This window comes from Neoroseomonas terrae (assembly GCF_018129025.1).
GTDB classification, from domain to species: Bacteria; Pseudomonadota; Alphaproteobacteria; order Acetobacterales; family Acetobacteraceae; genus Neoroseomonas; species Neoroseomonas terrae.
This window is the reverse complement of record NZ_JAAEDI010000031.1, coordinates 1-55,002: the sequence shown is the minus strand read 5'-3', so window position 1 is coordinate 55,002 and position 55,002 is coordinate 1. Positions and strand designations below refer to the sequence as shown.

The window sequence follows — 55,002 nt, the reverse complement described above, 5'->3', positions numbered from 1 at the left end:
ATCTATCGCGACAAGCAGGGCCGCTGGCTGACGACGATGGTCGCTGATGCCACCGGGGTCTGACGGGGCGGGACCGGTGCGGTCCACTGACCGCATTCCTTTTCACGCAGCATAAAGGCCGCTTATCGAGCGGCCCTTCGTCCCCAATGCCAAAATAATGCGGCCCCTCAGCGGCGCCGACGCACCCAGGCGGAGATCGCCTGCGTCGCAACGAGACCCAGTGCGCCCTGCAACGGGCTTCGCGTCACCGCCGTCATCATCGTCTGGCGCAGCAGCCGCGCTTCCTCCGCAACCGGGTCGGGCCGGCGTCGGGAACACAGCAGGAGGATCACGGCGACGACGAGATCGCCCGCCGCCACCATCCCAGCCGCGGTAGGAAATCCGTACCGCCCCGTGAGCGCCGCGACGGCCGCGACATGCGCGGTTGCGACCGCCGCAACGCCGAACACGGCAGCCGCGGCGATCCACCCGGCCTGGAGCGCGGTACTGCGTAGCTCGCGCCGGAGCCGGATGCCCTCCGCCTCCGCCGCGACGCCCAGCATGCGGAACAGGCGCATCGCGACTACCGCCGCATCAGCAGGCCGATCGCCAAGCCGGCCACCGCGGCGGTCGCGATGGCGGCGAAGGGCTGCGCGCGGACGGTGCTGGCCAGGCTGTCGCTCTGGCGCCTCGCCATCGCGGCCGCGCTGGTCGCCAGTTCCTCGGCCTGGCCGGCGACGCCGGCGATGGCCGGGGTGACGCGATCCGCCATCAGCGCCTCCACCTTCGCGCGGAGCGCGGCGATCTCGTGCTGCACGGTGTCCTTCACGGCATCCTTGGCGTCTTCGGCAGCGCTTCTGGCACTCGACATGCTCGCTCTCCTCGATCGATATCTCGCCGACACAACGGGCCGCGGCGGCGAGGGTTGCACGCAACTGTGCGCGGCGCCCGGCGTTTGCCTCGCCGCAGCACGTGGAGAAGTGGATGCGCCGCGCATCGGAACCGCCCGCCGGACCCAGCGCCGCCGGACCCGACCCCTTGTGGCTGATCGCAGCGCTGATGGTGCTGACGGCGCTCCATCTCGGCCGGGATGTCTTCATCCCGATGGCGCTGGCGCTGCTGCTTTCCGTGGTGCTGATCCCGCCCGCGCGGATGCTGCAGCGCATGGGGCTGCCGCGGGCGCTCACCGTCGCGCTGCTGCTGCTGCTGAGCCTGTCGGCGATCGGCGCGACGATGCTGCTGGTGATCTCCCAGGCGCTGAGCCTCGCCGCCGACCTTCCGAACTGGGAGAGCAACCTGCGGGCGAAGCTGCGCGCGGTGTCGGAGGGGTCGGGCGTCCTCGACCGCGCCGCCGGCACGCTGCGCCGCCTATCGGAAGAGCTCAGCGGCGGGCAGGCGGCCTTCACCACCACGGCTCCGGCGGCCCCGGTCGACAGCAGCGGCAGCACGCTGGCGACCCTGCTGGATATGGCGAGCTTCGTCGCCGCGCCCGCGGCCTCGCTCGCCGTCGCGCTGCTGCTCATGGCCTATCTGCTGATGCAGCGGGAGGATGTGCGCGACCGCTTCCTGCGTCTCGCCGGGCTGAAGGACATCCATCGCACCACTCGCGCGATGGCCGATGCGACCGAGCGCGTTGGCCGCTTCCTGCTGATGCAGATGATGCTGAACGGCATATTCGGCCTCGGCATGGGCATCGGCCTGATGCTGATCGGCGTGCCGAACGCGCCGCTGTGGGGCGTGCTCGCCTTCGTGCTGCGCTTCATCCCGTTCCTGGGTGCCTGGATCGCCGTCTCGCTGCCGCTGATCGTGGCCTTCGCGACAGGGGAGGGGTGGACCGGGCCGCTCCTGGTCATTGCCCTGTTCGCCGTGGTGGATGGTGGCGTCACGCACGTGCTGGAACCGCTGATCTACGGCCGCACCGTCGGCATCTCACCCTTGGCGCTGCTCATCTCCTCGGCGGTGTGGACCGTGCTTTGGGGCCCGATCGGCCTGCTGCTGGCGCCCCCGATCACCGCCTGCCTCGCGATCCTCGGCCGCCACGTGCCGGCCTTTGGCTTCCTGGAGATTCTGCTAGGCGACGGGGAGGCGCTGCCGGCGCCGCTGCGCTTCTACCAGCGTTACCTGGCCGACGATTCCGAAGGCGCCCAGCAGATCGCCGAGGAGCATGCGGAGGCCGAAGGCGTGGCCGCAACGCTGCGGGATCTGGTCGTGCCGGCAATCCATGCCCTGGTCGCGGACCGTGCCGCAGGCACGCTGCCGGTTTCGGTCGCCCGGCGTATCGCGGCGGACATCACGGCCCTGGCCACCACCCTCACGGCAGATGAGGCCGTGTCGCCCGAGGCCCATGCCATCCGTGCCGTCCCGGTCGCCGGCCCGGCGGACCGCGCGCTTGCCGCCGCGGTGGCCGCCGCCGCCCGGCTACGCGGCTGGCGGGAGGCGGAGGCGGGCGAAAGCTGCGCCGTGGCGATCCTGTGCATGTCGCAGCCGGTATCGGCGCCGCGGCTGCGCCGGGCGCGCGCCGAGGCGTCCCGCGATGCGCGTGGCACGGCGGGCATCGCGATCGACGACCTTGCGGCAACGCAGCTTGCCCCCACCGTCGCCCCCGCGCCGGTGGCGCGCAGCCTGGAGGCGCTGGTGGCGCGTCTCGGCCAGGCGCCCGTCGGCCAACTGAAGGCGGCGAAGGCGACGGATGGCGAGCTGCCGCTCGATCTGGGTGCGCCCGCGCCGGCCTGATGGCCGCCGATGGTTACGATTCGGTAGGGCGGCCGGTGCTTAGCTCCGGGGATGACCAGGCAGCACGCGATCGCCTTCCGCCCCGACACAGCGCCGCCGCCGGAGCGCCGCGGCGGCGAACGGGTGCCGTTGCGCCGGGGCGCGTTGCTCGAACTACCTGGGCGGCGCCGCACGGCGGTCAATCTGCTGGACCTTTCCGGGGGCGGGGCCGCGGTTGCAGCCTTCGGCACGGCGCTCCAGCCGGGCATGGCGGTGGCGCTGGTGATCGACACCGTGCTGTTGCCCGCTGTCGTCGTCGCGGTGTCCGAGGGGCGGGCACATCTGGCCTTCCGGCCCCTGCCGCAGGCGGCCGAGGCGGCGCTCCACCGGTTGCTGATCGGCCTTCGGGAACCTGCCCTCGCGTCCTGACGTCGCCGGACTTTCCTCGCGCAACGATTGCGGGACCGGGGCGGAGCGGCGTAGGAAGCGGCCCATGGATGGCCTCCACACCCCGCCGCGCCGCGCCGAGATCCAGCGCGAAACCGCCGAGACCTCGATCCACGTCGCCATCGACCTCGACGGCGCCGGCCGTGCGGAGGTGGCAACGGGGATCGGCTTCCTCGACCACATGCTGACGGCGCTGGCCCGGCACGCGATGATCGACCTCGGCGTCGCCGCCAAGGGCGACCTGCATATCGACTTCCACCATACGGCCGAGGATGTCGGCATCGTCCTCGGCCAGTGTCTGAAGAAGGCGCTGGGCGACAAGCGCGGCATCCGCCGGTACGGCGCCGCGCTGCTGCCGATGGACGAGGCGCTGGCGGAATGCGCCATCGACATTTCGGGCCGGCCCTTCCTCGCCTGGTCCGTGCCCTTCGCCCGCGACAAGGTGGGGGAGATGGACACCGAGCTGTTCGAGGAGTTCTTCCGCGCCTTCGCCTTCAACGCGGGCATCACGCTGCACATGACGCTGAAGGCGGGCACCAACGCGCATCATGTGGCGGAGGCCTGCTTCAAGGCCGCAGCCCGCGCCCTGCGGGAGGCCGTGGAACCGGACCCGCGCGCGGGTGGTACAATTCCCTCCACCAAAGGGGTGCTGGAGGCCTGAGGATGCGGGTGTGGACCGTGCATGTCAGGCCGCCGGCAGAAGGAGTGCCGGCGCGGGCGACGCTGCTGCGGGACGGCTTCGCGCCGATCGCGCTGCTGGCGCCGCCGCTGTGGTTCCTCGCTCATGGGCTGGTTGCGGCTACGGCCGCCTATGTGGCTCTCGTCGCCGTGATTTGCATCACGCTGCAGCCCGCCGCGGCGCTTGCGCTGGTTCTCGGTGTGAACCTTTTCATCGGCTTCGAGGCCCGCACCCTGCAAGGGTGGTGGCTTAGTCTGCGCGGCTGGCGGACCGAGGCGGTGGTGATGGGGCGGGACGCGGATGCGGCCTTCCTGCAACTCGCCGCCTGGCGGCCCGACCTGGCGCGCGCGGCGGACTGACGGGGGAGCAGGGGCATGGCGCAGCGTATCGCAGTGGTGGATCCGGGGTCGGGCAATCTAGCGTCGGTCGTCCGCGCCTTCGAGAAATCGGCCGAGGAACATGACATCGAGGCGGTGGTGAAGGTGGTTACCGCCGCCGCCGACCTGCGCATGGCCGACCGGATCGTGCTGCCCGGCCAGGGGGCCTTCGCCGCCTGCCGGCGCGGCCTCGATGCCCTGCCGGGCATGGTGGATGCGCTGGAGGAGCGGGTGCGGGGCCATGGCGTGCCCTTCCTCGGTATCTGCGTCGGCATGCAACTGATGGGCGACCGCGGCCTGGAGCACGGCGAGACGCCGGGCCTCGGCTGGATTCCCGGCACCGTCACCCCGATGGACCCGCGCGGCATCGACGGCGCGCCACTGCCGCTGCCGCAGATGGGCTGGAATGCGCTTTCCTTCGAGGAAGGCCACCATCCGGTGCTGGATGGCGTGAATCCAGGCGACCAGGTGTATTTCGTCCATTCCTTCGCCTTCGAGGCGGATGACCCCAAGGACGTTGCCGCCACCGCCGACTATGGTGGTCCCGTGACCGCCATCATCGCACGCGGCAATCTTGCCGGCCTCCAGTTCCACGTCGAGAAAAGCGGGCCGATCGGGCTCGTCATGCTCGCCAACTTCATGCGGTGGGAACCTTGAACGCATCCGTCGCCGTCAAGCCGCCCGGAAGCCTGGCTGTCGAGCGGGTCGAGCGTCTGTCCGATGCCGACCTCGCCGACCTCGCCGAGGCGACCGACGCCGCGATCATCGAGGGCGGCGGCTTCGGCTGGATCGAGCCGCAGGGCCGCGGCGCGCTGGAACGCCATTTCCGCGGCGTGCTGCTGGTGCCGGAGCGGGAGCTGTTCGTGGCGCGGCTGGACGGCCATGTGGTCGGCTCCGCCCTGCTGGTCCGTCCGCCGCGCAACAACGAGGCGCAGGCCATCGCCGCGACGCTGACCCACGCCTACGTAGCGCCTTACGCGCGCGGCTTCGGCCTCGCCCGGCTGATGGTGGCGAAGGTCGAGGAGCGCGCCGCCGCCCTCGGCCATCGGGTCATCAACCTGGATGTGCGGGAGACGCAGGCGACCGCCATCGCGCTGTTCGAGAGCCTCGGCTACCAGCATTGGGGCACGCATCCGTTCTATGCGCGGGTGCGCGGGCAGACCGTCGCCGGGCGGTACTACATGAAGACGCTCGAACCTGGCCGCGGACGCAGCACCGGCGCGTTGATCGAAGGCGGCTGACCGGAGACGGCGCTGCATGCTGATCGCGGCTGGATTGGTGCTGGTCACGGCAGCGATCTGCCTCGGTTATGGCGTTGTCATGCTGCGCCTGGCGGAGCGGCTGCGGCCCGGCCTGTCGGCGGGTGTCACGGCCGGGGACGTCGGCATCCTCGGCTACATCGCGGTCAGCCTGCTGGCGACGCTGCTGAACGTCGCGGTGCCGCTGTCGCCGGTGGTGGCGGGAACGGCCTGCGTGTTCGGCCTGATCCTGCTGGCGATGGGGGCGCGGCGGTTCTTCGCGCAGGGTGCGGGCTTCGGCTGGGCTGCCCTGCCGACGGTGGCCACGCTTGGCGCGCTGTGTGTCCTGCTTGGCCTGCTCATTCCCCGCTCCACCGCCGCCCATTACGATAGCGGTCTGTATCATGTGCAGGCGATCCGGCTGGCCATGGAGTATCCGCTGATCCTGGGCAGCGCGAACATCCACATGCGCTTCGGCTACAATTCCAGCCTGTTCCAGACGGCGGCGCTGCTGTCGGGCGGCGGGCTGTTCGGCATGGCTGGAGCGATCACCAGCAATGCGCTGCTGATGGCCTTCGTGCTGCTGGCCTCACTGCAAAGGGCGATCGCGACGCCCGCCAACTGGCGCCGGTCGGCGGTCTTTGCGCTGGCGGTCTGCGCGGTCGCGGTCGTCACGCCGATCCTGTCGTTCCGCGGTACCGTCGGCACGCCGAATTCCGACATCCCGAGCGGAATCATGGTGTTCTACGCCTTCGCCTTGGCGCTGCACCTCTCGGACCTCCAGCGCGATGCGGCGGCGACGGACCGGCGGGGCGGCACGGCTGTCCTGCTGTTCTGCGTGGTCGCGCTGGCGGTGACGCTGAAGCTGTCGGCGGCGCCGGCGGTTCTGCTCGCCGTGCTGCCGCTGCTTGCCTGGCGCCGCGCGGCGATCGCCGGGCGGGACCTCGTGCTCGGCATCGGCGCTGCGGCCGCGATCGGCGTGCCATGGCTGCTGCGCGGCGTTGCGACCTCGGGCTGCATCGCCTATCCGCAGCCATCCTCCTGCCTGCCGGTGCCGTGGCGCATCCATGCCTCCGTCGCACAATCGGACCTCGATTGGATGCGGTCCTGGGCTCGCCGCCCGGAGGTGCCGCCCGAGATCGTGCTGGCCGACTGGTCCTGGTTCCCCGACTGGGTCGCAGCACTGACGCGGGAGCCGGGCCTGCCGACCATTGTCGCGCTCGCCGCCGCGGCGGCGCTGCTGGCGCTTGCACGGCTGCTGCCGCCCGGTATCGCGACGGCATCGGCGGGCGCGTCACGGGCACCCTGCGCCGATATCTGGGTGCTGGCCGGGGTCGCCGTGGCCGGCATGGCTTTCTGGTTCGTCTCCGCACCGCTGGTGAGGTATGGGCAGAGTTGGATCGCCCTGCTGCCGATGCTGGCAATCGCACAATGCTGGCCCGTGAGCTTCCGCGGCCGGGCGCTGCCGTGGCCGGATGGCCGCCGCGCCGCCGCCGCGCTCGCAGCCGTGCTGGCGCTCGTCGCCATCGTCCAGACGGCCAGGCAGCCCCGGGCGCGGCTAGCCGACACTGCCTTGCCGCACTACCCGGCGACCGCGGTCGCGCTGCGCGGCGAGCATGCCGGCATTCCGATCACGATACCGGTGCAGGGTAACCAGTGTTGGGACGCGCCGAGGCTCTGCACCCCGCATCTGAAGGCCGGCCTTGTCCATGAGCCGTTCCTCTGGACGTGGTGGGTGCGGGATCCGTCCTGACGTACCGGCTGCGCGAGGCTTCCGAGCGGCTCGATCTGGTTTCCCCCGCGATCGAAGCGCACTAGCCTCGCAGGTCCCGTCCCCGGTCCGGGTGCATCCATCCGGATGGGATCTGCTCCAGGCCCCTCATGTCCCAACCGCGCATCGCCGTCCTGATCCCCTGCTACAACGAGGAAGTGGCGATCCCGCAAGTCGTCGCGGCTTTTCGTGCCGTGCTGCCGGAAGCCGTCGTCTACGTCTTCGACAACAACTCCCGCGACCGCACGCGTGAGGTCGCGGCCGCGGCCGGCGCCGTGGTGCGGATCGAAACGCTGCAGGGCAAGGGCAACGTCATCCGCCGCATGTTCGCCGACATCGATGCCGACGCCTATGTGCTGGTCGATGGCGACGACACCTACGACGCCGCGGCGGCGCCGGAGATGGTGCGCCTGCTGCTCAGCGAACGGCTCGACATGGTGACCGGCACGCGCGTCACGGAGGCGATCGCGGCCTACAGGCCCGGCCACCGTCTCGGCAACCATGTGCTGACGGGCGCGGTGCGGCTCGTCTTCGGCAAGCGCATCACCGACATGCTGTCGGGCTTCCGCGTCTTCTCGCGCCGCTTCGTGAAATCCTTCCCCGCCCTGGCGACGGGGTTCGAGACGGAGACCGAATTCACCGTCCATGCGCTGGAACTGCGCCTGCCGGTTGGCGAGGTGGTGACCGCCTATCGCGAACGCCCGGCCGGGTCGGCGAGCAAGCTCAACACCTGGCGCGACGGCTTCCGCATCCTGTGCACGATCTTCGCCCTGGTGAAGCGGGAACGGCCGCTGCCGTTCTTCGGCGGTATCGCGGCGGTGCTGCTGGTACTGGGCCTTGGCCTGTCGGTGCCGGTCTTCGTCCAGTACGCCGAGACCGGGCTAGTGCCGCGCCTGCCGACAGCTCTGCTGTCCACCGGGCTGGTGCTGCTCTCCTTCATCTCCCTCGCCTGTGGGCTGATCCTCAACACCGTGACGCGCGGGAGGCAGGAGGCGAAGCGCATGGCCTATTTGGCCCAGCGCCCCTTCGAGCCGACGAACGACGCCCCTATTCCACCCGCGCCCCGGATGCCCGGATGATCGGCGCCAGCCGTCGTTCCTCGGCGGCGCGGAAATCGGCGATCTGCTCGGGCGTGGTCCACCAGGCAGTCGCCCCCTGCTCGAGATACTGACGCTTCAGGTCCTCCGATTCCAGCGCGCGGCGTGCCAGCGCGGAGATGCGCTGCACGACCGCCGGCGGAATCCCGGCCGGGCCGCAGATGCAGGTCCAGGACGACATGTCGTAGCCGGACAGCGTTTCGGCGATGGACGGCGTATCCGGCACCACCGGGCTGCGCTGTGCCGAGGTGACGCCGAGCGCGCGGACCCGCCCCTCCTTCGCCTGGGCCAGGGCGCCGGGGATGTTGTCGAAGATCATGTGGACACGCCCGGCGATGATGTCCGGATAGGCCGCAGCGCTGCCGCGATAGGGGACATGTGTCATGTCGACGCCGGCCATGGTGCAGAACAGCGCCCCGGCGATGTGCAGCGTCGTGCCGGCGCCGGCCGAGCCATAGGAGTACTTGCCCGGATTCGCCTTCAGCAGCGCGATCAGCTCCGGCACCGAACGCGCCGGGATGTCGTTGTTCACCACCAGCAGGTTGGGCAACTGCCACAGGCCGCTCACGAAGGAGAAGTCGCGCTGCGCGTCGAAGGGCATGCGCGCGTAGAGCGTCGGCGAGATGGCGTGGGAGGCGATGCCCCCGAGGCCGATCGTGTATCCGTCCGGCGGTGCCTGCGCGATGGCCTGGTTGCCGACCAGCCCGCCCGAACCGGTACGGTTCTCCACCACGAATTGCTGGCCCGACAGGTCGGACATCTTCTGGCAGACCTGGCGCGAAAGCGTGTCGGTCGGTCCGCCGGCGGCATAGGGGTTGATGTAGCGCACGGGCCGGCTGGGCCAGGCATCCTGCGCCATGGCGATGCGCGGCACCCCCAGCGCGGCGGCGGCAAGCATGGCGCGGCGCCCGATGGCGACTGGTGTCATGCGGCTTCCTCCCCCGGGCCGTCTTCGCGGCCGGTCAGGCCGAAGCCTAGGACGGCCCGGCCCGGCGATGCGAGATGAAACGGCACGCCGTTTGCCGCCCCCGCCCCCGCGTGCTAACGCGCCGCCACCCTTCCGGCGCGCCCGTCGTGCCCGACTTCGAGAGGCCCTGACATGTCCGACCAGCCGATCCCGCCCCAGGGCATCAACGGGGGTGCCAACCCCGCCACCGGCCCGGTGGTGCTGAACATCCAGTTCACCAAGGACCTGTCCTTCGAGGTGCCGGGCGCCCCGGAGATCTACCTGACCCTGCGCGACGCCCCGCGGATCGACATCGCGCTCGACGTCCAGGCCCGCCGCCTGCAGGACGGGCAGGAGACCTACGAAGTCTCCCTGCAGATCCGCTGCGACGCCAAGACGAACGAGGGCAAGACGGCCTTCATCGCCGAGCTGGTCTATTGCGGCATCTTCACCCTGAACGGCCTGCCCAACGAGATGCTGGAGCCGGTGCTGCTCGTGGAATGCCCGCGGCTGCTGTTCCCCTTCGCGCGCAACATCCTCGCCGACGTCACCCGCGACGGCGGCTTCCCGCCGGTGCTGCTCTCGCCGATCGACTTCGTGCAGCTCTGGCAGTCGCGCCGCGGCCAGCCCGAGGCCGCGCCGGTCGCGAACGCCTGAGGCCACACGCCTTGTGCTGACGCGGGGTCGCCCCGCGTCATCTCGGCCAGCACCATGACCAAGCGCCGCGTCGCCATCGTGCTGTTCAACCTGGGCGGTCCCGATCGCCCGGAAAGCGTTCGTCCGTTCCTGACGAACCTTTTCACCGATCCGGCGATCCTGCGGGTGCCGGGCTTCGTGCGGCCTTGGCTCGGTCGCCTCATCGCCTGGCGCCGCACGAAGCCGGCGCTCGAGAACTACGCCTTCATCGGCGGCCGTTCGCCGCTGCTGGAACTGACGCAGGAACAGGGCCGGGCACTCGATGCCGCCCTCGCCGGCGACCCGGCCATCGAGGCGCGCAGCTTCGTCGCCATGCGCTACTGGCACCCCCTGTCGGATGCCGTCGCGCGCGACGTCCAGGCCTGGAAGCCCGACGAGGTGCTGCTGCTGCCACTCTACCCGCAGTATTCGACCACCACGACCGGCAGTTCCGCCACCGCCTGGGACGAGGCCTGCGCGGCCATCGGCCTGTCGGTGCCGACGACGATGCTCTGCTGCTGGCATTCGCATGGCGGTTTCGCATCCGCCACGGCGGCGCTGGTCCGCGGCGCTTATGCGCAAGCGCGCGCGGCGCTGCCGGACGACGTGCCGCTGCGCCTGCTGTTCTCCGCCCACGGCCTGCCCGAGAGCATCGTGAAGGCCGGCGACCCGTATCAGTGGCAGGTGGAACGCACCGTCGCGGCCGTGCGTCGGGAACTCGGCGACATTGCCGAGATGGACCATGCGGTCTGCTACCAGTCCCGCGTCACGCCCCAGGTCTGGATCGGGCCGTCCACCGAGGCCGAGATCGAGCGCGCCGCGCATGACAAGGTCGCGCTGCTGGTCTGCCCGATCGCCTTCGTCTCCGAGCATTCGGAGACGCTGGTGGAGCTCGACATCGAGTATCGCGAGGTCGCGCACAAGCTAGGCGTGCCCGGGTATTTCCGCGTGCCGGCGCAGAATAGCGACGCCGGCTTCATCGCCGCCCTGGCCGATCTCGCCCGCGGGGCGCTCGCGTCGGGGCGCACGCTCTGTTCCTACGCCGGCGCGCGGCAATGCCCGAAGCAGCAGGGCGACTGCCCGCATGCCCGCGCCCGGATCGCGGAAGCCGCCGCATGAGGCCGCGCGCCGTCCTGTTCGACTGCGATGGCGTGCTGGCGGACAGCGAGATGGTGGTGAACGCGCTGGTCGCCGAACAACTCACCGCGCTGGGCTGGCCGATGACGGCGGCGGAAGCGCGCAATGCCTTCCTCGGCCTCGCGCTGCCGGACATGGTGCCGCACATCGAGGCGCGCGTCGGCCCCCTGGCACCGGGGTGGGCGGAGGAGATGTCGATCCTCATCGCCCGCGAGATGGCCCGGCGCACGCCGGCCGTGCCTGGCGCGGCCGAGGCGGTGCGTCGCGTCGTCGCGGCGGGCATCCCGGTCGCGGTGGCGTCGAATTCCGGCCGGGTCGAGCTGGCGGCTAAGATGCGCGCCCTTGGCCTCGCGCCGGTTTTCGCCGGGCGCATCTTCTCCTTCGAGGACGTCGACCGGCCGAAGCCCTACCCGGACATCTACCTGGCCGCGGCGGCGGCCTGCGACGCCGCCCCGCAGGATTGCGTTGTGGTCGAGGACAGCGTGCCTGGCGTGCGCGCCGGGGTGGCCGCGGGGTGCCGCGTACTGGGTTTCGCGCACGAGACGCCGCGCGGCGTGCTGGCGGCGCATGGTGCGGAGCCGTTCGGTTCGATGGATGAGCTCGGCGGGCTGCTGGGGCTGTAGCGATGGGCTCTGATTGAGCGACAGGCGGAACCGAGAGGGGCGCTGCCCCTCCCGGACCCTCCCCGCCAAAGGCCGAAGGGCCTTTGGAAACCTCCACTTGGCGTTGGACGCGATGGAAGTGCTGTCAGGGGCAGGACAGTCTTAGGGTTCGCGCCTGATGCATCTCGGCCGAGGAGCAGTGGGGCGCGCATTTCGGGCCCGGCACCCGGTCGAGGTTTCCAAAGGCCCTTCGGCCTTTGGTGGGGTGAGGTCCGGAGAGGGGCAAAGCCCCTCTCCGGAAACCCTGAGCGCTCAGAGTGCTGGCGTCACGCCCCCGGGCAGCCCACCACCACCCGCTGCAACGTCTGCACCCCTTCCGCAGTCTGCGTCCATCGCGCGTCGGACTGGGGCGGGTTCAGCAGCCGCGAGGCTTCGGCAAGATCACTGCAGCGCTGGTCCTCCGCACCGCAGGACACCGACACACCCATCATCCGTGCGCTGCCACCGTAGAACCGGGCCGAGCTGTTGCCCGGCGAATCGCGCAGCAGCGTGTCGGCCTCCGCACGCAGCAGGTCGTTGTCGGGGCAGATGTTCGCGCGGGGCTGACCGGAGCGGCGGTCGTAGATGGCGGCGAGCAGTTCCTCCCGCCAGGTATTGCGTTCGGCCGGGGTATTGGCGCCGCCGGCGGCGAGCGCGGCTTGCCCCGCCGTGACGGCGCAATCGAGATAGCCGGCGCGCTGGCCGGCGGCGGCGCTCGCCGCCTGGCGACGGCAGGCGCGGGCGCGCAGAGCCTGGGCCTCGGCACAGGGCTTGTCGGCCGCGCCGTTGCAGGCGGCCACGGGTTCCTGCGCCACGTCGCCCCAGGCGCCCTGCGCTGCGGCGGCGGCCATCCGGGTGAGCTGGGCGGTGCCGGCATTGGCGGCACTGCCGGCGGCGCCGGCGGCGACCTGCCCCACCGGCCCCGCAACCGCGCCCGCGACCGCGCTGGAGGCGGCTGAGCCCGCAGCGCTGCCGGCCAGCGAACCTGCGGCGCCCGTGGCCTGCTCGCACCCGGCCAGCAGGCCGAGCCCGAGCACCAGAAAGGCGGGGCGGAAGAGCAGGCGGCGGTCCGGCATGGCGTCGTTCTCCTGTGACGGGCGCAGGCTATGCCGAAACCTCACCCGGATCATACCCATGCCGGGGCGTGGCATCGGCGCGCCAGTGAACCGTTGCGCAGGCCCCGGCCGTTGCCCCTCGCTCCTCTCCGGGCCACGCTGCGCTGGCTTTCGGAGGGTTCAGATCATGGCGCGCCACCAGCTCTACGTCCGCCTCGGCGACACGCGCTATCGCGTCGAGCGTCCCTGGGGTGAGGTTCCCCAAGGCATGGGCGTGCCGAGCGACGTCGCCTGCGATGCGGAGGGCCGCGTCTATGTCCAGCTTCGCCGGGATCCGATGACGGACCCGGAGAATCCGGCCGTCGTCGTGCTCGCCCCCGATGGCCGGCGCATCGATGCCTGGGGCGGGGCGGAGGTCGCGGACGGCCACATGCTGTCTGTCCATCCCGATGGCCGCGTCTTCGTCGTGGACCGCGACGCGCATGAGATCATCGTCTTCTCGCGAGATGGAAAGCGACTGGGCGGCCTCGGTCGCCGCGACCACCCGGGCGAGCCCTTCAACGCACCCTGCGATGTCGCCTTCGGCCCGGACGGATCAATCTACGTCGCCGATGGCTACGCGGCCTCGGTCGTGCACCGCTTCAGCGCCGAGGGCACGCCGATGGCCCGCTGGGGGCATGAGGGCACCGGCCCCGGCGAGTTCTCCACCCCGCATTCGGTCTGGGTGCTGCCGGACGGGCGCGTAACCGTGGCGGATCGCGAGAACAACCGCGTTCAGGTCTTCACGCCGGACGGGTCCTGGCTGGACACCTGGCACGGCAACCACAAGCCGATGAGCGTGCACGGCGCGCCGGGCGGCGGGCTGTATGTGACGGACCAGGTGCCGCAACTCTCGCTGCTGGGGCCGGACGGGACAATTCTCGGGCGCTGCCGGCCGGTGCTGAACGGGGCACACGGCATGTGGTGCGGGCCGGATGCATGCATCTATCTGTCGGAGCAGAACCCGGCGCGGCTGACGCGGCTGGTGCCGGTGGAAGGGTAGGCGACGACCGCGCGCCGGTCGAAGGATCCGGCGTGCGGGATCGCCGCACGCGTGGCTTCCGGGCGGCAGCCGCTGACGTTCAGGCGGGGATCCGCGCGATGACCTTGATCTCGAAGTCGAACCCGGCGAGCCAGGTGACGCCGACCGCCGTCCAGTTCGGATAGGGCGCCTGCGGGAAGACCTCCGCCTTGACGGCCATGACGGTCGCGAACTGCTTCTCGGGATCGGTGTGGAAGGTCGTCACGTCGACGATGTCGTCCAGACCGCATCCACCAGCCGCCAGGGTCGCCTCGAGATTGGCGAATGCCCGACGGACCTGGGCCTCGAACTCCGGCTCGGGCGAGCCATCGCTGCGGCTGCCGACCTGGCCGGACACGAACAGGAGGCTGTCGGACCTGATCGCCGCGGAATAGGTCTGCGCGGTGTAGAGGTCATGCCGGCCGGCAGGAAAAACGGCGTCACGCTTGGCCATGGGGCAGTCTCCTCGGGGGTCGCGGAAACGCGATGCCGGCGGCATAACGTCGGTGCGCAGCTCAGCATACGTGCCGTATATGAAGATAACATACGTCTCGTATGTCAACCGATGCGCAGCGCGGAGCGCATGAAGGATCTGTGATGGTCGCACGGCGTCGCCTGGAAGCGATGGAGCAGAACCGCAGCAAGCTGATTGCCGCCGGACGCAAGGCATTCGCGGCGGAAGGGTTCGCCGCCGCGTCGATGGATGAACTGACCGCATCCGTCAGCCTGACGCGCGGCGCGCTCTATCACAATTTCGGCGACAAGGCGGGGCTGCTGGCGGCCGTGGTGGCGCAGGTCGATGGCGAGATGGCGGCGCGCGCTCGGGAAGCCAGCGCAGCGGCGGCAGATGGCTGGGAGCGGCTGCTGGCCGAGGGCGCGGCCTATATCGCCATGGCGCTGGACCCGGAGGTGCGCCGGATCGTGCTGCTCGACGGGCCCGCCTTCCTTGGCGACCCGTCTCGCTGGCCCAGCCAGAATGCGTGCCTGGACGCGACGAAGCGGACCGTTGCCGGGTTGATCGCGGACGGCGTCATGAAGCGCGTCGACATCGAGGCCGCGGCCCGTCTTCTGTGCGGGGCAGCCCTGAACGCGGCGTTGTGGGTGGCGGCCAGCGACGACCCGCAATCCGTGCTGCCGAAGGCCGTCCATGCTTTCCGCCTGATGGCCGAGGGATTCCTGCTCGGGGATCGCTGAAGCGGCTCCCGAGGATCGAGGCCCATCGTGATGGCTTACTCAGCCCAGGACGAGCGGCCCTGGATCGCCCAGCGGCCATCCTTCAGCGTGACGATGTAGAACGACTTGTACGACCCGATGCGCGAGCCGTCGTCGCGGAAGCGGCTGAACTGCACGCGGAAATGCACCTTGTTCGGGCCCGCATCGACGAGTTCCACATAGTCCCAGGCGCTCTTCGCCCATTCGCGGGCCTGGCCCTTGCGGTCGAAGACGATGGAGCTGAAATCCTCCGGGCGCTCGAAGATGGTGACCTTGCCGCTGTGGAAGCGCACATGCGGGAAGTGGTACCAGCGCGTGCGGATGGCCTCGGCATCCTCGGCGCTGAAGGCGGCCATGAAACCGTCCATGGCGGCGCGTGCCGCCGCGATGTCGCTCTCGCTCATGCTTCGGCTCCATGTACGGTGACCCAGCTGTCGAACAGCATCTGGCGGCGGCGCGCGAACAGCGCACCCCATTTCGCCCGCTGCTGCTGTTCCGGCCCGGCGGCCGCGCTGTTCCAGAAGCGGCTCCGCTCCCAATGCGTCAGCGACGGGTACCAGGTCATCAGCAGCACATGGGCGGGTTCGCGCTGCTCGCGGTCGAGCCACAGGCCGAGCGGTTCGCTGCCGGTGTCACCCTCGAAGCCGGTCCAGGCCTCCGTGGTGATGGCGACCATCTCCGCGACATCGGCCGAGGGCAGGATGAACCAGCGATGCGTGACGATGCCGCCGCGCGCGGGATCGACCGGCGTCTGCCCGCGCGTCAGGATGGTCAGCACGCGCGTGGTCACCGATGCCACGTCCGGGTCGCCGGCTTCGGGCGTCGCGGTCGGCTCGCCATCCCACAGCGAGACGCGGGTGACGCGGTTCATCGACGGGCCGATCTGCGCCTGCCACAGGCCGAACAGCCGCCCGCCCGGCACGGCGCCGAGCTTCGCGCGCAGCGCGGCGGCACGGCGCGGCTGCGCGGTGAATTCCTCGAAACGCAGCAGCGGCATGTGGCTCAGCTCTCCAGCGTCAGCCCGGTGCGGGCGATGATCTCGCGCCAACGGATGCGATCGGCGGCGAGGAAGGCGCGGAACGCCTCGGGGCCGAGGAAAGCCGGGTCGAAGGCGAGCTCGCGCAGCCGCTCCACCGTTTCCGGTTCCGCCATGATGCGGCCAAGCAGCGCACCGGTCCGATCGACCAGCGCCGAGGGCATCCGCGCGGGGCCGGACAGCGAATAGAAGGCCGAATGGTCGTATTCGGCGAAGCCGGCCTCGATCATCGTCGGCACGTCGGGCAGGGAAGGCTGGCGCGCGGGGCCGGTGACGGCGAGGACGCGCACGCTGCCTTCGCGCAGCAGCGGCAGCAGCCCGGCGGCGGACACCGCGTAGAACTGCAGCCGCCCCGCGACGAGTTCCTGCAACGCCGGCGCGGCGCCACGATAGGGAATGTGCTGCATCTGGAGCTGCCGGCCCTGGCTCATCATCTCGCCGATCACATGGGCGAGGGTGCCGGGCCCGGCCGAGCCGTAGTTCACGCTGCCCGGATTGGCGCGCGCCCAGTCGAAGAATTCCGCGACGGTGCGCGCCGGCACCGAGGCATGCACGGCGATCGCGTACCAGGAGATGACCAGCCGCGCGATCGGCGCGAAGTCGCGTTCCGGGTCGTAGGGGATGTTCCGGCGCAGCATCGGGTTGCGGACGAGCGATGAATCGCTGCCGAGGATCAGCGTGTGCCCATCGGGTTCCGCCGATGCGCCGGCCTGCATGGCGAGGTCGCCGCCCGCGCCGGGCTTCGGTTCCACCACCGCCGCCTGGCCGGTCAGCGCGGTGATGCGCTGCCCGATGATGCGGGCGAGGGAATCGGTCGTGCCCCCGGGCGCGAAGGGCGTGATGATGCGGAGCGGCCGCTGCTGGGCGCGCGCCGGCATGGCCGGCAGCAGCGCCGGCGCGGCGAGCAGGGCGCGGCGGGTGGTCATTATGGTTTCCTCCACCGGCGATGCTGCGCCGGCGGGCGCCGCTTGGGAAGGGCGGTTGCTACCGCGTCTCGACCGTGAGGTGCGCGAGCTCGTGCACCGGCGCGAGCCGCGCGCGGATGGCCTCGCCGCTCACCGGCCCGGTGACGCTGACGATCGCCGCATGGGCGCCGGGGCCGATCCGCCAGATGTGCAGGTCGGTGATGCTCGCATCGCCGGGGCCTTCGACCTCGCTGCGCACTTCGGCGGCGAGCTGCGGGTCGGTGGTATCGAGCAGCACGCCGGCAGTGTCGCGCAGCAGCGTCCAGGCCCAGGCGGCGATGACGACGCTGCCAACGATGCCCATCGCCGGATCGAGCCAGACCCAGCCGAGATGACGCCCGCCGAGCAATGCGACGATGGCGAGCACCGAGGTCAGCGCATCGGCAAGGACATGGACGTAGGCCGAGCGGAGGTTGTTGTCGTGATGATGGTGATGATGGCCGTGGTCGCGACGGTGCCCGTGATCGTGTCCGTGATCGTGGCCGCCGCCTAGCAGCAGCGCGCTCGCGACGTTCACGGCGAGGCCGAGCACGGCGACGATGGTCGCCTCGGTGAAGGCGACGGGTTGCGGGTCGAACAGCCGGACCGCCGATTCCACGCCGATGCCGAGCGCGATCACCGCGAGGATCAGCGCCGAGGCGAAGCCTGCGAGGTCGCCGACCTTGCCGGTACCGAAGCTGAAGCGGGGATTGTGCGCGTTGCGCCGCGCGAAGGCGTAGGCGATGGCCGAGACCGCCAGCGCGCCGGCATGCGTGGCCATGTGGAAGCCGTCGGCAAGCAGCGCCATCGAATTGAAGGCCATGCCGGCGGTGATCTCGCCCACCATCATCGCCGCGGTCAGCGCGACGACCCACAGGGTGCGCCGGGCGTTCTCGTCGTGGCGGTCGCCGAGGAAGACGTGCTGATGAGGGGTCATTGGAACGTTCCCTACCGGGCGTAGCGCCGCACGACCGCGATGAGTTCCTCCGCACCCGCGCGGCGCTCCGCGTCGGTCAGATCAGGGTGGGCGACGTGCTCGCGCAGATGGTCCTCGATGAGCCCGTCCATCAGCCCGCCGATGGCGCCGCGCACCCCGGCGACCTGGTGCAGGACGGCGGCACAGCCGGCATCGCCGGCGATCGCCTTCTCGATGGCGGCGACCTGGCCCGCGATGCGCCGCACGCGCGCCAGCAGCCGGTCCTTGTCCGATGCGATGTGACCCATAGGGTAGTCCCCTACCCTATACAGACCGGCAATGGAAGGCGGCGATCGCCGGCGCCGCGGTCAGACCGGCGCGTGCCGGTCCAGCAGCGTGTCCGGCAGCGGCATCACCCTTGCGCCATAGGTCCAGACCAGCGCGCATTCCACGCGCCGGCCGGGGAAGGCCGCGCGCAGCAACGCGCGGTACGCCGCCATCTGGCGCAGGTAGAGCGGTGCCACTGCTTCCGGCGCCGCGGGCGGCGGCCGGTTGGTCTTGTAGTCCAGCACCAGCACGCGGTCGGGCGTGACGAGCAGCCGGTCCACCTGACCGGCAATCAGCGTTCCGCCGACGCGCCCCGCGAGCGGCGCCTCGGCGAGGCTGTCGGCGCCCAGCGCGGCGGCGAGCATCGGGTCGGCGAGCAGTGCGAGAACTTCGGCGAGCACCGCCTCGCGCTCGGCTTCCTCCAGCCCGTGGCCGGGTCGCGCCAGGAAGCGGCGGGCCATCGTGGCGCGCTCCGCCGGCGGATGATCGGGCAGGTGCTGCAGCAGCGCATGGACCAGCCGGCCGCGCCGGAAGCGCAGGCCGCGCGGATCGTCGGCGGGGCGCGGCGGCGCCGCGGGCGTCTCCTCCTCGCCAGGCAGGGCGGAGGGGGCGACGGCACCTTCCGGTGCTTCGCGCGGTGCCGGGCGATACGCCCAGTCGGGCAGGGCGGCGGCCGCGACGCGTGCCCGCGGCGGCGGCTCCGGCCGGGCGGGCAGGGTCTGGGCGCCGCCGAGCCGGCGTTGCGTCGCGTCCGGTGGAAACAGGTCGCCCGCGCCGCCGAAGGTCGTCGGGTCGAATGGTTCCGCCGGGGCGCCCAACCGCTCGAAGCCCCGTTCGACCAGCCGGTACCAGGACCCGTCCGGCACCTTCTTCTGGCCCTGCCAGCCGCAGACGAGGATGCGGTCCTCGGCCCGCGTCAGCGCGACGTAGAGGAGGCGGTGGCGTTCCCGCGCATCCGCCGCCTGGTCCTGCTGGCGGCGTTCGGCCAGGGCGCCGGCATCGAAGCCTTCCTTGCGTGGCGCCCAGACCGGCAGGTCGCCATCGAGCCAGCGCAGCGTCGTGCGGTCCGTCGGCTCCGCGGTGGTGTCGGGCAGGATGACGATCGGCGCCTGCAGGCCCTTCGCGCCGTGCACGGTCATGATCCGCACGGCGTCGCCGGCACCTTCCGCTTCGCGCTTCACCTCGGCGCCGCCCTGGCGAAGCTGCTGCACGAAGCCCTGCAACGACGGCGCGTGGGCGCGTTCGTGCTCGAGCGCGGCGTTGAGGAACTCGTCGAGCGGGTCGGCGGCATCCGGCCCGAGCCGAGCCAGCATCCGCGCGCGCCCGGCCCGGGCATCCAGCGGGCCGGGCGCGCCGAGCACGCCGGCGAACAGCGCATGCGGTGTCGCGAAATCCGCCCGCCGCAACAGCGCATCGAGCCAATCGGCGACGCGGCCGACCCGCGCCTCGCCGCCGCGATGCGCAGCGAGCGCCGCCCACAGCGAACCTTCGCGCGGCTGCGCCAGCGCGAGCAATTCATCCTCCTCCAGCCCCACCAGCGGCGATTTCAGCAGCGCGGCGAGCGAAAGGTCGTCCTCCGGCAGCAGCAGCACATCGGCCAGTGCCAGCATGTCCTGCACGGCAATCTGGTCGGCGAGGACCATGCGATCGACGCCGCCGACCGGAATGCGGAGATCCTTCAGCGCGCGCACCAGCGCCGGCACGAAGCCGCCACGCGCACGGGCGCGGACCAGCACCAGGATGTCGCCCGCGCGCACGCGGCGGCCCCGGGGCTGTTCGGCCTCGCGGCCTTCCTCGACGCGGGCTGGCAGTGTCCCGGTCGCGATCATGTGGTGGATGCGCTGGGCCAGCAGCGCGGCCAGGCGCTGCGGCGCGCCCTCGGCATCGACCGGCGCATCGGGTGGCGCCCAGGGCGGCGGTTCCGCTGCGTCGGTCGTGGTCAGCAGCGGCCACAACTCCACCTCGCCCGCATGGCCGGCTCGGTCGGCGAAGTGGCGCAGCGGGTCGTCGCCACCGACGACGCCCTCACGCGCCGAACCCTCCGCGAAGACAGCATCCACCAGCGCCAGCACAGGCGCGGTGGAGCGGAAGGACACGTCGAGCGTGACCGGGCGGAATTCCTGGACTTCCTGCGGCACGGTGCCGGCGTAGTGCGCGCGTTCCCGCGCGAAGCCTTCCGCATCCGCGCCCTGGAAGCGATAGATCGACTGCTTCTCGTCGCCCACGGCGAAGATAGTGCGGCCGGCTTCGCGCGCACCGATGCCCGCGAAGAACTCGGAGGTCAGGGCGCGCACGATGCCCCACTGGTCGGGGTTGGAATCCTGCGCCTCGTCCAGCAGCACGTGGTCGAGGCCGCCATCCAGTTTGAACAGCACCCAGGCGCTGCCGGGGTCGTCCAGCAGCCGCTCGGCGCCGCGGATCAGGTCGTCATAGTCCAGCATGCCCGCGCGGCGCTTCGCCGCGTCGTATCGCTGCAGCACCGGCGCGCCGATCGACAGCAGCGCGATGGTTGCGGCGAGCAGCCGGCAGGCAGCACGCGCTTCCTGCACGGCCGCGAGGCGCTCGCCTTCCGCCTGCATCGCTGCGACCAGCTCCTCGTACTGGGCGGCGATGCGCTTGTCCTTGGTGACGAGCGTCTTCCGCACCGCTTCCTCAGCGGTCAGGAAGACCGATTTCCAGTCCCCCCACCGCGCGGCGCGGCCAGCGATGTCGAGCGTCAGCCACTCCGCCATCCGCTCCGCGTTGCGCTGGTCGGTCTTCTCATTGCCGCTCTGCCCGAGCCGCCGCGCGATGCCGAGCAGCGGGGCGGCGTCGACATCGCAGGCGGCGCAGATCAGCGCATCTTCCCGCGACTCGCCGGTCAGGCCGAGCTTTCGCGCCAGCGCCGGTTCCAGCCCGGCGATGCCCTGCCGGGATTCAACCGCACGCAGCAGCCGGCCGCGATCCTGTGCGAGCGTGCCGACAACCTCGGCGAAGCGCGTCGGCGGGACCAGCCGCGCGAGGTTTTCGAGCGCCACGCGGTCCGGGGCCGCGGCCAGCACCGCCTCGCGCTCACGCGCCAGCATGCTGCGCGCTTCCTGCTCCTCCACCACCGCGAATTGCGGCGCGAGGCCGGCTTCCAGCGGGAAGGCCCGCAACAGCGATTGCGCGAAGGCATGGATGGTCGAGATCCGCATCCCGCCCGGCTGTTCCAGCACGCGCACGAACAGAGCGCGTGCGGCCAGCAATTCCTGCGCATCCGGGACGCGCCCGGTCAGCGCGGCGAGCGTCTGCGCCAGCGCGGCATCCTCCGCCGTCGCCCAGCCACCCAGCGCGCGAGCCAGCCGCGTCGCCATCTCCGCCGCGGCCGCCTTGGTGAAGGTCAGGCACAGGATGCGCCCCGGCTCCACCCCCGCGAGCAGCAGCCGCAGCACCCGGTCGGTCAGCAGCTTGGTCTTGCCCGACCCGGCCGATGCCTCCACCCAGGCAGAAGCGGCGGGGTCCGAGGCACGTGACTGCGCCGCCTCGGCGCGCGCGCGCGGGCTCGCCGGCGCGTTCAGAAGGGCCGCCCCGCCGCCGCCTGGCCGATATGCGGCATCACCGCGTTGGCCAGGAAGGTGAACAGCGAAGCATCGTCGCGTGCCTGGCTGCTGCAGGTTATCACCGCCGTCCAGACGATGCGCTGCGTCGCGCGTTCCCGCAGGTCCACCGTGCCGGACACGCGGATGGTCGGCACGTTCCGCCCGCCTGCCCGCGGCACATTCTGTGTCCAGGAGATGTCGTCGCTCTCGCGGAAGGTGCGGCCGGAGCTGCGGTCGTTGAAGCCACCGAAATTGTCACCCTCGATCGAGGTGCCGCCGCGCCAGGACAGGATGTAGGGCGCATTCGCATCCACGCGCCGTCCGGCCGTGGCGAGCGCGCCGAGCACCGCTTCCCGCAGCCGCCGGTCATTGGGGCCGCCGCCCGGCCGCTCAGGCACCGCGACCGCCGCATCCCGCGGCACGGGCGCGAAGACATTGGCCGAGATCCGGCCCGGACAGGCCGATTGCGCGAAGGCCGGCGTGGCGCCGAACAGCAGCGCGGCGAACAGGAAGGGACGAAGGGCAGTGCCGCGCATGGGCGTTCCTCGGCTGGGTCGAGACGCCGAGAGTAGGTCAGCCGGCGCCCGGCTGGAACTGCGTCAGAAGCGGGGGGAGGGAACTCCCCGCAGACCCACCGTTTTCTGTCTGCCACCAGCGCGCGGTTGGGGGTGTGCTGCCCATTTGGCGGGGAGCGCTGGCCGGCGCTGCGCGCGACGGGCATCGCCATGCGGAACGCAACTGTGCCGCCCGGCGCCAGGTAACGGTTCCGAAGGCCCTTCTGGTTACACCGATACTTCCGCTGTCGATTGGAGGGGCTTTGCCCCTCCAAGCCACCCCAGCAAAGGCCGAAGGGCCTTTGCAAACCTCGACTTGGCGCCGGTGCGCCGCTGGCAGAATTGGTGCCGGAACCCGCCCTTGTGCACAAAGCGAGTCTGACGGGAACAGCAAAGCCCGCCGCGCGCGATACCAACAGATTGCGGTCCAGGGGGTCCAACCCCCTGGCGGGGTGGTTCGGAGGGGCAGAGCCCCTCCGATCTCCGATCACAGAGGTAGCGGCGCAACTAGGAAGTTCGGGGAGGGGAAACGCCCCCCTCCGAGACGCGACTACAGCGCGCCGCCCTTCCGTCCCGCCATACCGCCAAGCCGCAGCCGCAGCGCGTTCAGCTTGATGAAGCCCTGCGCGTCGAACTGGTCGTAGGCGCCCTGGTCGTCCTCGAAGGTGACGTGCTTCATCGAGTACAGGCTGTGCGGCGACTGCCGGCCCGTCACGATCGTGTTGCCCTTGTAGAGCTTCAGCCGGACGGTGCCGGTCACGCTCTTCTGGCTCTCGTCGATCATCGCCTGCAGCATCCGGCGCTCCGGGGCGAACCAGAAGCCGTTGTAGATGATCTCGGCGTAGCGCGGCATCAGGCTGTCCTTGAGGTGCGCCGCCTCGCGATCCAGCGTGATCGATTCCATCGCGCGATGGGCGACGTAAAGGATCGTGCCGCCGGGGGTCTCGTAGCAGCCGCGGGACTTCATGCCGACGAAGCGGTTCTCCACCAGGTCGAGCCGGCCGATTCCGTTCTCCTTGCCGAGCGCGTTCAGCTTGGTCAGCAGCGTGGCGGGCGACAGGCGCTCGCCATTGATGCCGACTGCGTCGCCGCGCTCGAACTCGATGGTGATCTCGGTGACCTCGTCCTTCGCGTCCATCGGGCTGATGGTGCGCTGCCAGACCATCTCGTCCGGCGCATCCCACGGTTCCTCGAGGATCTTGCCCTCCGAGGAGGAATGCAGAAGGTTCGCATCGACGCTGAAGGGCGATTCGCCGCGCTTGTCCTTGGCGATCGGGATCTGGTGTTCCTCGGCGAAGGCGATCAGCGCCGTGCGGCTGGTCAGTTCCCATTCACGCCAGGGCGCGATGATCTTGATGTCGGGCTTCAGCGCGTAGTAGCTCAGCTCGAACCGGACCTGGTCGTTGCCCTTGCCGGTCGCGCCATGGGCAACGGCATCAGCGCCCACCTTCTCAGCGATCTCGATCTGGCGCTGGGAGATCAGCGGGCGGGCGATCGAGGTGCCGAGCAGGTACATGCCCTCATACAGGGCGTTGGCGCGGAACATCGGGAAGACGAAGTCCTTCACGAAGGTCTCGCGCAGGTCGTCGATGTAGATGTTCTCGGGCTTGATGCCGAGCAGCAGGGCCTTGTCGCGCGCCGGGCCGAGTTCCTCGCCCTGGCCGAGATCCGCGGTGAAGGTCACCACCTCGCATCGGTAGGTGGTCTGCAGCCACTTCAGGATCACGCTGGTGTCGAGCCCGCCGGAATAGGCGAGCACGACCTTCTTCACGTCCTTCACGCGCATCGGGCGCTCCCAGGTCTTACGAAACCGGGCGGGTATGGCGCCCGGCGGGGCAGAGGGCAAGGTCAACCGGCCGGGTCCGGCACTACGCCGTCCCGCCCTGAAAGCAGGAACATGCAATGAAGGAACAGGAACCGCGCTTCATCGTCATCACCGGCGGGCCCGGTTCGGGCAAGACGACGCTGATCGAGCGCCTGGCCTCTGAAGGCTATGCCCACGCACCCGAGGCGGGGCGCGCCATCATCCAGGCGCAGACGGCGATCGACGGCCCGGCCCTGCCGTGGCGCGACAAGGAATTATTCGCGGAGCTGATGCTGGGCTGGGAGATGCGGTCCCACGCCATGATGCAGGGCCACCCCGGCCCGGTACTGTTCGACCGCGGCGTGCCGGACATCATCGGCTACCGGCGGCTCGAGGGCTTGCCGGTGCCCGCGCACCTCTCCGGCGCGGCGCACCTGTGTCGCTATGCAAAGCGAGTCTTCTTGGCTCCGTTCTGGCCGGAGATCTACGGCCGCGATGCGGAGCGGCGGCAGGACGGGGAAACTGCCCGCCGCACCTGCCAGGTCGTGGCACAGGCCTATGCCGATCTGGGATACGAGATCGTCGAACTGCCATGCCGCCCGGTGACGGAACGCGCCGCCCTCATCCGTGGGATGATCGGCCCGCCGGGCTGACGGCGGGCCGGGAGTATCACACGCGCAGCGTGCCGGCTTTCGCGGCCGCGTACCGCTCCCCGATCTTCCCCCAGTTCAGTACGTTCCACCACGCCGTCAGGTAGTCCGCGCGCCGGTTCTGATAACGCAGGTAGTAGGCGTGCTCCCACACGTCGTTGCCCATCAGCACCCGTCCGCCATCCATCAGCGGCGTATCCTGGTTGGGCTTCGACACCAGCGAGAGCCCGCCCTGCGGCGTGACGGCCACGAACACCCAGCCGGAGCCGAAGACGCGGGCGCCGGCACCGTTGAAGTCGGTGCGGAACTTCTCCATGCCGCCGAGGTCGCGGTCGATCGCGGCCTTCAACTCGCCGGTCGGCTCGCCGCCCTGGCCGCCCATCAGCTCCCAGAACATGCTGTGGTTGGCGTGGCCGCCGCCGTTGTTGCGGATGGCGGTGCGAACGGCCTCCGGCACTTCGGACAGGCGCTTCAGCAGATCATCGACCGGCATCTGCGCGAGCGCCGAATGGTCCTTCACCGCGGCGTTCAGGTTCGCGACATAGGCCGCATGGTGGCGGCCATGATGGATTTCCATCGTCATGGCGTCGATGGCGCGCTCATTGGCGTTGGGCGCATAGGGCAGCGGCGGCAGTGTGAACGGGCCCGAAGGCGCCTGGGCGTAGGCGGGGCGGCGCATGGCGGCGGCGGTCAGCAGGCCGGCGGCGCCGACCAGCATGCCGCGACGGTTCATCATGGTCATGGACAGGCCCTTCCTCCAGGAGGGGAGAGGATGGGCACGGCGCCCCCCGACCGCAACCGTGAAGGCAAGCGTGGCCGCAGGGCCGGCAATCACCTTATCGGATGGCGACCGCGCCGCGCTCCGTGAGCGTGGCGCGCGACCGCGTCCGGACCATCAGTGGCCGCCAGAGCGGTAGCGCAGGGCTCAGGGGCCGCGGCCCGCCCACCATTCGAGGACAAAGCAAAGACCTGAAGCGGTCGCTGCAGGCGACCGCCGCAGAATCAGCCTTCCTCGTCCCGGTCGGCCTCGACCTCGATCGCGTCGTCGATGCCGTCGGACTCGTCCTCGAGCTCCTCGGCGTCTTCGATCGCCTCGTCGCCCTCGACATCCTCCACCTCGATGTCGTCGGCCTCGGCCTCCGGGGTGGCGGCGCGCTTCTTCAGCTTTTCGTCCGGCACCGGGGCCGGTGCCGCGCGGCGCAGGCGCGGCTGCTCGGCCGGCTGCTCGGTGCCGCATTTCGGGCAGACGGCAGGGGTACGGGCAAGGTCGTAGAATCGGGTGCCGCAGGCCACGCAGCTGCGCTTCAGGCCGAGTTCGGGCTTAGCCATGGGTCACATCCGTCTCGCGCACGGGGCCCCGCGCGCCTGTGCAAAGGGTCGGGCGCATTGCCACGCCCTGCCGGGCCATGTCAAACGCCGCCCATGTCGCATCCCGATCCCCGCCCCCTCCAGGCCCGCGCGCCAGGTTCCCCGCTTGCCGGCCGGCTCGGCGTGCCGGGAGACAAGTCGATCAGCCACCGGGCCCTGATGTTCGGGGCGCTCGCGGTCGGGACCACCGAGATCAGCGGCCTGCTGGAAGGCGAGGACGTGCTGCGCACCGCCGCCGCCATGCGTGCCCTGGGTGCGGAGGTGGAACGGGTCGGCCCCGGCGCCTGGCGCGTGTCGGGCCGCGGCGTGGGCGGCCTGGTGGAACCGGCGGATGTGCTCGACATGGGCAATTCCGGCACCGCGGCGCGGCTGCTGCTTGGCCTGCTCGCCGGCCACCCGGTCTTCGCGACGATGACCGGCGATGCCTCCCTTCGGAAGCGGCCGATGAAGCGCGTGACGGAACCGCTGTCAGCGACCGGCGCGGCGTTCTGGACGCGGGAAGGGGGCCGCCTGCCGCTCGCCATCCGCGGCGCGGCCGACCCGCTGCCCATCGACTACACGCTGCCGGTGGCTTCGGCACAGGTGAAGAGCGCCTGCCTGCTTGCCGGGCTGTGCGCGCCGGGCACGACGCGCGTGGTGGAGCGCGAACCCACCCGCGACCACACCGAGAACATGCTGCGTCACTTCGGCGCGACCGTGTCGGTGGAGGACACGGCGCAGGGCCGCCTGGTGACGCTGGAAGGCCAGCCCGAACTGGTCGCGGCCCCGGTGCTGGTGCCCGGCGACCCGTCCTCCGCCGCCTTTCCGATCGTCTCGGCGCTGCTGGTGCCGGGATCGCGCGTGGTGGTCGAGAATATTGGCCTGAACCCGCTGCGCACCGGCCTTATCACCACGTTGCGCGAGATGGGCGCCGCGCTGCGCGTCGAGAACGAGCGCGTCGCCGGCGGGGAGCCGGTTGGCGACCTCGTCGCCGAATACACGGAGCTGACTGGCGTAACCGTGCCGCCGGGCCGCGCGCCCTCGATGATCGACGAATACCCCGTGCTGGCGGTCGCGGCCGCGGCCGCGCGCGGCGTGACGCGGATGACCGGCCTTGCCGAGCTGCGCGTGAAGGAGAGCGACCGGCTGGCCGCCACCTTTGCCCTCCTTGCCGCCAATGGCGTGAAGGCCACGATCGAGGGCGACGACCTGATCGTGGAAGGCACCGCGGGCGCCATCCCTGGCGGCGGCACGGTCGAGACGCACATGGACCACCGCATCGCCATGTCGGCGCTGGTGATGGGCCTCGCCGCCCGCGCGCCCGTCACGGCGGACGACGCTGCCTTCATCGACACCTCCTTCCCGGGCTTCGCCACGTTGATGAACGGCCTGGCCGGCACCGAGGCGATGGCCGCCCCGTGACGGCCGGCACCGTCATCGCGGTCGACGGTCCGGCGGCGGCGGGGAAGGGGACGCTGGCGCGGCGCCTCGCGGCGGCGCTCGGCCTGCCCTATCTCGACACCGGCCTGCTCTACCGGGCGGTAGGGCGGCGCGTGCTCGATCGCGGCGCCGACCCGCGTGACGCCGCCGAGGCCGAGGCCGCCGCGCGCAGCCTGACGCCGGATGACCTGGAACGGCCCGATCTCCGCGGCCCGATGGCCGATATGGCGGCGAGCGCGGTCGCCGCGATCCCGGCGGTGCGCGCCGCGCTGCTCGACTTCCAGCGCGCCTTCGGGCGCGAGCGCGGTGCGGTGCTCGACGGCCGTGACATCGGCACGGTCGTCTTCCCCCAGGCGCCGGTGAAGCTGTTCGTCACCGCCAGCGTCGAGGAACGCGCACGCCGGCGTTTCCTGGAACTGCGCGGCCGTGGCGTGGCAGCGGACGCGGCGCAGGTGGAGTCCGAGATCCGCGACCGCGATGCCCAGGACGCCAATCGGCCGGTGGCACCGCTGCGGCCGGCGGCGGACGCCGTGATGTTGGATACGACGGCACTGGACGCGGAGGCCGCATTCGTGACGGCGCTGGAGATGGTGCGCGCGCGGCTGAGGTGAGAGTTCCTCGGAGAGAGCGGCAAAGCCTTATCTGCGCGAAGGTGGATCGAAGAGGGGCACTGCCCCTCTCCGAGCCTCACCCCGCCAGGCCATGGATGGCCTGGACCGCCATCATTTGGCGCCGGGCGCGAAGGCCATTCTCCTGATGTCAAATCGCTTCCGTGCGCAGAGCATATGACCATCATCGTCCGGCCCTATGCGCGCAGCGCCAGGTCGAGGTTTGCAAAGGCCTTTCGGCCTTTGCCGGGGTAGGGTTCGGGAAGGGGCAGAGCCCCTTCCTGATCCAGCTAAGGGGCAAAGCTCCCTTCCGATCACGCGCACCGCGGGAGCAAATGCCGCGCCTACCCCACCCCCCAATGCGCCCGCAGCGCCGCCGCGGCTTGTCGTAGCGTCAGGTCCGAGGTCGGGATGAACCGCCCCATCGTCAGATAGGCGTGCATCTGGTTCGCGACGTGCAGATGCGTCACCGGCACGCCTTCCGCCGCCAGACGGTGCGCGTAGGCCGCGCCTTCGTCGTGCAGCGGGTCGTGGCCGCAGGTCATCACGAAGGCGGGCGCGACGCCCGCGAGCGAGGCGGCACGCAGTGGGGAGGCACGCCAGTCGGAACGCTCGGCCGCATCGGGGATGTAGTGGTCGACGAACCAGCGCATCGTCGCTGCGGTCAGCGGATAGCCGTCGATGCAGCGGTGGTAGGAAGCACGCTCGGCGCCGCCGAGGTCGGTCGCCGGATACAGCAGCAGTTGGAATCCCGGCGCCGGCACCGTCCCGTCGCGACCCATCAGCGCCATGACGGCGGAGAGGTTGCCACCGGCGCTGTCGCCGCCGACGGCGATGCGTGCCGGGTCGATGCGCAGCGTCGCTGCCTCGGCGTGGATGAAGCGCAGGGCGGCGGCGCAATCCTCGACGGCGGCGGGGAAGCGGTGTTCGGGCGAGAGCCGGTAATCCACCGAGATGACGCAGGCGCCGAGGTGGTTGGCGAGGCTGCGGCAGAGCTGGTCGTAGGTGTACAGGCTGCCGATTACCCAGCCGCCGCCATGGATGAAGACGAGGCAGGGCAGGACGGCGGCGGGGTCGGTGCCGCGGCCGCGATACCGCCGCAGCCCGATCGGGCGGGCGGGGCCGGGGCAGGCCAGATCCTCGACCTCGGCGACGTCCTGCGGGTCGGGCTGCAGCACGGGAACCGCGGCGGCGGAGACCTCGCGCGCCTGCTCCGGCGTCAGTGTGTGGAGGGCGGGGCGGCCGCTCTCGCGGATCAGGTCAAGGACGCTTTGTGCGCCGGGGTCGAGGGGCATGGTCTTTCCGTCACTCCGCGATGGCCGTCCGCGGAGCGTGCCGGGTAAGGCGCCGACGATCCACCCCGGCAGGGGCGGAATCAGCCGCGGTCGTAGTCCAGCTCGACCACACCGTTCGGAAAGGACCGCGTCGCGGCAAGCCGCCAGCCTTGCAACGCGCCGGAAGTGCCGAACAGCCGGATGCCGGCACCGAGTGTGACCGGAATGACGAACAGTTCGAGCCGGTCCACGAGGCCGCGCGCCATGGCCGCCTGCGCGACCGCCGCGCCGCCCAGCAGCCAGATGTCGCCCGCCGTCTCGGCTTTCAGCCGAGCGATCACGGCGCCCAGGTCGCCTTCCGCCGCCTCCACTCCGGCCGGCGGGTTGGGGTCGAGCGGCCGGTGCGTCAGCACCACCACGCGCTTCCCGGCATAGGGCCACTCGGCGAAGTCGCGTACTTGGTCGTAGGTCGCGCGGCCGGTCAGCAGAGCCCCGATGCGCGCGAGGAAGCCGGCCATGCCGTAGTCCTGCGCGTCGAAGGGGGCGAGCCAGCCGATGCCGCCTTCTTCATCCGCGAGGCAGCCGTCGATGGACATGGCGGCATAAAGGATGACCCGCGCGGTCATGCGCGATGCCGCCAGCGGGCGCGCACAGCGCGTACCCGGCCGATCAGCCCCGGGCCGTCGCCGAACACCAGGATGTGCACCCGCGCGGCGAGGACGCGCGCCATCGCCTTGGCCCGCCGCACGGCCTGCCAGACCCGCAGCGCCTCAAGATAGGCATGGGCCCGCGCCAACAGCCCGACGACGACGTTCCGCACCCGCGCGAAGGCGGCGATGGTCATCAGCTTCGGCTCGGCCAGGGCATAGAGATGCGCCGAGACCGCGGTGCCCAGGAATTTTGCGCTAACCAGCAACATCACCCCCTTGATCGCATGCCCGCCGCCGATCAGCCAGACCGCGGCGAGCTTCAGCGGGATCAGCGCGAGCAGCGGCAGCAGGAACAGCAGCAGCACGATACGCGCATCCAGCCGCGCGACCAGCCGTTCGAGCCCGGCGAAGACCGGCAGCCGCGCGATCGCCGCGCCGAGTTGCCCGGCCCAGCGCCAGATCGTTTCCTCCAGCACGACCCAGAGGAAGGCGAGGATCAGCAGCGGCGCGCGCAGGATGCGGCGGAGATGCGGCATGACCCGTAGAATACGGCCGTCGCGATTGGCGCGGAAACGGCTTTCCACGGTCACGCAGCGCCCCGCGCGGCGAAGCCGAGCCGTTCCTCCGGCAGCGCGCCGATTTCCTCCTGCCGCAGCCAGGCGGAGAAATCCGCATCGGCCGTGACCACCGCGAAGGGAATGGCGAGCAGGAGCGACGCCAGCACCGGCATCGCCAGCAGCAGCGCGAAGGGCGAAGCGGCCGCGAAGGCGACCGCCAGCAGCACGCCGGCCAGCGTCGGCGGCCAGAACTGCTGCGCCGCATCCGCCCAGGACACGCCGCGGTCGGCGCGGTTCTGCGGCACCCAGCCGACCTTCAGCCCGAAGGGCAGCGCCAGCATGAACAGCGACTGCGCCATCAGCCGCGCCGGTTCCATCAGCGTGGTGAAGGCGATCTCGGCCGCTGCGCCGCGCAGCACGTCGTCGCGCCCGCCATAGGCGTCCGAGAGGTCGCGGCGCAGCAGAAGTTCGACGTAGCCGGCAAGCTTCGGCGCGTAGTGGCAGGTCCAGCCGGCGAGCAGGAGCAGCAGCAGCCCGCCTGTCGGCGTCGTGGCCCCGCCGCCGGTCAGCGCATTGATCGCGGCCAGCAGCAGGATCGCGCACCACAGCGGCGCGCCGAGGAACAGCAGCATCGCCTGCACCAGTTGCCAGCGCGCCATCAGGGTCTGCCCCGGCAGGCGCAGCAGCGCGAGGTACTGCATGTTGCCGCCGGCCCAGCGCAGGTCGCGCGTGACGAAGTCGCCGAAGGTGGGTGGATTGCCCTCGCTGCTGCCGGTGTCGTCGGGCAGCACGCGCACCTTCCAGCCGGCGGCCGTCAGCCGCGTCGCCTCCACCTGGTCGTGGGACAGGATGCGCGACCCGTCCCGCAGCGGTTCCAGCCGGCAGTGTTCCCGGAACGGGGCGATGCGGATGACGGCGTTATGGCCCCAGTACGGACCCTCATCACCCTGCCACCAGGCCTGCCCCGTCGCCCAAGTCCGCATGCCCTGGCGCATCCCGAACTGGAACAGCCGCGGGAACGCCGCGCCCGCCGGCCTGCCGTGGATGAGCTGCTGCACGATGGCGAGCTTCGGGTCGGCTTCGAGAATGGCGACGAGGCGCAGCACGGCCTCCGGCGTCATCCCGGAATCGGCGTCGAGGCAGAGGAAGTGGTCGAGCCCCTCGGCGTGGTGGTCGAGGAAGTCCATGACGTTGCCAGCCTTGAAACCGTCATTCACGACGCGGCGGCGATACTGCGTGTCGATGCGGCCGGCAGCGAAGGCGCGGATGGCGGCTTCCTCGGCCTCTGCGGTCGGGCCGGCCGGTGTGTCGGACAGGATCCACAGCGCGAAGAGATCCGCCACGCCGTGGGCCGCGAGCCCATCCATCAGCCTGCGGAGCGGCGGCAGGACGGCGTCCATGTCCTCATTGCGAATGCAGATGGCGATGGCGGTACGGCCCTGCGGCGGGCCGGGACGGACCTGCCGGAGCGCCGGCAGCGCGGCGGCGACGGGGTCGCGGGCGAACAGCCGGATCGCGAGCCCCACCAGCGCATTGGCGGCCGACAGCGCGCTCCAGGGGATGGTGCCGAGGAAGCAGAGCAGAATCAGCCCTTCCCACAGCGTCCAGCCGCCTGGCGCCAGCACGGCGACAGCAAGGCGCAGCAGGCCGGCCACGATGGCCAGGGCCAGCAGGACGAACAGGATGCGGCGCAGCAGGATCGGCTCGGTCACGCCGCGGGTCTATGCCCGCAGCGTGGCGGGATTGCGAGCGGCAAGGCCGATCCGAAAGCAGACGGTGCGACCGCCCGTCCCTGGGTGCTACCTCATTGGCGCGGGGTTGAGCCTCGTCGGTTGGATCAGGGAGGGGCGCCGCCCCTCCCCGAACCCCACCCCGGCAAAGGCCGAAGGGCCTTTGCAAACCTCAACCGGGCGTCGGGCGCCGCTGGCAGAATGGTGCCGAAACCCGCGCCTGCGCCCCGCGCGTTTGCCGGGGCCAGAACGACCTTCTGCCCAACGCCAGGTGCCGACGGTCCAGGCCATGCAATGGCCTGGCGGGGTGAGGTCTGGAGAGGGGCGGCGCCCCTCTCCAGTTTTACCTTCGCAAGAAGGGGGCAAACCCCGTCCGACACCGATCGCCATCCGGGAGCGGCACGACCAAGAACGGCCGCCGATATCAGTCCACCTGCGCCCCAGATGCCCGCACGACCGGAGCCCATTTCACCACCTCGGCCCGCATGAAGGCGTCATAGGCATCCGGGCCGAGTGGCCAGGGTTCTGCGCCGTATTCCTGCAGGCGCTGTGCGATGCCCGGGTCGTTCAGTGCCGAGACGATCTCGGTCCCCAGCCGGTCGCGGATCGCCCGTGGCACGCCCACCGGCATGGCGATGCCGTACCAGGAAGCGACGTCGAAATCCGGCACGCCCTGGTCCTGCAGCGGCACGAGTTCCGGCATCGTGGACGAGCGCTGCGCCGTGGACACGCCGAGCGCCCGCAGCATGCCGGCCAGCACCTGCTGGCGGGAGACGGGGGCGTTGTCGATGTTGAACAGCACCTCCCCGTTCAGCACCGCCGCCATGGATGGGGCCGTGCCGCGATAGGGCACATGCGTCACCTCGATCCCCATCCGCATGCCGAACAGCAGGCCGGACAGGTGCGACGATGTCCCTGATCCCGCCGAGGAGAAATTGGCCCGGCCCGGATTGGCGCGACAGAAGGCGACGAGGTCCTGCACCGACTGGATCGGCCCGTCTCCCTTGACGATCAGCACGTTGGGCATCGCGGCGATGCGGGCGACGCCCGGCAGGTCCTTCAGCGGATCGAAGGAGAGGCGCCGGTACAGCGTAGGGCCGATGCCGTGGGATGCGATGTGGTTGACGAAGTGGGTGTAGCCATCGGGCGCGGAGCGCGCCGTGACCTCCGCCCCCACCATGCCGCCCGCGCCCGGCCTCGGCTCCATGATCATCGGCTGGCCGAGCGTCTCGCGCAGCCGGTTCTCCATCATCCGCAGGAAGATGTCGGAGACGCCGCCGGCGGCGCCACCCAGGATGAAGCGGACCGGCTTGTCCGGCCAACTGCCCTGGGCGTGGAGGGCCGGTGCGGCGAGCACGGCAGCAGCCGTGGCCGCAAGGGTGCGACGGGTGATCAATGCGTGTTTCCTCCCGGCCTCCGGGGCCTTGGCCGGAAGCCTAGGGCATGGCGGGGGCGGATTGGAACCGGAAGCCGCGGCCGGTCACGCGAGGACGGTCGCGTCGCGCCAAACCAGCCCTTCCGCCGTGCGGTATCGGGCGTGCGGAGGGCCATTGCCGAATTCCACCAGCGTCCAGCCGTTCGGCACGCCGCGGACGCGGTGGGACAGGCTGCTGCCGCAGATCAGCACCGGCGGCGTGCCGAGCGGCTCCGTCGGGCGGTGCAGGTGCCCGGACAGGATCGCGGCAACGCCTGCCCCCCGCATCGTGGCAAGCGCGGCGGAGGCGCCCAAGGGCCGCGCGCGGTTCATCGCGGTCGGCGGATGGCGCATCGGATGATGGGCGACCACCACGACGATGCGCCCCGCCGCCGCCTCGATATGCGCGGCAAGGCGCGCGAGCCGCCCGCGGGAGACGCCACCGGCCGACCAGTCGGGATGCGGTTGCGCGCGGCGCACGGTGTCGAGGCCGATCAGCGCAAGGCCTGGCAGCGTCAGGACCGGCTCGGTCGTGGCGCTGATGAAGCGCCGCCAGCGACGGCGCGGATCGAACATGCGCTCGAAGACGGCGCGTGCCGGGATGTCGTGGTTGCCCGGCACGGCGACGACCGGCGCGGGCAGGGCCGCGATGAACGCGGCCGCGGCCTCGAACTCGATGTCGCGGGCATGCTGCGTCAGGTCGCCGCTGATGGCGATCGCGTCCGGGGCGAAGCGCGCGATGTCCTCAATCAGCGGGGCAACCAGGTCCGGCTGATGCGCGCCGAAATGGATGTCCGAGAGATGCGCGACGCGGATCATCCGCGCGCCGGCCGCAGCACCCGCAGGCTGCCGGGCCGCAGGCGGAAGCGCAGCGGGGGTGTGAGGAGGTGCTGCTCCCCATCCAGCGTGACGCGAAGCCGGCGGTCCACGCCCTGCACGGCCAGATACGGGCGATGGAAGGTGGTGACGCCCTGATCCCCGGCGAGCCGCCCGCGGATCCAGCGCCAGCCCTGCCGCAGCCCCCGCAGCACGCCGCCGCGCTTCACGGCATCGACCTGGAAGTGCGGCTCGTCGCCCGGGACCGGCAGCGTCACGACCGCTACATCCGCCCGCAGGCGGCGGCCGTTCACGCGCAGCCGCAGGGCGCGGCGCGGCGGCCGGGCGACGGCGCGCAGTGCCGCGCGGATCAGCGGCAGCCAGCCGGCGATGCCGGTGCCGCGCTGCATCTCGCGAAAGCGCACGAGGCGGGAGGTGCGGCCGACGATTGACTGATACAGGAAGACGCGGCCGTTCAGCGCGCCATGGGCCAGCGGTTCAGCCATGGCGCCGGCCAGGCTGCGGGCGGCCTGCAGGGGGTCCCCGGGCAGGCCGAGCCGCGCCGCCAGCCGGTTCATCGTGCCGCCCGGCAGGATGCCGAGCGTGATGTCCCGCCCGACCAGCCGTTCCGCGACGGCGCGAATGGTGCCATCGCCGCCGATGACGAAGACCACATCTGGCTGCGCTTCGAGCGCGGCGTCGAGCTGCGCGTCGAGCGGCCGCTCGGGCTGCGGCGGGATGGCGAGGTCGTAGCCCGCCTCGCCGAGCGCTGTTGTGAGGCCGCCGATGCCGGTGTGGTCCAGCCGCGCCGATCCGGCAGCCGGATTGATCAGCAGGGCGGCGCGCATGGGGCGCGCCGCCGCGGTTCCGGCTGGTGTCTCATCGGTCGGCACGTCGGACATGCAGGCGCAACGCCCGCAACGACCGTGCGGTTGCGCGCGGCGCTACCGGGCCGGCCAGGGCCCCACAAGCCTCCGGAAGCGCTCGATCCCGGCAAAGGTTTCCAGGTCATCCTCGCGCTCCGGCCCGCCCAGACCCGTCTTGGCCGGATGCGCCGGGTCCATCAGCAGTTGGAGCCAGTCGCGCGACATATGGGCGTCGAGCGAGGCTTGCAGCGCCGCGAATGCCTCGTCCTCGACCATCCCGATCTCATCCTGAAGCGCCTGGGACGCGCCGCCTTCGGCGGCCTGCGCCACCAGCTCCCGATGCTTCTGGCCAAGCGCGCAGGCCTTGTACATCTGGATCGTCGCGTCCTCGCCGGTCGCGGGGTCGGCGGCCTCGAGCGCGGTGATCAGGCTCAGCGCCAGATCGGGCTGCGGGGGCTGGCGGTACAGGGCGTCGAGGATGCGGTTCATCGCCGTGACGCGCGGTGCGACGTCGATACTCTCAGCCTGGGCGCCCGCTCGCGCGGCATGCGCCGCCTCGTGCGCCCCGGCGGCGTCGAGGACGACCGCGAGATCGCTCTGACTGTAGGCGTTCCGGCGCAGCTCCGCGAGGCGCGTGAAGCCGTCGATGGCGTCGCCAAGTCGCAGGCGCCGCGCCTGCGCATTGGCCCAGGCGCGCACTTCGTCCGCCGTCATTTCCTCCGTCAGTTCCTCGCTCGACAGGAGGTCCACCGCCTCCCGCAGATCGGCATCGGCGTGGACCTGTCCGCCATCCAACGTGGCATCGCGCAGCAGTTCCGAGACGTCCCGGTATCGCAGCACGCCCACGGCCATCCGGAGCGCCTGTTCGCGCGAGGCCTCCCTGTTCGCGGCGTCGCGGTCGAACTCCGCCGCTTCGGCGACGCGGTCCGCGGCGGCGCGGTCGCGCTGCGCCTTCTCGGCTTCCTTCCTGGCCTTGCGCGCTTGGGCCTCCGCCCGACGCACGCCCGCGTTCTCGAGGTCCATCGCCGCTTCCGCCAGTTCGCGGCTCAGCAGCAGCGTCATCAGCAGATACGCCCAGAGGAAGCCGCCGATCGTCCCCGCGATGAGCGCCGCGGGCACGACGGCGCCAGCGGCGGGGTAACGCACGAGCCCCGCATCCATCAGCAGGTAGTGGAGCAGCGACGTGAAGCCGTGGCCAATGTCCCGGGCCTGCACCAGCCCGACACCGACGATGATCTTGGTGAGCCAGTCGGCGATCTCGTTCAGCGCGGGGCTCGCGCGGTAGCTGGCGAGGATCTGCTGGGCCACGGTGGCGGAATGCGACCGCGTGCCACCGGCCGCGGCAGGTTCCGTCGGCGTGGCGTCATCGACGGCAGGCGGGCGCTGGTCGGACCCGCGCGCCGCGCCGGCGCCGCCCTGTGTCGCGGCAAGCGCCTGGCTTCGTGGATCGAGGCGGGGCAGCCCGAAGAGGAAGCCGAAGAAGGCGCCGATGAGGCCCGCCGCGACGACAAGGCCGGCAACGGTCGCGAAGGCACCGATGATATGGAATGGCGCGCCGAGGATGAGCAGGCCGATCGCCGACCAGGCGTCGGACCAGGCGAATGGCCATCCCGCAGCGGCCGTCGCCGCGGCGCGCCATGTGCCGGCGGCGATGGCCCAGAGCAACAGCACCGCAAGGCCTGCGATGAGCGACCGCCGGCCCAGCCGGGCACTGACTTCGATGCCGCGCAGTTCGCCATCGGCATCGCGGAGGTCGTCCTCCACAGGCCGTTGCGCGGCCTCCTGCTCTGGCTGGGTGGGCGACGGTGCGGCCGGGCGCGGCCGGCTAGCGGTACGGGCCGGTGGCCTCGGGGGCACCTGCTGCCTGGGTGCCGGCCAGAATTTGCTTCGCAACCAGGCGCGGATACCCACGGCTCGCCTCGGGGTGGCATGTTCGAGGCGGCAATTCTCGGTGGGCTAGAACATTCCCGTCAAGAAATAGAATGATTTCGGAATGATTTCCGGGCGGCGATCCGCCGAGGGAAACCGCCTAGTCCCGCGGACCCGGCGCGAGGACCTCGCGCTTGCCGACATGGTTGGCGGCGCCGACGACGCCTTCCTTCTCCATCTGCTCGATCAGCTTCGCGGCGCGGTTGTAGCCGATGTTGAGGTGGCGTTGGACGAAGCTCGTGCTCGCCTTGCCTTCCCGCGTCACCAGCGCCACCGCCTGGTCGTAGAGCGAGCCCTCGGCATCGGTGTTGCCGCCGAGCATGCCGGGCTGCGCGCCGTCCTCGTCGGCTTCCTCGGTGACTTCCTCGATATAGGCGGGCTCGCCCTGCTCGCGCAGGAACTCGACGACGCGCTCGACCTCGGTATCGGACACGAACGGGCCGTGGACGCGGGCAAGCCGTCCGCCGCCCGGCATGTGCAGCATGTCGCCCTGGCCGAGGAGCTGCTCCGCCCCCTGCTCGCCGAGGATGGTGCGGCTGTCGATCTTCGACGTCACCTGGAAGGAGATGCGGGTCGGGAAGTTCGCCTTGATGGTGCCGGTGATGACGTCCACCGACGGGCGCTGCGTCGCCATGATCACATGGATGCCGGCGGCGCGCGCCATCTGCGCGAGGCGCTGCACCGCCGCCTCGATCTCCTTGCCCGCGACGATCATCAGGTCGGCCATCTCGTCGATGACGACGACGATCATGGGCAGGGGTTCGAGGGCGAGCGGCTGTTCCTCGAAAACCGGCTTGCCGGTATCCGGATCGAATCCGGTCTGCACCTTGCGGGTCAGGACCTCGCTGCGCGCGCGGGCCGCGGTGACCTTCTCGTTGTAGCCGCCGATGTTTCGCACGCCGAGCTGGGACATGGCGCGGTAGCGGCGCTCCATCTCCCGCACCGTCCACTTCAGCGCGCCGATCGCCTTGGGCGGCTCGGTCACTACCGGGGCCAGCAGATGCGGGATGCGGTCATAGACCGACAGTTCCAGCATCTTCGGGTCGATCATGATGAAGCGGCACTCGTCCGGCCCGAAGCGATACAGCAGCGACAGGATCATGGTGTTGATCCCGACCGACTTGCCCGAGCCGGTGGTGCCCGCGATCAGCAGATGCGGCATGCGGGCGAGGTCGGCGATGACCGGGCTGCCGCCGATATCCTTGCCGAGCGCGAGCGGCAGCTTCGCCTGATGGCGCGTCCAGGCTTCGTCCGCGAACATCTCCGACAGATAGACCGTCTCGCGCTTGGCATTCGGCATCTCAATGCCGATGACGTTGCGGCCGGGCACGGTCGCGATGCGCACGGCGATCAGCGACATCGACCGCGCGATGTCGTCGGCGAGGCCGATGACGCGCGAGGATTTGGTGCCCGGCGCCGGTTCCAGCTCATACAGCGTAACCACCGGACCGGGGCGGATCTCGGCGATGCGGCCGCGCACGCCGTAATCCTCCAGCACCGATTCCAGCAGCCGTGCATTGGCCTGCAGCGATTCCTCCGAAGGCCGCCCCGTGCGTCGCGCCGGCGCCTCGGTCAGCAGGTCGAGCGGCGGGAGCTTCCAGCCATCGGTGCCGAGATCGAGAGCGCGCTGTTCCGGCGGGCGGCGGGTGCGGTCCGGCGCGCGGTCGAGCACCTTGCTGCGCGCGGCGAGGCGGGGCTTGGCGGCGGGTTCGGTACCCGGCCGCGCATCGCCATCCTGGCCGGGCAGCGGGGCGGGCGGGTCGGCCGGGCTAGGCGGGGCGGCAGTCGCCGCCTCATCCGCCGCGCGCAGCATCGCACCCAGGGTGGTCGTCGTGCCGGGCTCCCGCCTCAGCAGCGCGCCGGCGCCGCGGCCCATGCGCTGAAAGGGCATGCTCAGCCGCGCGATCAGGCCAGGGCGACGCGGGCGGGCGGGCGGCGGCTCGTGGTCCTCCTCGTCGTCGTCCGGGCCGTTGCGGCGCAGGCTCGCCGCGCCGTTGCGGGCGGCGACCACGGCCACCTGGCCCGCGCCGACCGCAACACGGCCGGCGCCGCGCCACTCGCCGACCGTCAGCCCGCAGGCGATGAAGGCTGTGCCGACCGCGGCGACCATGACGATCCCCTGGCCGGCGAGGCTGCCGAGCGGGCCGAACAGGCTCGCCAGCCCCTCCACCACCAGCCCGGCAACGGCGGGCCCCATGATGCCGCCGGGCCCGGCCTCGATCGGCAGCATGCGGGGCAGCGGCAGCAGCGACGTCGCCGCCGCGGCCATCGGCATGCCGGCCAGCAGCCCGAGCACCCGCGCCGGCACGGAACCGAGGCCCCGATGCGTCGCCAGCCGGAACGCCCAGGCGAGCAGCACGACGCAGGGCAGCGCCGCGGCGAAGCCGAACACCTGCAGCATCAGGTCGGAGACGATGGCGCCCGCCGGTCCGGCAAGGTTCGTCGTCGGTCCATACGTCGCGGTGTTGAGCGACGGGTCCGCCGCGTTGTGGCTGCCCAGCGCGACGGCCAGCGCGACGGCGCCCAGCGCCACCAGCAGCCCGGTGAGTTCCATCGCCCGGCGCCGCAGCACGGCACGAACCGCCGCGGAGGCGAAACGGCCGGAGCTGGCCCCCTCGGACCGGAGGGAGGCAGCGGAATGGTCGGTCAGGGCAGCGCGGGGCATCGGGCTTTCGTCTTGATCCTGGCTGGCAATGCTATACCGGAAGCGCCTGTTGGCGCAGCGTTTCAGCGGTGGTGGGTCCGATCGTCACGGCGGGCGTTGCCGATGGGACACGGCGGGCGGCATCACGCCGCCACCAGAAAGACCGGTGCCGGCCCCTCGCCGGCGGGGGTCGGGCGGGCGCGCAGCAGGGCGCCGCCGGGCGCCGCTTCCAATGTCATGTGCAGCCCACCGGTCGCCGGCACCATCGGCCCGGCCTCGACCGCGAGGCGCAGCATCGCCTGTTGCAGCTCGCTCGTGGAGGCCGTCAGCGCCGGGAGCCCGGCCGCTGCCTCCACCGTCACCGGGCGGCCGCCGCCGAAGGCCAGCCGGACGACCGGTTGCATCAGGTCGAGCAGCACGGCGGCGTCCGACTCCGCCGGCGGTGCGCCGAGTGCCAGATAGCCATGCAGGAGAGTCTTCAGCCGCGCCGAGGCGTCGCGCAGCCGCTCGGCCCGGGTGATGTCCCGTTCGGTCGCGTCGCGGGCGCGCAGCATCAGCTCGGCGGTGCCGGACAGCGCGGCAAGCAGGTTGTTCGCCTCATGCCGAACCGGGCGCGCGAGCGTGGTCAGGAAGTCGGTCGTCTCGGTCATCAGGCGCCCCTGCCGCGATGGGTTTCCAGGATATCGCGGAACAGCCGGGCGGGCAGGCCGCCGCCGGCCACGCCTTCCATCGGCGTCGCGTCGTCATTGCCGAGCCAGATGCCCATCACCAGACCGCCGGCGATGCCGATGAACCACGCATCGCGATTGTCCTGCGTCGTCCCGGTCTTGCCGGCGACCGCGAGGCCGGACACGGCCGCCGCCCGGCCGGTGCCGCGGGCGACGGTTGCCGCCATCATCCGCCGCATCGCCTCGGCGGCATCCGCCGTGATCACCGGCGTGGGGCCGGGCGGCAGCCAGGCGATCGGGCGGCCCTCCGCGCGCATCTCGGCAATGCCGAAAGGCGCGACGCGGCGGCCGCCATTGGCGAAGGGGGCATAGGCGGTGACGAGGTCGAGCAGCGTCACTTCCGCCGTGCCCAGGGCAATCGACGCATCCCGCGGAAAGGGGCCCGGCAGGCCGAGCCGCTGCGCGACCGCCCCCACTTTCCGCGCCCCGCCGGCGCGCTGCATCAGCCGCACCGCGGCCGTGTTCACGGAATGGGCGAAGGCGTCCTCGACGGTGATCTCGCCGCGGCTGCGCCAGTTGCCGTTGCCGGGCGTCCAGCCGCCCAGGTTGATCGGCCCGTCGGCGACGCCGTCATCCGGCCGCACCCCGGCCTCGATGGCGGCGAGGAAGACGAAGGGCTTGAAGGCGGAACCCGGCTGCCGCCGCGCCTGGGTTGCGCGGTTGAAGGGGCTGCGGCGGTAGTCGCGGCCGCCGGCCATGGCCCGCACGGCGCCGCTCGCCGCCTCGATCGCCACCACCGCGCCCTGCGAAACGCCGGCGGCGCGGCCCTGGCTGGCGAGCATCGCCTCCAGCCGCAGTTCCACCGCTGCCTGGAGTCGGGCATCGAGCGTCGTGCGCAACAACAGGTCCGAGGTCGGCGGGGCATGGTCGCCGATGCCGTCGCGCACCCAATCCGCGAACCACCCGGCGTCGCGGGACGGGGCGGGCGGGAAGTGGATCCGCTCGGCCTCGGCCATCGCCGCGGCGGCGGGCAGCACGCCGGTTTCCACCATGGCGCCCAGGACCTCGATGGCGCGGTCCACGGCGGCGCTGGGGTTGACGCGCGGGTTGTAGCGGGACGGCGCCTTCGGCAGGCCGGCCAGCACCGCCGCCTGCCCGGGCGTCAGCCGCCGTGCCGGCACGCCGAAATACAGCCGCGCCGCCGCATCGATCCCGAACGTCCCGGCGCCGAGATAGACGCGATTGAGGTAGATCGTCAGCAGTTCATCCTTGGTGAAGCGCGCTTCCAGCCACAGCGCCAGCAGGGCTTCCTGCACCTTGCGCCGGAGGCTGCGCTCGGGCGTCAGGAACAGGTTCTTCGCGAGCTGCTGCGTCAGCGTCGAGCCGCCCTGCACCACTCGCCCCGCCGTGACATTGGCCACCGCCGCGCGGATCATGCCGATCACGTCGAGGCCCATATGATCCCGGAAGCGGCGATCCTCGATGGCGACGAAGGCCGCCGGGACATGCGGCGGCAGATCCCGCAGCCGCACCGTTTCCCCATACAGGTCCCCGCTGGTCGACAGCAGCGCGCCATTGGCCGCGACCATGGTGATCGCGGGCCGGCGCGTTGCCGCGAGGGCATCCTCCGGCCGCGGCAGGTCCCAGGCGAAGAAGATCAGCGCGACGAAGCCGGCGACGAGGCCCCAGACGGTGAGCGTGACCGCCCAACGAAAAAAGCGCGGCGCCAGGCGGCGTCGCGAGCGAGCGGGGGGTGCTGGTCGGGCAGGAGCGGCAGCGGGGGCACGCCGCACCCGCGGCGCGACGGCACGGGGCATCGGCGGCTCATTAGCACGGTCGGTGCCGAAACCGGAGAGGCGGGGTCCACCCCGACCGATGATCGCCATCGTGGCACCCGGTCGTACCGTTGCGGCGGACCATCGGGCGACTGTCCGGCAGGCGTGATGAGAGGGCGCCCCCGGCAGCTGCGAACCTCTCGCAAACCCCCTTACTTCATGCGTTTTTCCCGCTTGCCGTGTCCTGCCTGCGCTTGCGTAGGGCATCGCGCAGCCTCCATCCTGGCCGGCGCATAACCCCCCCGGAAAGGCCTTTCATGCGCCTGCCTTCCCTGGCGATGGCCACTTGTCTCGCCCTGGTTCCCCTTGTCGCCGTGGCCCAGCCCGCGCCGCGGGCCGCCGCCCCCCAGGCGCAGCCGCGCGAGCGCGAGGCAACGATCAGCAACCAGTCCGGCCAGACGCTGCGCGAGCTCTATGCCGCCCCGCCGGGCGCCGCGGATTTCGGGCCGGATCTGCTCGGCGCCGAGACCGTGCCGGACCGGGGCAATTTCCGTGCGCGCATCGCGGGCGCAGCCTGCGAGCTGGAGTTCCGCGCCGTGTACCAGGACGGGACGGAGGGCCGGCGGCGCCAGAACATCTGCCAGAACCGGCGCGTGCAGTTCGGCGACCCCTCCGTTCCAGTGCGCGAGATGACCGTGCGCAACGAGACCGACGGCATCCTGCTGCAGATCTTCGCCGCCCCCCCGAACGCGCCGGGCCGCGGGCCGGACCGGCTGGGCGAGAACATCATCCCCGCCGACCGCGAGTCGCGCGTTCGACTCGGCCGCACACGGGACTGCGTGTTCGACGTGACGGCCGTCTTCGAGGATGGGGAGGAGGAGATGCGCCCGGCCGTGAACCTCTGCCGCCAGCCGCGCCTGACCTTCGGCGACCCCAACGCGCCGCGGCGCGAGGCGCGCATCAACAACACCGGCGACCGCGCGATGCGCGAATTCTACGCCTCCACCCGCGCGCCGCTGATCTGGGGGCCCGACCGCCTGGCATCCGACCTGTTGCCCGCCGGTGGGGAGTTCACGCTTCGCCTCCGGGGGGCCGCCTGCCTTTGGGACCTCCGCGCCGTCTATGAGGATGAGGCCGAGGAGGTGAAGCAGGGCGTCGACCTGTGCCGCCAGCGCGACGTGGTCTTCGACGGTTCCGGCGCGCCCCGCCCGCCGGATCGGCGCGTGACGCTGGTCAACCGCCACGAGGCCGCGGTGCAGGAGGTCTACATCTCCGGTGCCGCCGAGGAAGATTGGGGCCCCGATCGCATGGGCGACGACGCGTCGCTGCCGCGCGGCGGCCGGATCGAGGTCGGCGCCCGGCTGCGCGACTGCGAGGCCGATCTGCGCATCGTCTTCGAGGAGCGCCGCGCGGCGGAGGAACGTGCCTCGATCAACCTGTGCGAGACGCCGGTGATCGTGCTGCGTCCCGGCTGGACGCTCACGGACCGGCTCGATGCCGGAGAGCCGCCCGAGACCGGCCCGCGACCGGGCAGCGTCCGGCTGCGCAACGGGGCGGACGTGCCGGTCGCCGAGCTCTACGCCTATCCGGCCGGGCAGGATCGCGGGCCGGACCGCCTGGGCCGCACCGTGCTCGGCGTGGGGGAGGCTCTCGACTTCGCCCCGCCGGACGGCACCGGCTGCCAGGCGGATCTGCTGGCGATCTTCCGCGATGGGCGGGAGGTTGTGCTGACCGGGCAGGATCTTTGCGCCGGTGAGGAACTCGTTCTGCGATGAAGCGCTTAGTGCTGGCGGCGCTGCTGATGGCGGCGGCGCCCGCGACAGCCAGCGGTGTTCCCGAAGCGATGCGCGGCACCTGGGCCGCCGGCTCCTGCACCTCGCCTGACGCGCTGCTGCACGTCACGGCGCGCAGTGTCGCGAAGCTGCCGGCCGCGGGACCGGCGCGGCTGGTGCGTTTCCGCGCGATGCGCGAGCAGGACGGCTGGACGCTCGGTATCGGCGCGGGTGCCGAGGCCCCGCGAATCATGCTGCGCCCGGATGGTGCCGCCCTCGACCTAGCGGAGCCCGACGTAAAACTGCGCGACGACCGCCTGCCCGGGGCGACGCGGGTGACACGCTGGACGCGCTGCTCCGCCGGCAGCGTCGGCCCCGCGGTGCTGCATGGCGAGGGCATGGCCTTCCTCGGGACGCTGGAACGCCTGGAAGCGGCCTGCCAAGGCGGTGCCGTGCAGGCCTGCATCAACAGCCTGGTGGCGGAGGCGGACGTCTCCGGCGACGGCGCGCTGAGCCCGGCCGAAATCGCCCGGCTGCTGCGCGGCGCCGCCTGGGCGCTGGCGCTGCAGCAGGGCAGCGAGCCGGATGCCATCGCCGCGGCCGGCGGTCTCGGTGGCATCGCGGCGCTCGCGGCGGCACGGCTGTTAGTGGCGAGCCTCGATTACGACGGCGACGGACGCCTCTCGCTGGCGGAGCTGGGGTGGGACCGGCTGGCCTTTCCGCCGGGTACCGGCAGCGCGGAGGGACAGGCCGGGACGATCGAGGCGCTGGCTGATGGCGCAGGCTTGCTGCGGAGCCTGATCGAACAGATGGCGGTGGAGTAGTCGGGGGTCGACCTGCCGCGGGGGGACGGGGTGAGCCGCCCCTCGCAGGGATGTCCGAACCTTGACCGCATCCCCAGCGCCTGTTTGGCTGCGGGCCAAGGCTCGGCCGGAGCCTCCGTGTCCGCGGAAAGGGCTGCGCCCGCGTCCCAGATCGAGTGGCTGACGGATCATCCACCCTTTCCTGTCTGAGCGGCGGACACAGACGCGAAGGAAGGGGATTCCCGTGTCCGACCGATCTGACACCGTGCCTGCGCGGCATGCCTCGCCATTCCGGATCAACCTCGATCAGCAGCGCAAGCGGGCGAAGGATCTGCTGCGCGCGCTGCGCGACGGCGACGCGGAGGCGCAGCGCCGCTTCCGCCTGCACCATCCGCGCGCCGCGCAGGACGACCTGCTGCGGCTGAGCGAGGCGCAGTTCGTCATAGCGCGCGAGCTGGGCCTGCCGAGCTGGCCGAAGCTGAAGGCGCATGTCGAGGCGATGGACCGGAGCTGGCAGCGCATCACGCAGGGCGAGCCGGCGCCGGACCGCGACAGCGCAACGCTGCACATCCGCTGCGGCTCCGATATCGGCGCGGCGCTGGTCGAGGCGGGCTTCACCGGCGACTTCCTGGAATACTCCGACCCCTTCTGCCAGGGGCCGGTCACCGCCGCGCCGGGATGGCTCGAGCAGCGCGTCGATTTCCTGACGGACGCCTACGGGCAGGGCGCCGGGATGACGCGGGAGACGATCGCGGCAAAGCTGGCGCGGGAGGAGGATGGCCTTGCCTCCGCCGCCGCGCGCTACGGGCGCGTGGTGCTGTGGTTCGAGCATGACAGCTACGACCAGCTCATCCTCGCCCGGTGCCTGTCGGCCTTTGCCGAGGCGCCGCCGCGCTGCCTCGAGCTGATCTCGCCGGCCGGCTACCCGGGCGGCACGCGGTTCATCGGCCTCGGCCAGTTGCCGCCCGAGGCGCTGCGGCTACTGTGGGCGGAACGGGTGCCCGTTTCCGACTGCGCCCTGCGCGCCGGCCAGGCGGTGTGGGATGCGCTGCGCGCTCCCGACCCGCGCGCGCTGGCCGGGATCGCGAGCACCGGGACGGCCGCCCTGCCGCAGCTCGGCCGCGCGGTGCGGCGGCATTGTCAGGAATTGCCCGGAACCCGCGATGGGTTAGGCCTGACGCAGCGCCTGATCCTCCAGCTCGTCGCCGAGGCTCCGCGCCGTGCCGGAGAGGTCTACAGCCGGCTGATGATGGAGCGGGAGCCGCTGCCCTGGATGACCGACCTGATGTTCCACGACACGGTCGAGGCGATGCGCCGCGCGGCCGAGCCCGTCTTCTCGGGCAGCTTCGAGGAGACGGAGGATCGGCAGTGGCCGCAGGAGCGCCTGACGGCGACGCCACTCGGCCGCGCGGTGCTGGCCGGCGAGGTGGACTGGATGGCCCTGCGCCCACCACCCCGCTGGGTGGGCGGCGTTTTCATCCCGGATGCGGCGCCATGCTGGCGGTGGGATGAGGCGATGGTGGCGGTGACGAAGGCGTAGCCGAGGTTTCGCACCGGATGCACGCCGTGTCGCAGCGTTGCGCCCACGACATCCGTGGTGCGTAGGGGCGGCCGCCCGAGCCGCCCTGTACCAGAAGGAGGTTTCCAAAGGCCCTTCGGCCTTTGGTGGGGTGGCTTGGAGGGGCAAAGCCCCTCCAACTCCCGCGCCGCCCCTCAGAACTGCCGCAACAGCCGATCGATGTAGTCCAGCTCCGCCGGCGGCCGTTCGCGCTCAGCGCCCCGCCGCCGCAGTTCTTCCTGCAGGCGCCGGGTCTTCAGCAGTTCGGCCTCATCCGGCACGCGGGTGTCGGAGGCATTGTCCTGCCCGCCGGTCTGTTCCCGCGTCCGGCGGCCGAGCGGGTCGCGCCCGGGCCCCTGTTCCTGCGCCTGGTCCTGGCCTTCGCCGCCCTGCTCGCCATTGGCCATGCCGTCGCCTTCGCCGTCCTCCTCGCCCTCGCCGGGCTGGGACTGGCCGAACTGGCGCTGCATCTGCTGGGCCATCTGGCGGCCGCCTTCGGTCAGGGCGCGGATGGCACGCTGCTGCGCGTCGCGGGCGTCGCCGCCTTCGCCCAGCGCCTCGGCTGAATCGCGCATGGCGCGGTCGGCCTCGCCGAGCTGTTGCGGCACGTCGCCGGTCAGGTCGCCGAATTGCTGCATCAGCTCCCCGAGCGCGCGGCGGAGCGCGCGCTGGATGCGTGCATCCTGCTGGCTTTCCGCCTGCTGCTGCGGGTTGGGCTGGGCCTGCTGCGGCGGCTGCGGGCGCTGCGGCCAAGTGAAGCTTTGCGACTGGCGGCGCTGCTGGGCGCGTTCGCGGTCGGTCTGCTCGGCCCGCTGGTGGCCGCGGTCGAGCATCTGCGCCTGTCGCTGAACCATGTCCTGCACGGCGCCCATCTGCTGCTGCCCGCGCTGGCGCTGCTGCTGCCGCTGGCGATCCTCGGCGCGCATGTTGCGGCCTTCCTCCAGGGCGCGGAGCATCTCCTCCAATTCGGCGAGTTCGCGCTGCGCGTCCTCGGTGCGGCCCTGGCGGGCGGCTTCCTCCATGCGACGGGTGCGGCGGTCCAACTCGCGCTGGTCCATCAGCCGCTGCTGCGGGTCATAGGGCAGGGCCTCGGCATTCTCGCGCTGCAACCGTTCGGCAAGCGCTTCGAGGTGGCGGCGGATGGCCTCCCGCAGGTCCTGGATGCGGCGTTCGAGTTCGGCGCGCTGCTCGGCGGTCTGCTGCTCGGGGTTGCGACGGGCTTCCTCCAACGCTTCGCGCAGCGCCTCCCGTGCGGCGGCCAGGGCGCGCGCGGTACGGTCCGTGCGCCCTTCCTCAAGCGCCACGGCAATGTCCCACAACGTCTCCTGCACCTCGGTGACCGCTGCCGGGCGGCGGTCGCGCAGAAGGCGGTGCCGGGCGCTGCGCAGCGCGAGGAAGGTACCGGTATCGTGCTCGAAGGCGTCCGGCGCATTGGCGATGCGGTCGAGCTCCTGCCGCGCCGGCTCGCGCCCCGAGGGGTCGACCGACAGCGCCTTGCGCAGCGCGATCAGCAGTTGCGACACCGGATGCGTGAAGGAACGTTCCGGCAGTTCCAGGAACGCGCCCTCGCTCCGCCCTTCCTGGCCAGCATGGTCGCGGGCGACGAGCCGTGCCTCGACCTCCAGCCCTGCCCAGGGATGGGCGGACAGGTCAGGCTGGCCGGCCCCCTGCGCACTGCGCGGGCTGCCCGGCGGCAGCGGCAGGTCCAGCACCACCGGCTCCGCCTCCGGCCGCAGCTTGAGGCGAAGTTCGACGCGAAGTGCGGCGACACCCCAATCATCCTCCACCCGCCATGGCAGACGGATGGCCAGGCCGCGCGCGGCACGGGCCGGCGCCTGTTCCCACGCCGCCACCGGCGGGGCATCCGCGCGTACCGTCAGGGTCCATTGGGCGATCTCGGTGCCGTCTCGCCGCACCGCGAGCCGCGCGCCGGTGTCGAGCACCGTTTCCATCGTGTAGGAGCCGCGGTCGAGCGTGCGGAACGGCATCGCCCTGCCGCCGAGCACCAGATCGGGCACGCCCCCGGCGCCGCCCGACAGCGCGACCTGCAGGCGGCTGCCCGCCGGCACGCTCACTGCGCCGCCGGCAGTGTCGAGGAAGACCGGCGCGGCGCCGGTATAGGCCGGCGGGGTGATCCAGGCCTCCAGCCGCACGCCCGGCGTGGTGGGCAGGGCCGCGCCGGAGAAATGCGGCACCAGGGCCCGGCGCAGGCGTTCGGGGGTTTCCACTCCGGCAATCATGAAGGCTGCCGCCAGCGCCACCAGCAGGCCGCCGCGAAGCGCCAGGCGGTCGCGCTTCGCCAAGCCCGGCCGCGGCGCGGTGACACGCAGAGCGGACAGCCGCTCGGCTGCCCGGCGGCGATGCGCCTCCCACAGCGCGAGGCCGACGGGGTCGTTGCCGCTCGGCCGGTCGCCCAGCGTCGCGATTGGGCGGTGCGCCAGTCCGGAATCGCGTTCCAGGCGCCGTTGCGCCGCCTCGGTGCCCGGCAACGCCAGCAGCCGTGCCGCCCGCCAGCCCGTCCAGCCCAGGGCGGCGGCAAAGCCGAGGAGCAGGAGCGCATGCAGCGTGCCTGGCAGGTGGAGCGGCAGGCCAAGCAGCGCGACCAGCAGGAACAGGCCGAGGACGCCCAGCGGTGGCCAGAGCGCCGGCCACGCCGCTTCCCACCAGAGGACGAGGCGCGCAAGGCGGGTACGGCGGGCGAGCTGGGTCATGGCGCGAGCTTTCCGGCGCCGGCGCTTTTCCGGGGGAAGGCTGATCGGAGGGGCGCCGCCCCTCCGAGCCACCCCGCCAGGATGCTGGGCATCCTGGACCGCAATCTTTTGGTGCCCGGCACGACGGTCACGCCAGGTTCCCGAAGGCGGATCGGGGCGTTCATCCTGGCAGCGGCGCCTGGCGCCATGTCATGGTTTCCAAAGGCCTCGGGCCTTTGGCGGGGTGGCTTGGAGGGGCAGCGCCCCTCCAACTCCACCGCGAGCGTCACGCCGCCAGCCATGGGGGCACCTGCTGCCCATGCAGCAGTGCATCATGCGTCTGCCGGGCCCGCACGACGGCGAAGCGATCCCCATCCACCAGCACCTCCGGCGCCAGCGGCCGGGCATTGTAGGTGGAGGACATCACCGCCCCGTAGGCGCCGGCATCCAGGAAGGCGACGACGTCGCCCGTCACCAGGGACGGCAGCATCCGGCCGCGGGCGAAGGTGTCGCCGGATTCGCAGACCGGCCCGACCACCTCGGCCGCCGTCAGCGGCGCCACTGCCTGCACGGACGAAACCGGCACGATGCCGTGCCACGCCTCATACATAGCCGGCCGCACCAGGTCGTTCATCGCCGCATCCACAACGACGAAGCGATGCGCCGCACCCTGCTTCTGCAACACGACCGAGGCCAGCAGCACCCCGGCCGGACCGGCGATCCAGCGGCCCGGTTCCAGCATGACCGGCAGGTCGAGTTCACCAAGCGTCGCGCGGATCGCACCGGCCAGCGCCTCGGGGGAGGGCGCCGGTTCGTCGCGATAGGAAATGCCGAGCCCGCCGCCGCAATCGACGCGCTGCACCGGCAGGCCATCCGCCCGGAGCGCCTTCACCAGCTCGGCAAGCCGCGCATAGGCCGCGCGATAGGCCGCCATGCCCGACGTGATCTGGCTGCCGATATGCGTCGCGATGCCGATCGGCTCGATCCCCGGCAGCGCGGCCATGCGGGCATAGATCGCCGCGGCGTCGGAGATCGCGACGCCGAACTTGTTCTCGCTCTTGCCCGTCGTGATCTTGGCGTGGGTCTTGGCATCCACATCCGGGTTCACGCGGATGGCGACGCGCGCCGTGCGGCCCATGCCGGCGGCGATGGCGGAGATCATCTCGATCTCCTCCACGCTCTCGGCATTGATCTGGAAGATGTCCTCCTCCAGCGCGTGGCGGATCTCGTCGGCCGTCTTGCCGACGCCGGAGAAGACGATGCCCGAGGCCGGGATGCCGGCCGCGCGGGAGATACGCAGCTCGCCCTCGCTGACGACGTCGGCGCCGAGGCCCTCGCCAGCCAGCACCTTCAGCACCGCGAGGTTGTCGTTGCACTTCATGGCGAAATGCACGGTGGCGGTCAGCCCGGCGCCGGTCAGCGCGGCCTTCAGGGCGCGAGCGCGGCGGCGTAGCGCCCCGGCGGAATAGACCCAGGCCGGCGTGCCGACCTCGGCCGCGATACGGGCGAGCGGCACTTCCTCCATCACCAGCCCGTCCATGGCGTGCAGGGCGAGATGCGGGCGCAGGGCCAGGAGCTCGGCAAAGGAGGGGTCGTCAGCGTCGGTCAGGGCAAGCGGGGAGGCCATCCCGCCATTGTCGGGAGCGCGCCCTTGCTTCGCAAGGGCCGAGTGCGGTTTCTGGCCCTCAGACGGCGGGCGTCCGACATCCGCCGGCCTTGCCTGCGCGCCATGCGCTGGCGGGGGCGGTGGTGAAATCGGGCGCGGTCGCGCTTCGCGCTCGCGAGGGCTTTTGGACCCCCGGAAGGCCGGCGGCCGGCAATCCGCCGGCCTTGTATTCGCGGGATGCGGCGGGTCGTCTGGTCGCTCCGCGCTCGCGGATCGCGGCGTGGCCGCGATCCGACGGCGTGCGTTATTCGACGCCGAGCAGCTCAACCTCGAAGATCAGCGTCGCGTTGGGCGGAATGACGCCGCCGGCGCCGCGCGCCCCGTAGCCGAGTTCGGGCGGAATGATCAGCGTGCGTTCCCCGCCGACCTTCATGCCCGCGAAACCCTGGTCCCAACCGCCGATCACCTGGCCGACCCCAAGCTGGAAGGAGAAGGGCTGACCGCGGTCGCGGGAACTGTCGAACTTGCGGCCCTTCTTGTCCGGCGCGGATTCGTCGAACAGCCAGCCCGTGTAGTGGACCTGGATGTACTGGCCGGCCGTCGCTTCGGCGCCGGTGCCGATCTTGGTGTCGCTCATGGGCTGGACTCATGCCTCGTGATGGTTACGGCGCACACCCTACACCGCCTCGCGGCGGGGCGCTGCGGCCCGGGCCAGCAGATCGGCCATCGCCTCGTTCGATGAGGCGACGGCCAGCCCGGCGGCCGCCGCCGTATCACGTCCCCGTAGCGCGGCCAGCAGCGCGCGATGGCTCTCGGCCGAACGCTGGAGCCGCCCGGGGCTGAAGCCGAGGCGCAGGCGCAATGCCTCCACCAGCGCCCAGCTCCGTTCCATCACCGCCGCGGCATCCGGGTTGCGTGCCGTGGCGAACAGCAGGCGGTGGAACTGCTGGTTCACCGCCATGGCCCCGGCGCCGTCGCCAGCCTCGGCGGCCGCCTCGAACCGAGCTTCCAACGCGTCCAGCGCATCGAGATCGGCGTTCGAGACATGCCGGACGACGTCCGGGACCAGCACGCCGAGCACGGCGGCACGCAGGCGGTAGATGTTGCGGATGTCCTCGGTCGCCAGCGCCCGGACGCGGGCGCCGCGATAGGGCAGGGCCTCCACCAGCCCTTCGCCTTCCAACAGCTTCAGCGCCGCCCGGACCGGCGTCGCGCCCGCCCCGAGCCGCGCCGCCAGGGCCGAGACCGTCAGCTTCGCACCGGGCGGCAGCGCGCCCTCCACGATCAGCCGGCGAAGCTGGGCGGTGACGGCGTCCTCATGCGTGATGGGGGTTGATTCGATCATATCGGAGAGATTAGATAAAATCCTGTTGGGAGAAACCAGTCCAATGCGCGTCCTCGCCGGGCAATTCCGGGAATTGACCCAGGCCGACCTCGCCTTCGCGCGGCAAATCGGCTGCGCCGGCGTCATGGTCAACAAGCCTGACCTCGACAGCCCCGCCTGGGTGGCGTTCCTGAACAAGGAATTCACTGCCGCCGCCGGCCCGCGACCGCCGACGAAGCGCTGGTCCGCGCTCGACCTCGCACAGATGCGCGCGGCCGTCGAAGCGCACGGCCTGACGCTCGACTGCATCGAGGGCGTGCCGCGCAACCTGATCGACAAGGCGATGCTCGGCCTGCCGGGCGCGGATGAGCAGATCGACCACTTCAAGGCGACGATCCGCGCCATGGGCCAGGCGGGCATCCCTATCCTCGGCTACAACTGGATCCCCGACGGCGTCTGGCGCACGGCGAAGGCTGCCCATGGCCGCGGCGGCGCACTGATCACCGCCTATGACGACGATGTCGGCCAGCGCGTCGCGACCGGCAGCCTGCCGCCGCGCGACGAGGCCGCGATGTGGGCGAACTGGGAACGCTTCATCACCGAGGTCCTGCCCGTCGCCGAAGCCGCCGGCGTGAAACTCTCACTGCATCCGGACGATCCGCCCGTGCCCGTGCTGGACGGCGTCGCCCGCATCTTCCGCGACGAGGCCGCCTTCGCCCGCGCCATGTCCTTCGCCGACAGCCCCAGCCACGGCGTGTGCTTCTGCACCGGCACCTTCGCCGAGGCGGGGGCCGACGCCATGATGGCAGCGCTGCGCCGCTTCGCGCGGGACGGCCGCATCCACTACGTCCATTTGCGCTCGGTCGCCGGTGCGCTGCCGCGTTTCGCGGAAGCCTTCATCGATGAAGGCAGCGTCGATCCGGTCGCCGTGTTGCGCGTGCTGCGGGACGAAGGCTTCGACGGCTCTATCATCGACGACCACGTCCCGCATGTCGCGGAGGACACGGTCTGGGGCCATCGCAGCCGCGCCTATGCCACTGGGTACATCGCCGGAATCATCCGCGCGCTCGGCGCGGAGACGGGAGGAACAACGCCATGACAACCCGCCGTTCCCTGCTGGCCGCGCCGGCGCTGCTTCTGGCCGGCCCTGCCGCGGCGCAGGACCGCCCGCTGCGCATCGTGGTGCCGTTCCCGCCCGGCGGTTCCTCCGACATCCTTGCCCGCATCCTGCAGCCGGAGCTGCAGCGCGTGCTGAACCAGGTCGTGGTGATCGACAATCGCGGCGGCGCGGCCGGCAACCTCGGCGCCGACAACGTCGCGAAGTCGCCACCCGACGGCACCTCCATCCTGCTGACCGACACCGGCATCCTGACCGCCGGGCCGAGCCTGTTCGCCCGCCTGCCCTACGATCCGGCGACCGATCTCGCGCCGATCACGATGCTGACCTTCGCGCCCTACATCATGGCGGTTCACCCCTCGGTGCCGGCGCAGACCGGCGCGGAACTCGCCGCCTTGGTGCAAGCCGACCCGGGCCGCCTGAACTTCGCGCATTCCGGTGTCGGCGCGCTGAACCACCTGACCATGCTCGTCGTCATGCAGCACTGGGGCGGCACGGTCACCGAGGTCTTCTACCGGGGCGGCATGATCGGCATCCAGGCCGCCGTCACCAACGAGAGCCAGCTCATCGTGAACGGCGCCACGGCCGTGCTGCCCTTCGTGAAGGACGGCCGCCTGCGCGCCATTGCCGTGACCGGCCCGAACCGCCTGCCGGACCTGCCCGGCGTCCCGACCTTCCGCGAACTCGGCTGGCCCGCCTGGGACGCCGGCATCGGCCAGGGCACGCTCGCCCCGACCCGCACGCCGGACGCCGCGATCCAGCGCCTCTACAACGCCTTCCGCCAGGTGCTGGCCGAACCGCCCATGGTGGCGCGCATGACCAGCCTCGGCGCCTCCATCCGCACCGAAGGGCCGGAGGCGTTTCGCCGGCAACTCGCGGCGGAGACGGATGTATGGGGGGCGATCGTGCGGGCGCGGGGGATCAGCCTGGATTGAGGGGGGCGCGCCCTCGCGGCCACTGTTGATGTTGGAGGGGCTTTGCCCCTCCAAGCCACCCCAGCAAAGGCCGAAAGGCCTTTGCAAACCTCCACTTGGCGCCGGGCGACGCAGGCAGGACCGATACCGAGACCCGCTCCTGCGCACGAAGCGTGCGTGAAGGGTTCCAGTGTGCCTGCCGTGCCCGGCACCAACAGATTGCGGTCCAGGTGCTCCAAGCACCTGGCGGGGTGGTTCGGAGGGGCAGCGCCCCTCCGATCTCCGCTCAGGCCCCCAGCGCCCCGAGCCCCCGCACGGCCACCGTCACCGCCGCGAGGTCCCGTGCGGCGGCGGCTTCCTGGATCAGCCCGGCCACGGCTGCTGCGCGGACGGAATCCGGCGTGCTGCCTGCCAGGCGCAGCGTCGCGAACCGCATCTGGCTTGCCGTCACGTCGTCCGCCAACGCCGCGCGGGCGCGGGGTCCGAACGCCCCGGCGGCCGGTGCCGCGGCGATCGCGGACCGCAGCACGTCCAGCGCGAACTGTTCCTCGACCGCTGCCCAGGCGACGGCCGCCGTGGCGGCGTCCACCCCGGCGTGCCCCGCCAGCCGCACCACGGCCGGTGCGGCGGCAAGGCGCGGGGCGGTGGCGGCCAGTGCCGCGGCGTCGATCGGCAGCCCGGCG

At 71.6% G+C, this 55,002-nt stretch carries 53 protein-coding genes (1 of these 53 only partly in view); 22 read left to right on the top strand and 31 right to left on the bottom strand.

The features are described 5' to 3' along the window. Positions 1 to 63, top strand: partial view of a hypothetical protein gene (locus GXW78_RS23550; protein WP_211871355.1) — the final stretch only. Its footprint begins 105 nt before the window's first position; only the last 63 of its 168 coding nucleotides appear in the window; its start codon lies off the left edge, out of view; it ends in the stop codon at positions 61 to 63. 104 nt (positions 64 to 167) lie between these two features. On the opposite strand, the gene GXW78_RS23545 is transcribed toward GXW78_RS23550, so the two are convergent. Both GXW78_RS23545 and GXW78_RS23540 read right to left on the bottom strand, forming a co-directional pair. Continuing rightward, a complete protein-coding gene (locus GXW78_RS23545) occupies positions 168 to 557 on the bottom strand; it encodes a hypothetical protein (RefSeq protein WP_211871354.1) in 390 nt (129 codons plus the stop codon). Between the two features lie 5 nt (positions 558 to 562). After that, positions 563 to 850 carry a hypothetical protein gene (locus tag GXW78_RS23540; RefSeq protein ID WP_211871353.1) on the bottom strand — a complete coding sequence of 96 codons (288 nt, stop codon included), beginning with the start codon at positions 848 to 850 and terminating at the stop codon, positions 563 to 565. 113 nt (positions 851 to 963) lie between these two features. Here GXW78_RS23540 and GXW78_RS23535 point away from each other — a divergent pair, with 113 nt between their 5' ends. From GXW78_RS23535 to GXW78_RS23500, 8 genes are all read left to right on the top strand, one after another. Continuing rightward, complete coding sequence (locus tag GXW78_RS23535; RefSeq protein WP_211871352.1) at positions 964 to 2,712, top strand: AI-2E family transporter; 1,749 nt, start codon at positions 964 to 966, stop codon at positions 2,710 to 2,712. Positions 2,713 to 2,763: 51 nt separating this feature from the next. Further along, complete coding sequence (locus GXW78_RS23530; protein WP_211871351.1) at positions 2,764 to 3,120, top strand: PilZ domain-containing protein; 357 nt, start codon at positions 2,764 to 2,766, stop codon at positions 3,118 to 3,120. 64 nt (positions 3,121 to 3,184) lie between these two features. Beyond that, positions 3,185 to 3,799 (top strand): imidazoleglycerol-phosphate dehydratase HisB, encoded by a 615-nt coding sequence (gene hisB, locus GXW78_RS23525; protein ID WP_211871350.1) that lies wholly within the window; start codon positions 3,185 to 3,187, stop codon positions 3,797 to 3,799. 2 nt (positions 3,800 to 3,801) lie between these two features. Then, positions 3,802 to 4,176 carry a DUF2628 domain-containing protein gene (locus GXW78_RS23520; protein ID WP_211871349.1) on the top strand — a complete coding sequence of 125 codons (375 nt, stop codon included), beginning with the start codon at positions 3,802 to 3,804 and terminating at the stop codon, positions 4,174 to 4,176. A gap of 15 nt (positions 4,177 to 4,191) precedes the next feature. Then, complete coding sequence (gene hisH / locus GXW78_RS23515) at positions 4,192 to 4,851, top strand: imidazole glycerol phosphate synthase subunit HisH (protein ID WP_211871348.1); 660 nt, start codon at positions 4,192 to 4,194, stop codon at positions 4,849 to 4,851. Next, positions 4,848 to 5,435 carry a GNAT family N-acetyltransferase gene (locus GXW78_RS23510; RefSeq protein WP_246522571.1) on the top strand — a complete coding sequence of 196 codons (588 nt, stop codon included), beginning with the start codon at positions 4,848 to 4,850 and terminating at the stop codon, positions 5,433 to 5,435. Before hisH ends, GXW78_RS23510 begins: the two co-directional genes overlap by 4 nt. A 16-nt stretch (positions 5,436 to 5,451) precedes the next feature. Continuing rightward, positions 5,452 to 7,185, top strand: a complete 1,734-nt coding sequence (locus GXW78_RS23505) for an LIC_10190 family membrane protein (protein ID WP_211871347.1) — start codon at positions 5,452 to 5,454, stop codon at positions 7,183 to 7,185. Positions 7,186 to 7,313: 128 nt separating this feature from the next. Then, positions 7,314 to 8,282, top strand: coding sequence for a glycosyltransferase family 2 protein (locus GXW78_RS23500; protein ID WP_211871346.1), 969 nt, complete (start codon positions 7,314 to 7,316; stop codon positions 8,280 to 8,282). Here GXW78_RS23500 and GXW78_RS23495 read toward each other — a convergent pair. Next, positions 8,251 to 9,228 (bottom strand): Bug family tripartite tricarboxylate transporter substrate binding protein, encoded by a 978-nt coding sequence (locus tag GXW78_RS23495; protein ID WP_211871345.1) that lies wholly within the window; start codon positions 9,226 to 9,228, stop codon positions 8,251 to 8,253. The two genes, GXW78_RS23500 and GXW78_RS23495, sit on opposite strands and share 32 nt — an antisense overlap. 171 nt (positions 9,229 to 9,399) lie before the next feature. On the opposite strand from GXW78_RS23495, the gene secB reads away from it, so the two are divergent. From secB to GXW78_RS23480, 3 genes are read left to right on the top strand one after another with little or no spacing between them, the layout of a single operon-like run. Beyond that, a complete protein-coding gene (gene secB, locus GXW78_RS23490) occupies positions 9,400 to 9,903 on the top strand; it encodes a protein-export chaperone SecB (RefSeq protein WP_211871344.1) in 504 nt (167 codons plus the stop codon). Between the two features lie 54 nt (positions 9,904 to 9,957). Then, positions 9,958 to 11,040 (top strand): ferrochelatase, encoded by a 1,083-nt coding sequence (gene hemH / locus GXW78_RS23485; protein WP_211871343.1) that lies wholly within the window; start codon positions 9,958 to 9,960, stop codon positions 11,038 to 11,040. After that, positions 11,037 to 11,681, top strand: coding sequence for an HAD family hydrolase (locus tag GXW78_RS23480; protein WP_211871342.1), 645 nt, complete (start codon positions 11,037 to 11,039; stop codon positions 11,679 to 11,681). Before hemH ends, GXW78_RS23480 begins: the two co-directional genes overlap by 4 nt. 305 nt (positions 11,682 to 11,986) lie before the next feature. On the opposite strand, the gene GXW78_RS23475 is transcribed toward GXW78_RS23480, so the two are convergent. Next, positions 11,987 to 12,775, bottom strand: coding sequence for a hypothetical protein (locus tag GXW78_RS23475; protein ID WP_211871341.1), 789 nt, complete (start codon positions 12,773 to 12,775; stop codon positions 11,987 to 11,989). Positions 12,776 to 12,941: 166 nt separating this feature from the next. On the opposite strand from GXW78_RS23475, the gene GXW78_RS23470 reads away from it, so the two are divergent. Next, on the top strand, positions 12,942 to 13,796 hold the full coding sequence (locus tag GXW78_RS23470; protein WP_211871340.1) for an NHL repeat-containing protein: 855 nt from the start codon (positions 12,942 to 12,944) through the stop codon (positions 13,794 to 13,796). 79 nt (positions 13,797 to 13,875) lie between these two features. Here GXW78_RS23470 and GXW78_RS23465 read toward each other — a convergent pair whose 3' ends face one another. Beyond that, positions 13,876 to 14,268, bottom strand: coding sequence for a RidA family protein (locus GXW78_RS23465; RefSeq protein ID WP_211871339.1), 393 nt, complete (start codon positions 14,266 to 14,268; stop codon positions 13,876 to 13,878). A gap of 143 nt (positions 14,269 to 14,411) precedes the next feature. Between GXW78_RS23465 and GXW78_RS23460 the strand changes: the two genes are divergently transcribed. Next, positions 14,412 to 15,008, top strand: a complete 597-nt coding sequence (locus GXW78_RS23460) for a TetR/AcrR family transcriptional regulator (protein WP_211871338.1) — start codon at positions 14,412 to 14,414, stop codon at positions 15,006 to 15,008. A gap of 35 nt (positions 15,009 to 15,043) precedes the next feature. Here the strand turns inward: GXW78_RS23460 and GXW78_RS23455 are convergent, their stop codons facing one another. From GXW78_RS23455 to GXW78_RS23420, 8 genes are all read right to left on the bottom strand, one after another. Next, positions 15,044 to 15,430, bottom strand: coding sequence for a hypothetical protein (locus tag GXW78_RS23455; protein WP_211871337.1), 387 nt, complete (start codon positions 15,428 to 15,430; stop codon positions 15,044 to 15,046). After that, positions 15,427 to 16,023: a hypothetical protein gene (locus GXW78_RS23450; RefSeq protein ID WP_211871336.1), complete on the bottom strand. Its 597-nt coding sequence runs from the start codon at positions 16,021 to 16,023 to the stop codon at positions 15,427 to 15,429. The genes GXW78_RS23455 and GXW78_RS23450 overlap by 4 nt, the downstream gene beginning before the upstream one ends. Before the next feature lie 5 nt (positions 16,024 to 16,028). Continuing rightward, on the bottom strand, positions 16,029 to 16,988 hold the full coding sequence (locus GXW78_RS23445; protein ID WP_211871335.1) for a Bug family tripartite tricarboxylate transporter substrate binding protein: 960 nt from the start codon (positions 16,986 to 16,988) through the stop codon (positions 16,029 to 16,031). Between the two features lie 58 nt (positions 16,989 to 17,046). Next, the gene (gene dmeF / locus GXW78_RS23440; RefSeq protein ID WP_211871334.1) at positions 17,047 to 17,943 is read right to left on the bottom strand and encodes a CDF family Co(II)/Ni(II) efflux transporter DmeF; all 897 of its coding nucleotides are present in this window, start codon (positions 17,941 to 17,943) and stop codon (positions 17,047 to 17,049) included. Between the two features lie 11 nt (positions 17,944 to 17,954). After that, positions 17,955 to 18,230 carry a metal/formaldehyde-sensitive transcriptional repressor gene (locus tag GXW78_RS23435; protein WP_211871333.1) on the bottom strand — a complete coding sequence of 92 codons (276 nt, stop codon included), beginning with the start codon at positions 18,228 to 18,230 and terminating at the stop codon, positions 17,955 to 17,957. Between the two features lie 60 nt (positions 18,231 to 18,290). Next, positions 18,291 to 21,788 carry a double-strand break repair helicase AddA gene (gene addA / locus GXW78_RS23430; RefSeq protein WP_211871370.1) on the bottom strand — a complete coding sequence of 1,166 codons (3,498 nt, stop codon included), beginning with the start codon at positions 21,786 to 21,788 and terminating at the stop codon, positions 18,291 to 18,293. After that, the gene (locus tag GXW78_RS23425) at positions 21,785 to 22,345 is read right to left on the bottom strand and encodes a hypothetical protein (RefSeq protein WP_211871332.1); all 561 of its coding nucleotides are present in this window, start codon (positions 22,343 to 22,345) and stop codon (positions 21,785 to 21,787) included. The genes addA and GXW78_RS23425 overlap by 4 nt, the downstream gene beginning before the upstream one ends. Before the next feature lie 568 nt (positions 22,346 to 22,913). After that, complete coding sequence (locus GXW78_RS23420) at positions 22,914 to 24,149, bottom strand: argininosuccinate synthase (protein WP_211871331.1); 1,236 nt, start codon at positions 24,147 to 24,149, stop codon at positions 22,914 to 22,916. Between the two features lie 116 nt (positions 24,150 to 24,265). On the opposite strand from GXW78_RS23420, the gene GXW78_RS23415 reads away from it, so the two are divergent. Next, on the top strand, positions 24,266 to 24,820 hold the full coding sequence (locus tag GXW78_RS23415) for an AAA family ATPase (RefSeq protein ID WP_211871330.1): 555 nt from the start codon (positions 24,266 to 24,268) through the stop codon (positions 24,818 to 24,820). A gap of 16 nt (positions 24,821 to 24,836) precedes the next feature. On the opposite strand, the gene GXW78_RS23410 is transcribed toward GXW78_RS23415, so the two are convergent. Then, entirely contained in the window at positions 24,837 to 25,559 is a 723-nt protein-coding gene (locus GXW78_RS23410) for a superoxide dismutase (RefSeq protein ID WP_211871329.1), read from the bottom strand. 260 nt (positions 25,560 to 25,819) lie between these two features. Then, positions 25,820 to 26,146, bottom strand: a complete 327-nt coding sequence (locus GXW78_RS23405; RefSeq protein ID WP_211871328.1) for a TIGR02300 family protein — start codon at positions 26,144 to 26,146, stop codon at positions 25,820 to 25,822. A gap of 93 nt (positions 26,147 to 26,239) precedes the next feature. Between GXW78_RS23405 and aroA the strand changes: the two genes are divergently transcribed. Both aroA and GXW78_RS23395 read left to right on the top strand, forming a co-directional pair. After that, complete coding sequence (aroA, locus tag GXW78_RS23400; RefSeq protein WP_211871327.1) at positions 26,240 to 27,586, top strand: 3-phosphoshikimate 1-carboxyvinyltransferase; 1,347 nt, start codon at positions 26,240 to 26,242, stop codon at positions 27,584 to 27,586. After that, the gene (locus GXW78_RS23395; protein WP_211871326.1) at positions 27,583 to 28,215 is read left to right on the top strand and encodes a (d)CMP kinase; all 633 of its coding nucleotides are present in this window, start codon (positions 27,583 to 27,585) and stop codon (positions 28,213 to 28,215) included. Before aroA ends, GXW78_RS23395 begins: the two co-directional genes overlap by 4 nt. A 341-nt stretch (positions 28,216 to 28,556) precedes the next feature. On the opposite strand, the gene GXW78_RS23390 is transcribed toward GXW78_RS23395, so the two are convergent. The 11 genes from GXW78_RS23390 to GXW78_RS23340 form a co-directional block, all read right to left on the bottom strand. Further along, the gene (locus tag GXW78_RS23390; protein WP_211871325.1) at positions 28,557 to 29,507 is read right to left on the bottom strand and encodes an alpha/beta hydrolase; all 951 of its coding nucleotides are present in this window, start codon (positions 29,505 to 29,507) and stop codon (positions 28,557 to 28,559) included. Positions 29,508 to 29,587: 80 nt separating this feature from the next. Continuing rightward, positions 29,588 to 30,112, bottom strand: coding sequence for a dihydrofolate reductase family protein (locus GXW78_RS23385; protein WP_272876896.1), 525 nt, complete (start codon positions 30,110 to 30,112; stop codon positions 29,588 to 29,590). Beyond that, a complete protein-coding gene (locus GXW78_RS23380) occupies positions 30,109 to 30,672 on the bottom strand; it encodes a hypothetical protein (protein ID WP_211871323.1) in 564 nt (187 codons plus the stop codon). The genes GXW78_RS23385 and GXW78_RS23380 overlap by 4 nt, the downstream gene beginning before the upstream one ends. A gap of 50 nt (positions 30,673 to 30,722) precedes the next feature. Next, positions 30,723 to 32,405 carry a glucans biosynthesis glucosyltransferase MdoH gene (gene mdoH / locus GXW78_RS23375; protein ID WP_211871322.1) on the bottom strand — a complete coding sequence of 561 codons (1,683 nt, stop codon included), beginning with the start codon at positions 32,403 to 32,405 and terminating at the stop codon, positions 30,723 to 30,725. Between the two features lie 442 nt (positions 32,406 to 32,847). Continuing rightward, entirely contained in the window at positions 32,848 to 33,819 is a 972-nt protein-coding gene (locus tag GXW78_RS23370) for a Bug family tripartite tricarboxylate transporter substrate binding protein (RefSeq protein WP_211871321.1), read from the bottom strand. A gap of 84 nt (positions 33,820 to 33,903) precedes the next feature. Then, the gene (locus GXW78_RS23365; RefSeq protein ID WP_211871320.1) at positions 33,904 to 34,656 is read right to left on the bottom strand and encodes a metallophosphoesterase family protein; all 753 of its coding nucleotides are present in this window, start codon (positions 34,654 to 34,656) and stop codon (positions 33,904 to 33,906) included. After that, positions 34,653 to 35,555: a diacylglycerol/lipid kinase family protein gene (locus GXW78_RS23360; RefSeq protein ID WP_211871319.1), complete on the bottom strand. Its 903-nt coding sequence runs from the start codon at positions 35,553 to 35,555 to the stop codon at positions 34,653 to 34,655. The genes GXW78_RS23365 and GXW78_RS23360 overlap by 4 nt, the downstream gene beginning before the upstream one ends. Before the next feature lie 42 nt (positions 35,556 to 35,597). Further along, positions 35,598 to 37,283: a hypothetical protein gene (locus tag GXW78_RS23355; protein ID WP_211871318.1), complete on the bottom strand. Its 1,686-nt coding sequence runs from the start codon at positions 37,281 to 37,283 to the stop codon at positions 35,598 to 35,600. Positions 37,284 to 37,548: 265 nt separating this feature from the next. Further along, on the bottom strand, positions 37,549 to 40,113 hold the full coding sequence (locus GXW78_RS23350; RefSeq protein ID WP_211871317.1) for a DNA translocase FtsK: 2,565 nt from the start codon (positions 40,111 to 40,113) through the stop codon (positions 37,549 to 37,551). Positions 40,114 to 40,235: 122 nt separating this feature from the next. Then, positions 40,236 to 40,742, bottom strand: coding sequence for a nitrogen regulation protein NR(II) (locus GXW78_RS23345; RefSeq protein ID WP_211871316.1), 507 nt, complete (start codon positions 40,740 to 40,742; stop codon positions 40,236 to 40,238). Further along, positions 40,742 to 42,577: a transglycosylase domain-containing protein gene (locus tag GXW78_RS23340; RefSeq protein WP_211871315.1), complete on the bottom strand. Its 1,836-nt coding sequence runs from the start codon at positions 42,575 to 42,577 to the stop codon at positions 40,742 to 40,744. The genes GXW78_RS23345 and GXW78_RS23340 overlap by 1 nt, the downstream gene beginning before the upstream one ends. A gap of 275 nt (positions 42,578 to 42,852) precedes the next feature. Here GXW78_RS23340 and GXW78_RS23335 point away from each other — a divergent pair, with 275 nt between their 5' ends. The 3 genes from GXW78_RS23335 (at position 42,853) to GXW78_RS23325 (ending at position 46,650) form a co-directional block, all read left to right on the top strand. Then, positions 42,853 to 44,310 (top strand): hypothetical protein, encoded by a 1,458-nt coding sequence (locus GXW78_RS23335; protein ID WP_211871314.1) that lies wholly within the window; start codon positions 42,853 to 42,855, stop codon positions 44,308 to 44,310. Next, positions 44,307 to 45,131: a hypothetical protein gene (locus GXW78_RS23330; RefSeq protein WP_211871313.1), complete on the top strand. Its 825-nt coding sequence runs from the start codon at positions 44,307 to 44,309 to the stop codon at positions 45,129 to 45,131. Before GXW78_RS23335 ends, GXW78_RS23330 begins: the two co-directional genes overlap by 4 nt. A gap of 223 nt (positions 45,132 to 45,354) precedes the next feature. Further along, on the top strand, positions 45,355 to 46,650 hold the full coding sequence (locus GXW78_RS23325) for a DUF1835 domain-containing protein (RefSeq protein WP_338147830.1): 1,296 nt from the start codon (positions 45,355 to 45,357) through the stop codon (positions 46,648 to 46,650). A 173-nt stretch (positions 46,651 to 46,823) separates the two neighbouring features. Here the strand turns inward: GXW78_RS23325 and GXW78_RS23320 are convergent, their stop codons facing one another. From GXW78_RS23320 to GXW78_RS23305, 4 genes are all read right to left on the bottom strand, one after another. Then, a complete protein-coding gene (locus GXW78_RS23320) occupies positions 46,824 to 49,379 on the bottom strand; it encodes a TIGR02302 family protein (protein WP_211871312.1) in 2,556 nt (851 codons plus the stop codon). Positions 49,380 to 49,644: 265 nt separating this feature from the next. Beyond that, a complete protein-coding gene (gene lysA / locus GXW78_RS23315) occupies positions 49,645 to 50,985 on the bottom strand; it encodes a diaminopimelate decarboxylase (RefSeq protein ID WP_211871311.1) in 1,341 nt (446 codons plus the stop codon). 283 nt (positions 50,986 to 51,268) lie between these two features. Continuing rightward, positions 51,269 to 51,601 (bottom strand): FKBP-type peptidyl-prolyl cis-trans isomerase, encoded by a 333-nt coding sequence (locus tag GXW78_RS23310; RefSeq protein WP_211871310.1) that lies wholly within the window; start codon positions 51,599 to 51,601, stop codon positions 51,269 to 51,271. A gap of 39 nt (positions 51,602 to 51,640) precedes the next feature. After that, entirely contained in the window at positions 51,641 to 52,309 is a 669-nt protein-coding gene (locus GXW78_RS23305) for a GntR family transcriptional regulator (RefSeq protein WP_211871309.1), read from the bottom strand. A gap of 43 nt (positions 52,310 to 52,352) precedes the next feature. Here GXW78_RS23305 and GXW78_RS23300 point away from each other — a divergent pair, with 43 nt between their 5' ends. Beyond that, entirely contained in the window at positions 52,353 to 53,387 is a 1,035-nt protein-coding gene (locus tag GXW78_RS23300) for a mannonate dehydratase (protein WP_211871308.1), read from the top strand. Continuing rightward, on the top strand, positions 53,384 to 54,340 hold the full coding sequence (locus tag GXW78_RS23295; protein WP_211871307.1) for a Bug family tripartite tricarboxylate transporter substrate binding protein: 957 nt from the start codon (positions 53,384 to 53,386) through the stop codon (positions 54,338 to 54,340). The genes GXW78_RS23300 and GXW78_RS23295 overlap by 4 nt, the downstream gene beginning before the upstream one ends. 265 nt (positions 54,341 to 54,605) lie before the next feature. Here the strand turns inward: GXW78_RS23295 and GXW78_RS23290 are convergent. Further along, positions 54,606 to 55,002 (bottom strand): NAD-glutamate dehydrogenase domain-containing protein (locus GXW78_RS23290; RefSeq protein WP_211871306.1); only part of this gene is annotated, 397 nt, incomplete at its 5' end.

What these genes read in the sequence shown, in the direction of transcription:
- GXW78_RS23545 (WP_211871354.1), bottom strand. Translation starts at nt 557, where the DNA reads ATGCGCCTGTTCCGCATGCTGGGCGTCGCGGCGGAGGCGGAGGGCATC.
- GXW78_RS23540 (WP_211871353.1), bottom strand. Translation starts at nt 850, where the DNA reads ATGTCGAGTGCCAGAAGCGCTGCCGAAGACGCCAAGGATGCCGTGAAG.
- GXW78_RS23535 (WP_211871352.1), top strand. Translation starts at nt 964, where the DNA reads ATGCGCCGCGCATCGGAACCGCCCGCCGGACCCAGCGCCGCCGGACCC.
- GXW78_RS23530 (WP_211871351.1), top strand. Translation starts at nt 2,764, where the DNA reads ATGACCAGGCAGCACGCGATCGCCTTCCGCCCCGACACAGCGCCGCCG.
- hisB (WP_211871350.1), top strand. Translation starts at nt 3,185, where the DNA reads ATGGATGGCCTCCACACCCCGCCGCGCCGCGCCGAGATCCAGCGCGAA.
- GXW78_RS23520 (WP_211871349.1), top strand. Translation starts at nt 3,802, where the DNA reads ATGCGGGTGTGGACCGTGCATGTCAGGCCGCCGGCAGAAGGAGTGCCG.
- hisH (WP_211871348.1), top strand. Translation starts at nt 4,192, where the DNA reads ATGGCGCAGCGTATCGCAGTGGTGGATCCGGGGTCGGGCAATCTAGCG.
- GXW78_RS23505 (WP_211871347.1), top strand. Translation starts at nt 5,452, where the DNA reads ATGCTGATCGCGGCTGGATTGGTGCTGGTCACGGCAGCGATCTGCCTC.
- GXW78_RS23500 (WP_211871346.1), top strand. Translation starts at nt 7,314, where the DNA reads ATGTCCCAACCGCGCATCGCCGTCCTGATCCCCTGCTACAACGAGGAA.
- GXW78_RS23495 (WP_211871345.1), bottom strand. Translation starts at nt 9,228, where the DNA reads ATGACACCAGTCGCCATCGGGCGCCGCGCCATGCTTGCCGCCGCCGCG.
- secB (WP_211871344.1), top strand. Translation starts at nt 9,400, where the DNA reads ATGTCCGACCAGCCGATCCCGCCCCAGGGCATCAACGGGGGTGCCAAC.
- hemH (WP_211871343.1), top strand. Translation starts at nt 9,958, where the DNA reads ATGACCAAGCGCCGCGTCGCCATCGTGCTGTTCAACCTGGGCGGTCCC.
- GXW78_RS23480 (WP_211871342.1), top strand. Translation starts at nt 11,037, where the DNA reads ATGAGGCCGCGCGCCGTCCTGTTCGACTGCGATGGCGTGCTGGCGGAC.
- GXW78_RS23475 (WP_211871341.1), bottom strand. Translation starts at nt 12,775, where the DNA reads ATGCCGGACCGCCGCCTGCTCTTCCGCCCCGCCTTTCTGGTGCTCGGG.
- GXW78_RS23470 (WP_211871340.1), top strand. Translation starts at nt 12,942, where the DNA reads ATGGCGCGCCACCAGCTCTACGTCCGCCTCGGCGACACGCGCTATCGC.
- GXW78_RS23465 (WP_211871339.1), bottom strand. Translation starts at nt 14,268, where the DNA reads ATGGCCAAGCGTGACGCCGTTTTTCCTGCCGGCCGGCATGACCTCTAC.
- GXW78_RS23460 (WP_211871338.1), top strand. Translation starts at nt 14,412, where the DNA reads ATGGTCGCACGGCGTCGCCTGGAAGCGATGGAGCAGAACCGCAGCAAG.
- GXW78_RS23455 (WP_211871337.1), bottom strand. Translation starts at nt 15,430, where the DNA reads ATGAGCGAGAGCGACATCGCGGCGGCACGCGCCGCCATGGACGGTTTC.
- GXW78_RS23450 (WP_211871336.1), bottom strand. Translation starts at nt 16,023, where the DNA reads ATGCCGCTGCTGCGTTTCGAGGAATTCACCGCGCAGCCGCGCCGTGCC.
- GXW78_RS23445 (WP_211871335.1), bottom strand. Translation starts at nt 16,988, where the DNA reads ATGACCACCCGCCGCGCCCTGCTCGCCGCGCCGGCGCTGCTGCCGGCC.
- dmeF (WP_211871334.1), bottom strand. Translation starts at nt 17,943, where the DNA reads ATGACCCCTCATCAGCACGTCTTCCTCGGCGACCGCCACGACGAGAAC.
- GXW78_RS23435 (WP_211871333.1), bottom strand. Translation starts at nt 18,230, where the DNA reads ATGGGTCACATCGCATCGGACAAGGACCGGCTGCTGGCGCGCGTGCGG.
- GXW78_RS23425 (WP_211871332.1), bottom strand. Translation starts at nt 22,345, where the DNA reads ATGCGCGGCACTGCCCTTCGTCCCTTCCTGTTCGCCGCGCTGCTGTTC.
- GXW78_RS23420 (WP_211871331.1), bottom strand. Translation starts at nt 24,149, where the DNA reads ATGCGCGTGAAGGACGTGAAGAAGGTCGTGCTCGCCTATTCCGGCGGG.
- GXW78_RS23415 (WP_211871330.1), top strand. Translation starts at nt 24,266, where the DNA reads ATGAAGGAACAGGAACCGCGCTTCATCGTCATCACCGGCGGGCCCGGT.
- GXW78_RS23410 (WP_211871329.1), bottom strand. Translation starts at nt 25,559, where the DNA reads ATGACCATGATGAACCGTCGCGGCATGCTGGTCGGCGCCGCCGGCCTG.
- GXW78_RS23405 (WP_211871328.1), bottom strand. Translation starts at nt 26,146, where the DNA reads ATGGCTAAGCCCGAACTCGGCCTGAAGCGCAGCTGCGTGGCCTGCGGC.
- aroA (WP_211871327.1), top strand. Translation starts at nt 26,240, where the DNA reads ATGTCGCATCCCGATCCCCGCCCCCTCCAGGCCCGCGCGCCAGGTTCC.
- GXW78_RS23390 (WP_211871325.1), bottom strand. Translation starts at nt 29,507, where the DNA reads ATGCCCCTCGACCCCGGCGCACAAAGCGTCCTTGACCTGATCCGCGAG.
- GXW78_RS23385 (WP_272876896.1), bottom strand. Translation starts at nt 30,112, where the DNA reads ATGACCGCGCGGGTCATCCTTTATGCCGCCATGTCCATCGACGGCTGC.
- GXW78_RS23380 (WP_211871323.1), bottom strand. Translation starts at nt 30,672, where the DNA reads ATGCCGCATCTCCGCCGCATCCTGCGCGCGCCGCTGCTGATCCTCGCC.
- GXW78_RS23365 (WP_211871320.1), bottom strand. Translation starts at nt 34,656, where the DNA reads ATGATCCGCGTCGCGCATCTCTCGGACATCCATTTCGGCGCGCATCAG.
- GXW78_RS23360 (WP_211871319.1), bottom strand. Translation starts at nt 35,555, where the DNA reads ATGTCCGACGTGCCGACCGATGAGACACCAGCCGGAACCGCGGCGGCG.
- GXW78_RS23350 (WP_211871317.1), bottom strand. Translation starts at nt 40,113, where the DNA reads ATGCCCCGCGCTGCCCTGACCGACCATTCCGCTGCCTCCCTCCGGTCC.
- GXW78_RS23345 (WP_211871316.1), bottom strand. Translation starts at nt 40,742, where the DNA reads ATGACCGAGACGACCGACTTCCTGACCACGCTCGCGCGCCCGGTTCGG.
- GXW78_RS23340 (WP_211871315.1), bottom strand. Translation starts at nt 42,577, where the DNA reads ATGCCCCGTGCCGTCGCGCCGCGGGTGCGGCGTGCCCCCGCTGCCGCT.
- GXW78_RS23335 (WP_211871314.1), top strand. Translation starts at nt 42,853, where the DNA reads ATGCGCCTGCCTTCCCTGGCGATGGCCACTTGTCTCGCCCTGGTTCCC.
- GXW78_RS23330 (WP_211871313.1), top strand. Translation starts at nt 44,307, where the DNA reads ATGAAGCGCTTAGTGCTGGCGGCGCTGCTGATGGCGGCGGCGCCCGCG.
- GXW78_RS23320 (WP_211871312.1), bottom strand. Translation starts at nt 49,379, where the DNA reads ATGACCCAGCTCGCCCGCCGTACCCGCCTTGCGCGCCTCGTCCTCTGG.
- lysA (WP_211871311.1), bottom strand. Translation starts at nt 50,985, where the DNA reads ATGGCCTCCCCGCTTGCCCTGACCGACGCTGACGACCCCTCCTTTGCC.
- GXW78_RS23310 (WP_211871310.1), bottom strand. Translation starts at nt 51,601, where the DNA reads ATGAGCGACACCAAGATCGGCACCGGCGCCGAAGCGACGGCCGGCCAG.
- GXW78_RS23305 (WP_211871309.1), bottom strand. Translation starts at nt 52,309, where the DNA reads ATGATCGAATCAACCCCCATCACGCATGAGGACGCCGTCACCGCCCAG.
- GXW78_RS23300 (WP_211871308.1), top strand. Translation starts at nt 52,353, where the DNA reads ATGCGCGTCCTCGCCGGGCAATTCCGGGAATTGACCCAGGCCGACCTC.
- GXW78_RS23295 (WP_211871307.1), top strand. Translation starts at nt 53,384, where the DNA reads ATGACAACCCGCCGTTCCCTGCTGGCCGCGCCGGCGCTGCTTCTGGCC.